The sequence below is a fragment of the Streptomyces canus genome (assembly GCF_030815415.1).
Taxonomy (GTDB): domain Bacteria; phylum Actinomycetota; class Actinomycetes; order Streptomycetales; family Streptomycetaceae; genus Streptomyces; species Streptomyces canus_F.
Map to the genome: position 1 here is coordinate 802587 of NZ_JAUSWW010000001.1, position 56997 is coordinate 859583.

General features: G+C 68.3%; 55 protein-coding genes and 2 pseudogenes (2 of these 57 running past the window's edge). 31 read left to right on the forward strand and 26 right to left on the reverse strand.

The genetic code is table 11. The features are described from left to right. Positions 1-219: the 3' portion of a serine hydrolase domain-containing protein gene (locus QF037_RS03775; RefSeq protein ID WP_307021764.1), read on the forward strand. The gene continues 930 nt to the left of window position 1, outside the view; 219 of the gene's 1149 nt are visible here — the last part of the coding sequence; its start codon lies off the left edge, out of view; the stop codon is at positions 217-219. Positions 220-359: 140 nt separating this feature from the next. On the opposite strand, the gene QF037_RS03780 is transcribed toward QF037_RS03775, so the two are convergent. The 3 genes from QF037_RS03780 to QF037_RS03790 all read right to left on the reverse strand — a co-directional run bounded on the left by QF037_RS03780 (position 360) and on the right by QF037_RS03790 (position 2192). Next, positions 360-890: an SMI1/KNR4 family protein gene (locus QF037_RS03780; protein WP_307021766.1), complete on the reverse strand. Its 531-nt coding sequence runs from the start codon at positions 888-890 to the stop codon at positions 360-362. Positions 891-993: 103 nt separating this feature from the next. Next, positions 994-1797 carry a PAQR family membrane homeostasis protein TrhA gene (gene trhA / locus QF037_RS03785; RefSeq protein ID WP_307021768.1) on the reverse strand — a complete coding sequence of 268 codons (804 nt, stop codon included), beginning with the start codon at positions 1795-1797 and terminating at the stop codon, positions 994-996. A 62-nt stretch (positions 1798-1859) separates the two neighbouring features. Continuing rightward, complete coding sequence (locus QF037_RS03790; protein ID WP_307021770.1) at positions 1860-2192, reverse strand: MerR family transcriptional regulator; 333 nt, start codon at positions 2190-2192, stop codon at positions 1860-1862. A 1452-nt stretch (positions 2193-3644) separates the two neighbouring features. On the opposite strand from QF037_RS03790, the gene QF037_RS03795 reads away from it, so the two are divergent. Next, positions 3645-4310: a LysR substrate-binding domain-containing protein gene (locus QF037_RS03795; protein WP_307021773.1), complete on the forward strand. Its 666-nt coding sequence runs from the start codon at positions 3645-3647 to the stop codon at positions 4308-4310. 143 nt (positions 4311-4453) lie between these two features. On the opposite strand, the gene QF037_RS03800 is transcribed toward QF037_RS03795, so the two are convergent. Then, positions 4454-4663, reverse strand: a complete 210-nt coding sequence (locus tag QF037_RS03800; protein ID WP_307021775.1) for a hypothetical protein — start codon at positions 4661-4663, stop codon at positions 4454-4456. A gap of 464 nt (positions 4664-5127) precedes the next feature. Here QF037_RS03800 and QF037_RS03805 point away from each other — a divergent pair, with 464 nt between their 5' ends. Continuing rightward, positions 5128-5925, forward strand: a complete 798-nt coding sequence (locus QF037_RS03805; protein ID WP_307021777.1) for an arsenate reductase/protein-tyrosine-phosphatase family protein — start codon at positions 5128-5130, stop codon at positions 5923-5925. Next, positions 5922-6341, forward strand: coding sequence for a VOC family protein (locus tag QF037_RS03810; RefSeq protein WP_307021779.1), 420 nt, complete (start codon positions 5922-5924; stop codon positions 6339-6341). The genes QF037_RS03805 and QF037_RS03810 overlap by 4 nt, the downstream gene beginning before the upstream one ends. Positions 6342-6458: 117 nt before the next feature. On the opposite strand, the gene QF037_RS03815 is transcribed toward QF037_RS03810, so the two are convergent. Together QF037_RS03815 and QF037_RS03820 are read right to left on the reverse strand one after the other, a co-directional pair. Further along, positions 6459-7082: a beta-propeller fold lactonase family protein gene (locus QF037_RS03815; RefSeq protein WP_307021781.1), complete on the reverse strand. Its 624-nt coding sequence runs from the start codon at positions 7080-7082 to the stop codon at positions 6459-6461. A gap of 178 nt (positions 7083-7260) precedes the next feature. Beyond that, positions 7261-7509: a hypothetical protein gene (locus QF037_RS03820; RefSeq protein ID WP_307021783.1), complete on the reverse strand. Its 249-nt coding sequence runs from the start codon at positions 7507-7509 to the stop codon at positions 7261-7263. A 129-nt stretch (positions 7510-7638) separates the two neighbouring features. On the opposite strand from QF037_RS03820, the gene QF037_RS03825 reads away from it, so the two are divergent. From QF037_RS03825 to QF037_RS03835, 3 genes are all read left to right on the forward strand, one after another. Further along, positions 7639-7917 carry a polyprenyl synthetase gene (locus tag QF037_RS03825; RefSeq protein ID WP_307021785.1) on the forward strand — a complete coding sequence of 93 codons (279 nt, stop codon included), beginning with the start codon at positions 7639-7641 and terminating at the stop codon, positions 7915-7917. Beyond that, on the forward strand, positions 7907-8962 hold the full coding sequence (locus tag QF037_RS03830) for a polyprenyl synthetase family protein (RefSeq protein ID WP_307021787.1): 1056 nt from the start codon (positions 7907-7909) through the stop codon (positions 8960-8962). Before QF037_RS03825 ends, QF037_RS03830 begins: the two co-directional genes overlap by 11 nt. A gap of 98 nt (positions 8963-9060) precedes the next feature. Further along, positions 9061-10218 carry an oxygenase MpaB family protein gene (locus tag QF037_RS03835; protein WP_307021789.1) on the forward strand — a complete coding sequence of 386 codons (1158 nt, stop codon included), beginning with the start codon at positions 9061-9063 and terminating at the stop codon, positions 10216-10218. A 540-nt stretch (positions 10219-10758) separates the two neighbouring features. Here the strand turns inward: QF037_RS03835 and QF037_RS03840 are convergent. Both QF037_RS03840 and QF037_RS03845 read right to left on the reverse strand, forming a co-directional pair. Continuing rightward, on the reverse strand, positions 10759-11259 hold the full coding sequence (locus tag QF037_RS03840) for a hypothetical protein (RefSeq protein WP_307021791.1): 501 nt from the start codon (positions 11257-11259) through the stop codon (positions 10759-10761). Beyond that, positions 11211-12461 carry a hypothetical protein gene (locus QF037_RS03845; protein ID WP_373463660.1) on the reverse strand — a complete coding sequence of 417 codons (1251 nt, stop codon included), beginning with the start codon at positions 12459-12461 and terminating at the stop codon, positions 11211-11213. The genes QF037_RS03840 and QF037_RS03845 overlap by 49 nt, the downstream gene beginning before the upstream one ends. A gap of 40 nt (positions 12462-12501) precedes the next feature. On the opposite strand from QF037_RS03845, the pseudogene QF037_RS51440 reads away from it, so the two are divergent. The 3 genes and pseudogenes from QF037_RS51440 to QF037_RS03855 form a co-directional block, all read left to right on the forward strand. Next, positions 12502-12712, forward strand: a pseudogene (locus tag QF037_RS51440) (ATP-binding protein); the annotation flags it as partial. 30 nt (positions 12713-12742) lie between these two features. Continuing rightward, positions 12743-13111 (forward strand): hypothetical protein, encoded by a 369-nt coding sequence (locus QF037_RS03850; protein ID WP_307021793.1) that lies wholly within the window; start codon positions 12743-12745, stop codon positions 13109-13111. Positions 13112-13173: 62 nt separating this feature from the next. Next, positions 13174-13442, forward strand: a pseudogene (locus QF037_RS03855) (zinc ribbon domain-containing protein); the annotation flags it as partial. Between the two features lie 190 nt (positions 13443-13632). On the opposite strand, the gene QF037_RS03860 reads toward QF037_RS03855, so the two are convergent. Together QF037_RS03860 and QF037_RS03865 are read right to left on the reverse strand one after the other, a co-directional pair. Next, positions 13633-14466 carry an NAD(P)H-binding protein gene (locus tag QF037_RS03860; protein WP_307021795.1) on the reverse strand — a complete coding sequence of 278 codons (834 nt, stop codon included), beginning with the start codon at positions 14464-14466 and terminating at the stop codon, positions 13633-13635. 1062 nt (positions 14467-15528) lie between these two features. Next, entirely contained in the window at positions 15529-15999 is a 471-nt protein-coding gene (locus QF037_RS03865; RefSeq protein ID WP_307036967.1) for a DIP1984 family protein, read from the reverse strand. Between the two features lie 760 nt (positions 16000-16759). Here QF037_RS03865 and QF037_RS03870 point away from each other — a divergent pair. The 3 genes from QF037_RS03870 (at position 16760) to QF037_RS03880 (ending at position 18632) form a co-directional block, all read left to right on the forward strand. Further along, positions 16760-17212, forward strand: coding sequence for a DUF5707 domain-containing protein (locus QF037_RS03870; RefSeq protein WP_307021798.1), 453 nt, complete (start codon positions 16760-16762; stop codon positions 17210-17212). 113 nt (positions 17213-17325) lie between these two features. Continuing rightward, positions 17326-17886: a hypothetical protein gene (locus tag QF037_RS03875; RefSeq protein ID WP_307036969.1), complete on the forward strand. Its 561-nt coding sequence runs from the start codon at positions 17326-17328 to the stop codon at positions 17884-17886. Between the two features lie 239 nt (positions 17887-18125). After that, positions 18126-18632: a GNAT family N-acetyltransferase gene (locus tag QF037_RS03880; RefSeq protein WP_307021800.1), complete on the forward strand. Its 507-nt coding sequence runs from the start codon at positions 18126-18128 to the stop codon at positions 18630-18632. 867 nt (positions 18633-19499) lie between these two features. On the opposite strand, the gene QF037_RS03885 is transcribed toward QF037_RS03880, so the two are convergent. Further along, entirely contained in the window at positions 19500-20219 is a 720-nt protein-coding gene (locus QF037_RS03885) for a TetR/AcrR family transcriptional regulator (RefSeq protein WP_307021802.1), read from the reverse strand. A 107-nt stretch (positions 20220-20326) separates the two neighbouring features. Here QF037_RS03885 and QF037_RS03890 point away from each other — a divergent pair, with 107 nt between their 5' ends. Then, positions 20327-21028, forward strand: a complete 702-nt coding sequence (locus QF037_RS03890; protein WP_307021804.1) for an NAD(P)-dependent oxidoreductase — start codon at positions 20327-20329, stop codon at positions 21026-21028. 195 nt (positions 21029-21223) lie between these two features. On the opposite strand, the gene QF037_RS03895 is transcribed toward QF037_RS03890, so the two are convergent. From QF037_RS03895 to QF037_RS03905, 3 genes are read right to left on the reverse strand one after another with little or no spacing between them, the layout of a single operon-like run. Beyond that, on the reverse strand, positions 21224-22303 hold the full coding sequence (locus QF037_RS03895; protein ID WP_307021805.1) for a hypothetical protein: 1080 nt from the start codon (positions 22301-22303) through the stop codon (positions 21224-21226). 10 nt (positions 22304-22313) lie between these two features. Further along, positions 22314-23204 (reverse strand): XRE family transcriptional regulator, encoded by an 891-nt coding sequence (locus QF037_RS03900; RefSeq protein ID WP_307021807.1) that lies wholly within the window; start codon positions 23202-23204, stop codon positions 22314-22316. After that, on the reverse strand, positions 23201-23452 hold the full coding sequence (locus QF037_RS03905; protein WP_307021809.1) for a hypothetical protein: 252 nt from the start codon (positions 23450-23452) through the stop codon (positions 23201-23203). The genes QF037_RS03900 and QF037_RS03905 overlap by 4 nt, the downstream gene beginning before the upstream one ends. Before the next feature lie 357 nt (positions 23453-23809). Here QF037_RS03905 and QF037_RS03910 point away from each other — a divergent pair, with 357 nt between their 5' ends. Beyond that, positions 23810-24112, forward strand: coding sequence for a GNAT family N-acetyltransferase (locus QF037_RS03910; RefSeq protein WP_307036971.1), 303 nt, complete (start codon positions 23810-23812; stop codon positions 24110-24112). A 91-nt stretch (positions 24113-24203) separates the two neighbouring features. Here the strand turns inward: QF037_RS03910 and QF037_RS03915 are convergent, their stop codons facing one another. Next, entirely contained in the window at positions 24204-25088 is an 885-nt protein-coding gene (locus QF037_RS03915) for an alpha/beta hydrolase (protein WP_307021811.1), read from the reverse strand. A 492-nt stretch (positions 25089-25580) separates the two neighbouring features. Between QF037_RS03915 and QF037_RS03920 the strand changes: the two genes are divergently transcribed. Both QF037_RS03920 and QF037_RS03925 read left to right on the forward strand, forming a co-directional pair. Next, positions 25581-26564 (forward strand): MFS transporter, encoded by a 984-nt coding sequence (locus QF037_RS03920; RefSeq protein WP_307021813.1) that lies wholly within the window; start codon positions 25581-25583, stop codon positions 26562-26564. Between the two features lie 217 nt (positions 26565-26781). Then, on the forward strand, positions 26782-28020 hold the full coding sequence (locus QF037_RS03925) for an MFS transporter (RefSeq protein ID WP_307036973.1): 1239 nt from the start codon (positions 26782-26784) through the stop codon (positions 28018-28020). 260 nt (positions 28021-28280) lie between these two features. Here QF037_RS03925 and QF037_RS03930 read toward each other — a convergent pair whose 3' ends face one another. Together QF037_RS03930 and QF037_RS03935 are read right to left on the reverse strand one after the other, a co-directional pair. Then, positions 28281-29534 carry an SLC13 family permease gene (locus QF037_RS03930; protein WP_307021815.1) on the reverse strand — a complete coding sequence of 418 codons (1254 nt, stop codon included), beginning with the start codon at positions 29532-29534 and terminating at the stop codon, positions 28281-28283. Between the two features lie 107 nt (positions 29535-29641). Beyond that, the gene (locus tag QF037_RS03935) at positions 29642-30757 is read right to left on the reverse strand and encodes a PrpF domain-containing protein (RefSeq protein ID WP_307021817.1); all 1116 of its coding nucleotides are present in this window, start codon (positions 30755-30757) and stop codon (positions 29642-29644) included. A gap of 171 nt (positions 30758-30928) precedes the next feature. Here QF037_RS03935 and QF037_RS03940 point away from each other — a divergent pair, with 171 nt between their 5' ends. Beyond that, entirely contained in the window at positions 30929-31882 is a 954-nt protein-coding gene (locus QF037_RS03940) for a LysR family transcriptional regulator (protein WP_307021819.1), read from the forward strand. A 113-nt stretch (positions 31883-31995) separates the two neighbouring features. On the opposite strand, the gene QF037_RS03945 is transcribed toward QF037_RS03940, so the two are convergent. Next, on the reverse strand, positions 31996-33462 hold the full coding sequence (locus tag QF037_RS03945) for a non-reducing end alpha-L-arabinofuranosidase family hydrolase (protein ID WP_307021821.1): 1467 nt from the start codon (positions 33460-33462) through the stop codon (positions 31996-31998). Positions 33463-34201: 739 nt separating this feature from the next. Between QF037_RS03945 and QF037_RS03950 the strand changes: the two genes are divergently transcribed. From QF037_RS03950 to QF037_RS03970, 5 genes are all read left to right on the forward strand, one after another. Next, positions 34202-35632, forward strand: coding sequence for an endo-1,4-beta-xylanase (locus QF037_RS03950; RefSeq protein ID WP_307021823.1), 1431 nt, complete (start codon positions 34202-34204; stop codon positions 35630-35632). A gap of 97 nt (positions 35633-35729) precedes the next feature. Then, the gene (locus QF037_RS03955; protein ID WP_373463938.1) at positions 35730-37037 is read left to right on the forward strand and encodes an RICIN domain-containing protein; all 1308 of its coding nucleotides are present in this window, start codon (positions 35730-35732) and stop codon (positions 37035-37037) included. 477 nt (positions 37038-37514) lie between these two features. Then, entirely contained in the window at positions 37515-37886 is a 372-nt protein-coding gene (locus QF037_RS03960; RefSeq protein WP_307021827.1) for a DUF1330 domain-containing protein, read from the forward strand. Positions 37887-38320: 434 nt separating this feature from the next. Next, positions 38321-39685, forward strand: coding sequence for a glutamate decarboxylase (locus tag QF037_RS03965; RefSeq protein WP_307021829.1), 1365 nt, complete (start codon positions 38321-38323; stop codon positions 39683-39685). Positions 39686-40919: 1234 nt separating this feature from the next. Further along, the gene (locus tag QF037_RS03970; protein WP_307021831.1) at positions 40920-41279 is read left to right on the forward strand and encodes a hypothetical protein; all 360 of its coding nucleotides are present in this window, start codon (positions 40920-40922) and stop codon (positions 41277-41279) included. Between the two features lie 101 nt (positions 41280-41380). Here QF037_RS03970 and QF037_RS03975 read toward each other — a convergent pair whose 3' ends face one another. The 7 genes from QF037_RS03975 to QF037_RS04005 all read right to left on the reverse strand — a co-directional run bounded on the left by QF037_RS03975 (position 41381) and on the right by QF037_RS04005 (position 47689). Further along, on the reverse strand, positions 41381-41689 hold the full coding sequence (locus QF037_RS03975; protein WP_307021833.1) for an SCO5918 family protein: 309 nt from the start codon (positions 41687-41689) through the stop codon (positions 41381-41383). 50 nt (positions 41690-41739) lie between these two features. Next, on the reverse strand, positions 41740-42144 hold the full coding sequence (locus QF037_RS03980) for a CBS domain-containing protein (protein WP_307021834.1): 405 nt from the start codon (positions 42142-42144) through the stop codon (positions 41740-41742). A gap of 381 nt (positions 42145-42525) precedes the next feature. Continuing rightward, positions 42526-42729 carry a cold-shock protein gene (locus QF037_RS03985; protein ID WP_034275260.1) on the reverse strand — a complete coding sequence of 68 codons (204 nt, stop codon included), beginning with the start codon at positions 42727-42729 and terminating at the stop codon, positions 42526-42528. A gap of 363 nt (positions 42730-43092) precedes the next feature. Then, positions 43093-44751 carry a hypothetical protein gene (locus QF037_RS03990; protein WP_307021841.1) on the reverse strand — a complete coding sequence of 553 codons (1659 nt, stop codon included), beginning with the start codon at positions 44749-44751 and terminating at the stop codon, positions 43093-43095. 336 nt (positions 44752-45087) lie between these two features. Then, entirely contained in the window at positions 45088-45219 is a 132-nt protein-coding gene (locus QF037_RS03995) for a hypothetical protein (RefSeq protein WP_307021843.1), read from the reverse strand. Positions 45220-45288: 69 nt separating this feature from the next. After that, positions 45289-46722, reverse strand: coding sequence for a non-reducing end alpha-L-arabinofuranosidase family hydrolase (locus QF037_RS04000; RefSeq protein WP_307021845.1), 1434 nt, complete (start codon positions 46720-46722; stop codon positions 45289-45291). Positions 46723-46966: 244 nt separating this feature from the next. After that, positions 46967-47689 (reverse strand): FadR/GntR family transcriptional regulator, encoded by a 723-nt coding sequence (locus QF037_RS04005; protein WP_307021847.1) that lies wholly within the window; start codon positions 47687-47689, stop codon positions 46967-46969. 412 nt (positions 47690-48101) lie between these two features. On the opposite strand from QF037_RS04005, the gene QF037_RS04010 reads away from it, so the two are divergent. From QF037_RS04010 to QF037_RS04020, 3 genes are all read left to right on the forward strand, one after another. Next, positions 48102-50333, forward strand: a complete 2232-nt coding sequence (locus tag QF037_RS04010; RefSeq protein WP_307021849.1) for an alpha-L-fucosidase — start codon at positions 48102-48104, stop codon at positions 50331-50333. A 380-nt stretch (positions 50334-50713) separates the two neighbouring features. Next, complete coding sequence (locus QF037_RS04015; RefSeq protein WP_307021851.1) at positions 50714-51916, forward strand: SGNH/GDSL hydrolase family protein; 1203 nt, start codon at positions 50714-50716, stop codon at positions 51914-51916. Positions 51917-52039: 123 nt separating this feature from the next. Continuing rightward, the gene (locus QF037_RS04020) at positions 52040-53146 is read left to right on the forward strand and encodes a ricin-type beta-trefoil lectin domain protein (RefSeq protein WP_307021852.1); all 1107 of its coding nucleotides are present in this window, start codon (positions 52040-52042) and stop codon (positions 53144-53146) included. An 89-nt stretch (positions 53147-53235) separates the two neighbouring features. Here the strand turns inward: QF037_RS04020 and QF037_RS04025 are convergent, their stop codons facing one another. Beyond that, the gene (locus QF037_RS04025; protein ID WP_307021855.1) at positions 53236-53412 is read right to left on the reverse strand and encodes a hypothetical protein; all 177 of its coding nucleotides are present in this window, start codon (positions 53410-53412) and stop codon (positions 53236-53238) included. A 61-nt stretch (positions 53413-53473) separates the two neighbouring features. Here QF037_RS04025 and QF037_RS04030 point away from each other — a divergent pair, with 61 nt between their 5' ends. From QF037_RS04030 to QF037_RS04050, 5 genes are all read left to right on the forward strand, one after another. Next, a complete protein-coding gene (locus QF037_RS04030; protein ID WP_307021856.1) occupies positions 53474-53896 on the forward strand; it encodes a hypothetical protein in 423 nt (140 codons plus the stop codon). Between the two features lie 315 nt (positions 53897-54211). Continuing rightward, on the forward strand, positions 54212-54490 hold the full coding sequence (locus QF037_RS04035) for a hypothetical protein (RefSeq protein WP_307021858.1): 279 nt from the start codon (positions 54212-54214) through the stop codon (positions 54488-54490). Between the two features lie 59 nt (positions 54491-54549). Further along, positions 54550-54816: a hypothetical protein gene (locus QF037_RS04040; RefSeq protein ID WP_307021860.1), complete on the forward strand. Its 267-nt coding sequence runs from the start codon at positions 54550-54552 to the stop codon at positions 54814-54816. 43 nt (positions 54817-54859) lie between these two features. After that, positions 54860-56371, forward strand: coding sequence for a glycoside hydrolase family 43 protein (locus tag QF037_RS04045; RefSeq protein ID WP_307021862.1), 1512 nt, complete (start codon positions 54860-54862; stop codon positions 56369-56371). 34 nt (positions 56372-56405) lie between these two features. After that, positions 56406-56997: the 5' portion of a cellulase family glycosylhydrolase gene (locus QF037_RS04050; protein WP_307021863.1), read on the forward strand. The gene runs 1163 nt beyond the window's last position; the window shows 592 of its 1755 coding nt (coding positions 1-592); the start codon lies at positions 56406-56408; its stop codon lies beyond the right edge, outside the window.

Consider the following 56997-nt stretch of genomic DNA (forward strand, 5'->3'; position numbering starts at 1 on the left):
GAGGGCCAAGGCTGGGGCTTCGGTGGTTCGGTCGACATCGAGCGGACCAACCCGTGGAATGTCCCCGGCCGCTACGGCTGGGTCGGAGGCACGGGCACAGCGGCGCACATCATCCCGGCCACGGGTACGGTCACCATCCTGCTGACTCAGGTGGCAGCGATGGGTCCGACGCCGGCACCGGTAATCAGGGAGTTCTGGCGGTACGCGGCGGACGCCTGACACGCAGCTCAGAAATCGGAGCGGTCACGCCCGACCAGCGCACCCAAGCAAGATCGTGTTACGAGCCCTTCAATGAGGATCGATGCCGGGCGGAGTTTTACGGCCTGCAACTGCGCACGGCGAACGGGCCTGCCCGGAGACTAGAGATACCCGGGTTCTCCCGTGGCGACGAACCGGGCCAGGGACTGCTCCAACAACTGCAGGAAGTCGCGCAGATCGTCCGCCACTCTGTCGAGTTCAGCGTCATCCAGCGAGGCTGCCCGCGTCCGGTGGACCGAGCCTTCAGGGCCCACGACGTAGGACAGGCCGCCTCCGTTCGATCCGATCACCAGTCCGCACGGCTCTTGGCGTTCACCCGCCCGGACGGCTCCGTAAACCGCGAAGTGCTCAAGGACGTCACGCGGCGGATGGATGAAGTAGCCGTTGCCGACGTCCTCCCAGGAGACTTCGCCGATGCTGCCGTAGAAGGTGACCAGGTCTGCGGACGCCCGGGCTTCGCTGCCCAGAACACGCACCGTCTCTTGATCGCCGTGGTCGGCCAGGCGCATCTGGTTGGTTCCGGGCGGGAATCCGTGCCTGCTCTCGAACTCCTCCGTCATCTCGCCCAGCACGCCCGAGACCGCACGCGCCCACGAAGACAGCCAGGCTGACGACAACGAACGCTCACTCACGAGACCAGATCCTGCCAGGAGTTGCAGACATCCGTCCCCGTGGAAGAGCTGGACCCGGGCGCGAGGGCACCTGGACCCGGCGTCTGCCCGCTGCGTAACACCGTCATGTGGCTGCGAGGAGGATGGCGGTGTAGTGGGCGGTGAAGGCGGCGATGGTCAGGGTGTGGAAGACCTCGTGGAAGCCGAACCAGGCCGGTGAGGGGTCCGGGCGCTTGAGTCCGTAGACGACGGCGCCCGCGGTGTAGAGCAGCCCGCCGGCGGTGACGAGTACGACGACCGCGGTGCCGCCGGTGCGGGCGAAGTCGGGCAGGTTGAAGACGGCCACCCAGCCCAGCGCGATGTAGCACGGGGTGTACAGCCAGCGGGGAGCCCCGATCCACAGGATGCGGAAGGCGATGCCGGCCAGGGCGCCCGCCCACACCACGCTCAACAGCACCAGCCGCCGGCTCCCGGGCAGCAGCAGTACCGCCAGCGGGGTGTAGGTGCCGGCGATGATCAGGAAGATGTTGGCGTGGTCCAGCCGCCGTAGCACCGCCTCCCCGCGCGGGCCCCACGTGCCGCGGTGGTAGACCGCGCTGGTACCGAACAGCAGACAGGCCGACAGCGCGTACACCGAGCAGGCCGCCACTGACGCGCCGGTGCGCGAAACGGCGATCAGGACGATGCCCCCGGCCAACGCCAGGGGGAACACGCCGGCGTGCAGCCAGCCGCGCATCCGCGGCTTCAGCGCAGCCGCCGCCCGCTCCACCCCGCCTTCCAGCCGGCTGGCGCTCTGACCGGCGGCCGGCTGATCGGTCGCGTCGGCAGGCGCGGCAGGCGCGGGGGTGGGCAGGGTGTCGGGCGGGGTGGCGGGGCGGGAGTCGAAGTCCCGTCGGTGTACCGGCGGCTGGGCATCGTCGGCGATCATGCGCTCATATTCCTGATGTGGGCGGGAGAGTGCGGTCTGGTGCTGTCGCCGTGGAGTGCGGGTCAGGTGTTGGCCGGGTGCCGGGGTGCGGTGCGGCGGTATTCGGCGTTGATGCGCTGGGCTTCTTCGAGCTGGTCTTCGAGGATGATGATGCGGCAGGCGGCCTCGATGGGGGTTCCCTGGTCGACAAGTTCGCGGGCGCGTGCGGCGATGCGCAGCTGGTAGCGGGAGTAGCGGCGGTGTCCGCCCGCGGAGCGCAGCGGGGTGATGAGGCGGGCGTCTCCGATGGCGCGCAGGAAGCCCTGGGTGGTGCCGAGCATGTCGGCCGCCCGGCCCATGGTGTAGGCGGGGTAGTCGTCATCGTCGAGACGGCGGTAGGAGTCGTCTGCTGTCATCTGACCTCTCTGGACCACGTGGAGGGCCCTGGCGCCGTACGGCGCCAGGGCCCGAAGGAACTGCTACACCATCTGCCGGCCCTGTTGCTGCGCCGGCCTTGTGTCACCGCACACCCGGCCGAGCTGGGGCCGGGAATGCTGGGATCGCGGTTGCCTGACCGGAGACCACCTCACTATCGATGTCCTGCGGTACCCGGACTCACAAGCCGTCCGGGCGATCCTGATGGCGACCAATTCCTCCGTTCTTTCCCTCTGGGATCAATCACTTACTCAGGGGACTGCGTACTACTGGGTGATGCGACCTGCTCAGCGGCCTGTGACAGCGCCGCGCTTCGGCAGCCAGCCCCGTTCGCCTGTCCTGCGTCTGCTCTGGCTTGGAACCCCACTGCCGAACCTCCCGGTGCGCGCGCCCGCAGCCGACGCCTTCACCGAGGTGCTGCTCACTGACTTCACTGCTGGGTACTGCTCACGGCGGCCCCTGATCACTGCGGGCCACCCGGTCCGGTCGTCAGTCCCGTCACCGTCCTGCAAAAACCCTGGCTTCGGAACTCCACCACCGCACCGCCCTGCGCACTGCAACTACGTACTGCTGCCTGGCAGTTCGTGTCTGCCAGGCCCTGCTGTCCCTCTGGGCTACGAGAGAAACCATAGACAGATCCACCACCGAATGTCTACTCCAGCCAGAACAGATTTCTTTGAACTCTACGGCGAGATAAACGACCGGGCGCGGCGGGGCAGGAGCAAGGCGCCACTACGGCCTCCCCCGGTCGTCGCTCCGGCGGGCCCGGACGGCCTTCGCGCCCGCAGCACCGCAGCCCGCTTGCTCATCCCATCCGGGGAAGCTCCGGTGAGGTGGTGTCGGAGGCTCGTCTGGGCAAGGCCGCGCCAGCGGGATCTGCGCGGGTCGCAGCGCCCGGCTCCCTGGGCGATGACAGGTGCCTTCGCCCCCGGCCCAGTTCTCGTCGCGGCCCTTCAAGCGTCGGTCTGCTGCCTGGTGCGGGCCGCCTGGACGGCTTCGTGCTCGGGGCGGTGGCGCAGGGTCACCTCGCGGCGGCCTTCGACGAGCTGATACGCGGTGACGCAGGTGGGGGGAGGTGCGGCAGTCGGCCGGGCTGGAGCGCACTCGGATCACCGCCAGGCCCCGCTGCGAATGCCGGTGGTCCGCTGTGTGCTGGTGACGCCGCTGGCAGGTCACCCGCTCGCCCTCCCAGTCGACGGCGAAGGAGTCCTGCCCGAACGGGGCGTCGCTCTGGGCCGTGGTGTTGCCGGCCATCTGGCCGGCTTCGAGTACCGGACGCCGGCGGAGGACTTCACCCACGCAACGAGCGGACTGCCGCACGGGCCGCCGCGTGGTGCTCACCGAGGCCGGAGGGGCCCTGCTGCCGCGGGCCAGGGCACTGCTCGTCGGAGACCGACGAGGTCGCTGCGGCTACGGGCCTGACGACCGGGCGTGTGCCCGTCGGGACAATCCAGACCCTCACCTGCGTGGACCTGCCCGCGGAGGTGGCGCTGTTCCACCGACGCCGGCCCGGAATCCAGGTGTCGGTGCCCGACGCACCGGTCGACGAACTCTACGCAGGACCGCGTGCCGACGAGCTGGACCTGGCCTACCTCTCCCCCGATGCCGCCGAGCTTCCCGACGGGTTGGTCGAGTTCGCCTCCTGGCGCGAGGAGCCGGTACTCATCACGGCACCCGGGCACCGCCTCGCACGAGCAGGCCGCACCCTCATCCGGGATCTCGCGCACGAGTCCTTCATCGACTTCCGCGCGGGCACGGGCTTGGAGATCGCGGTACGTAGGCTGGCCGCACACTGCGGGCTGGGGCGCCGGATCACCTGTGACGTGACTGAGATCGGCGTGCGCGTCGCCCTGGTCCGGGCCGGCATCGGGATCGCCTTCGCGCTCCGGCGCATCGGCGAGGAGGCGGGAGTGCCGTGCGTTGTGCCAGGCGGACGAGCAGTGCGTAATCGCCCACCGCCAGTGCGCCGCCTCCCTCGACGACGACCAGACGATGCCGTGGGACTGTCCGCCGAGCCGCCGGTGAATGAGGGAAGCGGGCCGCGAGCGCCGGAACTGCGCAGCGGCATCGAGGATGTCGTCCTCGAAGAGCCCGCTTGACTCGTCCCTTATCCGGCTCGGCCGCACCGCGAGGCAGACAGCCTGCGAAGACTGCTGGGCGGTCAATTCTCCAGCGACCCAACGCCGTCAGACCCAGGGCAGCCCACCGCCACCGAACCCGGCACGGTTCACTGAGAGAGCTGTCACGCAACCAGCTTGATCGAGTTGTACGGCGTCAGTGATCCATGGAACGCCTGGCCTGCAGGAATGGTGACCGTGCAATTTGTGCCGTTGTAACCAAGGCACAGCAGAGCACGGGCTCCCCCGGTCTGGTTGTTCCATACGGTGTGATCGCCGAACTCATTCACAAAGTTGTACGAGCCGTAATAGTAGTAGCGGTGTTCGGATGCCATGCCGACTGGGATCAAAGCCTCGTAGACGCAGACGTTTCCAGGCCGGCAGTCGTCGGTCGCAGGCCCGGGGTTTGGGTCGATCCACATGGCTGTGGCAGGAGACGCAAGCAGCACCGAAGCAGCCAGAGCAGCTCCGACGGCTACTGAGGCGGTGGAAAATCGCACTCTAAAGCGTGCAGCAAGGCCCGTTGACTTCATTCTGATCCCCCGTGTCGCCCGATCCAGTATGGGCCGAACCTAGGCCCGCCGGTCGGGGACCTCAACACTCATTCCAGCCAACTCGATCATGCTTTCTACCCGTGGACACCCGAAGCTTCTTCGCCGCTGCCTGGAAGTCGGGGCCGAAGACGCCGCAGATCGTCCCCTGATTGTGGCCCTGGTACGGGAGGAGACAGTGCGCTTCCTTGCCGACGGCGGCCGAGTTGGTACTGGTCCATCAATCTGCCTTGATGTATTTTCGACGTATGGGATCCCGATCCACGGATGCGGCCGCAGCGCCGCCGGAGTTCGTCCGGCTGGCTGCGCATCCGCTGCGCTGGCGGCTGCTGACCGAACTCGGCGACGGCGACCTGCGGGTCCGTGAACTGGTGGAACGCGTCGGGGAGCCGCAGAACCTGGTCTCGTATCACCTGCGGCTGCTACGCGGCGGCGGTCTGGTCACGGCCAGGCGCAGCAGCTTCGACGGGCGGGACAGCTACTACCGCTTGGACCTGGAGCGTTGCGCCGAGGCGCTGGCGGCCAGCGGTGCCGCCCTGCACCCGGCGTTGCGCCAGCTCCCCTCCCCACCGGGTCATCCGGTCGTCCGCTCGCGAACGCGACGTGTTGCAGTGCTCTTCGTGTGCACCGGCAACAGTGCCCGCTCGCCGATCGCCGCAGCCCTGCTGCACCACCACACCGCCGGCCGTATATCTGCGGCCAGCGCCGGCACCAGTCCCAAGCCCCAGGTACACCCACACACTGTCCAGGTGCTGCGCGAGTCGTTCGGCATCGACCTGCCCGGTCGCCGCACCCAGCACGTGGACGACCTGGTCGGCCGCCGCTTCGACCACGTGATCACCTTGTGCGACAAAGCCCGTGCAGTCTGCCCGGAGTTCGGCTCACGGCGCATCCACTGGAGCATGGCCGACCCGGGCGCCGGCGGTGACACCGGCCAGGCCGGATATGCGGCCTTTCAGCACACGGCGGCAGACATCGACACCCGCATCAAGCACCTGATGCCGGTCCTGAACACCCCCGAGACCGTTGCGAGGTCCGAGCCATGACCACTCACGACGAATACGTCAGTGTTCGCTACCTCGTCGATGACGTGCAGGCCGCCATCGACTTCTACACCGCCCACCTCGGGTTCACGCTGCACTCCAGCGCCGTCCCCGCCTTCGCCGACGTGGTCCGTGGCCGGCTGCGGCTGCTGTTGTCGGGCGCGGCGAGTTCGGGCGCCCGCGTCACCCCGAAGGAACTTGCCGTCGCGGGCGGCAATCGCATCCACCTCACATACGAAGACCTCGATGCAGAGATCGCTCGGCTGCGCAGCGCCGGTCTCTCCTTCCGCAGCGAGGTTGTCTCCGGTCCCGGCGGACGCCAGATCCTGCTGGCCGACCCGGCGGGCAACCTCATCGAGCTGTTCCAGCTCGCCGGCCGGCCCACCTCGCCGGCCAGTCCTGACCGGTCGCGACGCTGACCGCTCCTTCCCTTCGTCCGCCGCGGTGCCTCCGTCGGGCACCCTCAGCACGGACGTCCACACGCGTGACGCCCCGGACGGGATGTCCGGGGCGTCGGGCCGCGGTGGCCGCTTTCCTTACACCGCGGCGATGCCCTCCATACCGGACTCGGCGAAGGCGGGCAGTCCCGTGACGGTGGTGACCTTGACCAGAGATCCGTCGTGTCCGATGCGGAAACCGTCGACCGTGCCGGAGACCGCGTTCTGCACGTAGAGGAACTTCTCGTCGTCAGTCACCGCCAGGTCGATGACCCCCTGCGACTTGGCCGACGGGGGCGCGGCGACCCCGACGTCGTTGGTGAGCGCGAGCCTGCCGCGGGAGTCGGTGCGGTAGCCGGTGACGGTCGAGTTACCGGTGTTGCCGCCGAAGAAGAAGTCTCCGGCACGCTCCAGCCAACACAGCGTGTCCTGACCGTTGGCCAGCGGCCGCTGGACCGCCTTGAGTCGTCCGTCGGCACGCACCTTGTACGTGCTGACCGTCGACTTCTCGGCCTCGGCCACCAGCATCCGCCCACTCCCGTCGAAGGTGATCGCGAACGGCACACCGCCGGCGGAGTCATTGACCGTCGCCCGGTGCGCGGGGCGTCCGTCGCGCCGCATCGGAAAGACCTCGATGGTGTTCGCGGACTTCGTGGTCACCGCCAGGGCCCGGCCGTCCGGGGTGAAGGCGGCCTGGCCGGGCGACCTGCTGAACAACGGCACCTTGTCATTGTCCGGCCCAGGGAGCGGTGCGAGCCATCGAGCGGCTTGAGCCCCTTGGCCGTGACCCTGTAGCCCTGGAGGCTGCCTTCACCGCCCGCGTTCATGACGTAGGCGAGGCTGCCGTGCACCGTGACGGAGGACGGGAAGTCCCCGCCGGAATCCAGAACCTGGCGGTGCGTCAGCTTCTGCCCGTGGACACCTGGAAGGAGGTCACGGTGCCGCTGCCCGCGTTGACCGCCAGCAGCAGCCCTGAGAGATCGTCGTAGACCAGGGAGCCCTGAGAGGCGAGGGAGTCGGTGGGGGCATCGACCTGGTCGCCCCCCGAGCCGCCGGTGGCGTAGTCGCCGGCCGCGCTCAGAGCGCCGTTCTTGCCGCGCTTGAAGACGTGGATGGAGTTGCCGTCGAGTTCGTTGCTTTGGACGAACACAGTGCACGGTCGAGCGGTTTGATCACTCGATCGTGAGTTCTTCCGCCGGCGCCCCCGGTCGGACGCGATGCTCGGAAGGGCGGTGTGCGCCCAGGACTGCCGGGATGTACGACGGGTGAGGGAGATCGCGTGACGCAAGGAGCGGGACGGCGCGCAGGCTTGGACGGGCAGGCACTGTTACTGGCTGCCGGACTGGCCGATCTGGCGGTGAGCACGGTGGGTTCGGTCCTGGGGACAGCGCGTGGGCTGCTGCGCCGGTCGGACGCCGCGGAGTTGGCCGCGGACGCCGAGAACGAACTCGCCACGCGGGGACGTCTGGTACTGGACCGGTACGCGGCCGTGCCCCCGGCCCACTTGGAGATCCTCGCCCGGCGCGCCCTGGCCCGGAAGGCCGCCGGTGGCGTCTGAGCGGTGGGAATGGGCCGCCTTCAAGGCCCGAGTGGACGCGGTGCTGCGGCAGTTCGTCGCCCGGGAGGCCGACGAGTTCGCGGCGTTCGATCCGATGCTCGGCACGGTCGCCGAGAGGCTGGAGGCGGCGGTCGCGGACGGCAAGCGGCTGCGGGCGGCGTTCTGCTATTGGGGCTGGCGTGCGGTGGGACAACCGGACAGTGACGCGCTGGTGCGGGCGGCGGCCTCCATGGAGTTGGTGCATGCCGCGGCGGTTGTGCACGACGACCTCATCGACGACAGTCCGCTGCGGCACGGGCGACCCACAACCCATGTCGCCCTGCGCGGGGCTGTAGCGGCGCGTCCGGACGCGGACACCGCCGCGCGGTCGCTGGCGATGCTGGTGGGGGACCTGCTGATGGCGCTGGCCGGGCAGTTGTTCGCCACCAGCGGTCTGCCCGCCGCGTATCTCACCCGAGCCCGCCCGTTGTGGGCGGTGATGGCCCGTGAGCTGATCGCGGGAGAGTGTCTGGAGATCCTGCGCACCGGATCGGGTCCGGACACCGAGGCGTCACTGAAGGTGATCCGGTACAAGACGGCCAAGTACACCGTCGAACAGCCCCTGTTGATCGGTGGCGCGCTGGCCGGGGCGGGCACCCGGCTGCGCGAGGGCTACTCCGCATACGGGCTGCCGCTGGGCGAGGCGTTCCAGCTCCGGGACGATCTGCTCGGGCTGTTCGGAGACCCCGCGCACACGGGCAAGGCCAATGCCGACGATGTACGCGGTCGTCGGCCCACGGCACTGCTGGCGGAGACCTGGCGCCTCGCCGACGACTCGGAGCGCGACCTGTTGAACTCCCTGCTGGGCCGGGACGACCTGGACGGGGACGGGCTGGACACGGTGCGCGACGTGATGCGCCGGCTGAGGGCGCCCGACCGCGTCGAGGACATGATCAGGGCGCGGGTCGAGGAGGCTCTCGGTGCCCTCCACGAACTGGATCTACCAGCGCACGCCGCCGCCGGACTGACCGCGCTGGCGCATTCCGCGGCGGTACGCCTGTCCTGACCCGGCATCCGGGTCAGGCATGCCCGCGCCGCCCTCTCCCGGGCTGCCGGCCCTGCCGCCCGTCGCGGACGATCCCGACGAAGACAAGGAACCCCGCCATGACCCACACCGACGCATCACTGGACGCCCTGCGGCAGACCGGAGACGAACTCGCCGACAGAACCGTCGCCGAGCTCTTCGAACGCGGGGAGGTGGGCAAGTTCAACACCCTGATGCGCTACGTCTCCACCGCCGGCGCGCCCCTGCCGGACGGACTGCCCGACGTCGCACGCGAGTACCTGGAAGCCACCCGCACCCCGCCGGCCTGGGTGGACTGGGCGGAGATGGAGAAGGCCCGGCTGTTCTTCATCGACAACAACGTGCACATCTCCACCGCGTTGTCCTTCGCCTCCATGCCCGCCTGCTACCTCGTCCCGCACGTGGCGAAGCTGCTGTCGGTCTCCCACGGCCTGAAGTACCCGTCCAAACGGATGGCGGAGACCGGCCAGTTCACCGTCCATCTGATGCAGCCTGACGCGTTCGAGGCCGGCAGCCGCTTCATCCCGGCCGCCCAGAAGGTCCGCCTCCTGCACGCCTCCATCCGCCACCACCTCACCCGCGAGAACCGCTGGGACACCGCGACCGACGGAACGCCGATCTGCCAGGAGGACATGATCGGCGGGCAGATGTTCTTCTCCCTGCTCGTCCTGGACAGCCTCCACCGCCTGGGAATCCACATGTCGACCGAGGGCGCGGAAGCCTACTACTACGCCTGGCGCGTCGTCGGCGCCATGCTCGGCGTAGACCAGGATGCCGTTCCCCAGACCCTCGACGACGCCCGCCAGTTCCTCGACCTGTACATGCTCCGGCACATGGGGCCCTCCGAGGAGGCCACCCATCTGACCCGACAGCTGATCGACCTCTACGAGGAGGTGGTACCCGGCACCTTCTTCGACCCGATCGTCTCCGCCCTCATCCGCCACCTCGTCGGCGACACCTGCGCCGACTGGCTCCACGTCCCGCGCACGTCATGGGACACCCTCGTCAAGGCCGTACCCCATCTCCTCGGCATCCTGGAGACCATCGAGGACCGCTCCCCGCTCGGCGCCTGGGCACTGGACCGCCTCGGCCACCTCACCACGGTCCTTGAGCTGTCCTCCCTCACCCGGGGACGCGTCATGCACTACGCGATCCCCGAAACACTCAAGGAGGACTACGGCATCACCAGCGCTGTGCCCCGTACCCACCGGTGGATCCCGCCGGCAGCCACCGTATGACGATCCGCGCGCAAGCACGTCGGCACCTTCACTGCGTGGACGAGTACGGGCGACGGACGGTTGCCGTGCTCACGGCACACCCGTCTGCTCGGCTCGGTCCAGAAGGGCGTTGAGCTGATCCAGCGCGATGGGGCCCCCACGCCTCACGCTGGGCGGGCTCTACCCATCGCACAGTGATTCGATACCGGGGGACGGGCCCCAGGCAAAGCTGAGCCGCCATGGGAAGCCTGACCAGTCCGGTGACGGCGCAGAGGTCCAGCGGCGGGTGTCGAGGACTCGGACCGGTAGGAGCGAGTGACCAGCCCGATGGCCGAGGGGAAGCGAGCGGACTCCGCCCGCCGCCCTCGAACGCGTCCTCCAGGTCCTTGATGCGGCCCTGCGCAGCGGTCACGACATCAGCGTGTCCGGGTTCGCCCGAACCGCCGTGTCGACCGCACCTTCCTCTATCGCCATCGTGACCTGCTCGAACGCGTCCACGCCGCGGCAATGGCTCGGGCAGAACCGCGGCCGGGAGCAGCTCCTCGCTCCAGACCGATCTGGTCAACGCCCTGGAACACGACATCTGCCTGACCACGCGCGTCCGGCAATTGGAAAAGCACCTGTCCGAGGAGCTGGGCAGGACGGTCTGGGCCGTGCCCGGGCTCGGCGCCCCAGCCGACCCTCGACCGGCTTCAGTGCCGCATCACCCAACCGGAACAGCAACTCACCGACACACAACGCCAATTGGACGAACGAACCGACGAGCTGGACGCAGCCCGCGCCGTCAACCGTGAGCTGACGAGGGCACTGGACCACGCGCTGGAGGGAGCAGGCCCTCCTGCAGCCCGAAGGCCCCCCGCCCTCGATCAGGATGAGCAGACCGACCGCGATCAGCAACAACGGCAGCCGAATACGGCCCCAGCCTGAGAGCCTGGCGATGACCGGACGGGTGGCGAAGAACCTTCCCGCCGACAACCCCGAAATCAGAATCAGAAAGACCACGGCATAGACGCTCAGCCCGCCGACGCCAGCGGTGGCGAACACGGGGACGTAGACACCCATGTTGTCACCACCGTCGGCGAAGATGACCCCGGCGACCTCCCATGCGCTCGAGCCGCCCTCCTTCGCCTCCTCCTCATCCGCGAATGCGCCGGGCGATCCCGGTCGCCCTGCCCATCAGCCATTCGAGCGGCCCCCGCCTGGAAGAAGCGGGACCAGATGGTGGCGAGGACGGTGACGGACGCGATGAAGCCGAGCAGGACGCACAGGGACGCGATGGTCTGGTCTTCTGTGTTCAGGAGCCAGATGGCGACGATGTGGTAGACGTACGCCGTCAGTGACATCGAGCCGACCGCGATGACGGGCCTGGCCAGGCGGCACAGCCGGGGGAAGGCGCCCATGGCGACCAGCCACGCGGTGATCACCACGATCGCCACACCCGTGGCGGCCACAATGGACAGGGTCGCCTCGCTGTGCGGGGCGGAGGCCAGCATCCCGGCGGGGGCGTCGCCGAAGATGCCGATGCTGTCGGGCGATACGGATGACACCGACGACATGCCCGGCCCCTCTTCGGCTTTCCGGACGGCTTCGGCGGCACCGGGTACGAGGCGCAGTGCCAGCCAGGAGCCGCCATAGCCGGTGGCGGCGAGGGCAACGCCGGTGAGGGCAAGGCGTATGCGTACGGCGGTGGCGGCCAGGTCGCAGCGGGCGACCGCTATACCGGCGATGACGAACGGGACCCAGGTCAGGGCCGGATAGCCGCCGGTGAAGAACAGCGAGACGGGGCCATCGGCCTCGCCGTAGGAGAGGAAGACGCGGCCGCCGACCACTGGCTTCAGCGCGTACAACAACTGCGGGCCCACCAGGGCCCAGCCCACCGCGATCAGCGCCAACGGCATGGCGGCCAGCCGGTACAGCGGGAGCACGAGCAGGAAGAACAGCCCGTGGAAGGCGAGGCGCGGCACGACCGGGGTGCCGGTCAAAGTCAGGGCGGTGCCCAGGGCCATCAGGATCACGGCCCGGATGATCACCTTGGCGACGGCCTGGCGGCCATCCAACCCGGCCTTCGGTGTGCGGCGTCCGGCGATGAGGGCGACCGAGAAGCCGGCCAGGACGGCGAACAGAGCGGAGGAACGGCCCTGCGCCAGCTCCACCAGGTAACCGATGACACCGTCCTGGCCCGGGGCGGGGCCGACGTGAACCGCGTACATGCCGAGTGCGCAGTCCACCGGCGGCTCGCCCTCTCCCACAGAGGGGCCGGGCATCCGGTAGTCCTGCCTCGGACTGGCCGCGCGCACCGCCCGCGCCCAGTCTGACGACCTCTACGACCCGTCAGCGAACGACAGGGCCGGTCCCTGATCATCACCAGCAACCGGGCGCCCAGCGGCTGGCATCCCCTCTTCCTCAGCCCCGTTGCGCCGAGTCGCTGCTGGGCCGGCTGATCAACGCAAGCCACCAGGTCATCATGAACGGTCCCACCCAGCGACCCAACATGCATCTCGGAAGGGGAAGTTAGTCTCACAACGCCAACATCAAGGAGGTTCGGATGCTGCAAGGAGTACTGATCGCCGAAAGCCTACGAGTCGGGGCCCAGCTGACTGGGATCCCTCTGCAGATCACCAAATTGTCGCGGGTCGAGATGACGGACCCCGGGGATCATCAGCCACGGCACTGGACACTCCTGGAATTTTCCGCCGAGGAGTCCGCCGCCCAGCGGCTCGCGGATCAGCTCTCTTCCTGCCTCGCCTCATCTGGGGGTTGGTACGCCGACTTCCACACCGCTGACGATACGTTCGTGATCTTTGCCAACAAGGTCTTCCGGTACCCCCGCGGGCAAGCCGAGGGCCGCAGCGAAGCACAGCAATATGGACGCTCCGTCGGCGTCCCCGAGCCGCAGCTGGACTGGCAGGTCTGACCTAGGTCCGCGAGAGCGGGGCCGACTCCAGGCCCCTCAGCCTGGAGAAATTCGAGACCACGCTCAATGAGTCGATCAACGATGCCGGTTGGGGGTGTTCCTGAGGATCCTGCACGCCAAGGCTCAAAGCGCCGGACGGCAAGTGATCGCCGTGGACCCCCGCAACACCTCCCGCACCTGCCCCGAATGCGGACACACCGCCAAGGAGAACCGGCCCACACAGGAAAAGTTCCACTGCCTCGCCTGCGGCCACACCGCATACGCCGACACGGTCGGGGCGATCAACGTTCTACGGGCCGGGCTGGTCCGTCGCAACGCCAGCCCGGCGTAACGAGAAGCCCCCGGCTTCAGCCGGGGAGGAGTCACTCTCAACCACGCGGAGCTGACCATGCCGCGGCTGGTCCCGGCGCAAGCCAACTCTCGGGGCCACTTCAGGGCTCTGGCAGCGATCACGGGGAGCCGTCACGGTCGTTGACCTGAAACCCACGCTCGAGAACGACCGGCACCGACGGGCGGGTCTCTCAACGGAAGATGTCGGCGTTCTCCGCGGCCCACTGCTGGAACGGTCTCGCCGGGAACCCGGTGAGCCGTGCCACCGTGTCGCGCACCATCAACAGCTCGTCATTGACGTCGCCGCCCGTGACGTCGAGCACCGCCTCCGCCGCCTCGGCCCCGAAGACCGCGGCCATCTGGGCGTGAGCCTCCTGCCGGCTGATCTCCTGGAAGGGCACGTCCCGACCGAGTGCTGCGGCGATGGCCTCGACCTGCTGCCGGGGCGTCACCGGCTCCGGGCCGGTCAGGGCATACGTCCTTCCATGGTGACCGGGCTCGGTCAGCGCCACCCGCGCCACCGAGGCGATGTCCGCGGGGTGGATCGTGGGCAACCCGGTATCCGCGTACGGCGCACGCACCCCCGCGCCAGCGCGGATCGACGTCGCCCACATCGAAGCGTTCGAGGCGAACTGCGTCGGCCGCAAAATCGTCCAGGCCATACCGCTGTCCTGCAACAGCCGCTCCACCGTCAGGTTCTCGCCGGCCGGACCCAGGCGCGGATGGGTCTGGACCGTGATGGACGACACCAGCACCACATGCGCCACACCCGCCAGCCTGGCGGCATCCAGGATGTCGGCATCCGAGCCCAGGCGCGACACGAGGAACAGCGAGCGAACCCCGTCCAGAGCGGACTTCAATGACTCCGGGTCCGCGAAATCACCCTCAACGACCTCGGCCCCTTCGGGGAACGCGGCCCGTGCGGCGTCGCGGGTGAATCCTCTCAGCGGCCCCGCACCACCTCCACCCAACTCCCCCAGCAGCGCACTTCCTATGTTCCCGGTGGCACCGGTCACGAGGATCATCAGCGCGTCCTCCTGTCATCAGACGATCAACTCGAAGACACGCTAAAAACTCAACCGCACTTCAGGTCAAGGAAAACTCCCCAGCCCTCCCCCACCGCCAGCAATACCCCCGAACACCCCGGCACTTCACGCCGGAGACTGCTCCCCTCTGAACTTGTTCCTCAAGGTCTGAGCCTGGTGAGTCCTTCGGGGAAGGGGCGTCCGTCTCTCCTACTACAGTCCGGTTCGTGACCGATGCTGCCCTCCGCACTGCTGCGGATGACGATGCGCTTCTGGATAGGCTGCGCGCCCACGCAGCGGGCGCGGCGGATGGTGTCCCGCCAAGTGGTGTAGAGGACCTAGCCATTTGAGCCCGAATGCAGCTCACCACCACCTGGCGCACGAGCGCCAGGATCCGCTCCCGATGCTGCTCTCGGCGGTTGACGCCGATCCGCGGCAACGCTTCCGGGGCACCGGACCATGCCCTGCGGAGTCCCGAACTCCGCACCTCTACCCCACTGCGCGGGACACGATCGCGCGGCGGGCGTGGTGCCCTCCGCTGGCTGTCTCCCGGACGAGCTCTTTCCGCCACTCGCGATGGCCGAGGTCGAGTGGCGGAACGCAAGCTCGGGTATCGGCTGCCCTCGCCGCTCCGCTCCGCTCCGGCGCATCTACACCGAAATCGGTGACGGGGGGTTCGGGCCCGAAGGCGGCCTGGCCTCGCTGACGCCGCACCGAATTCCGCACTGGAATGCAGCGACTTGCCTTGCGCAACAACCATCCACGCCGAGCGCCCGGGACGGAGGCCGGCGGCGTCGTGGTTCTTCCTGACGGACGTCGGCTGCACCATGGTGATGTGGAAAGCCCCGAACCCGCCCTCGCTGCCTCGGATCTGCACGTGGTGATGTGCTGTGCGATGTGCACTATTACCTGTACGCGGTGCTGAGCTGCACTGTTCGTTGGGGAATCGAACCCCCGCGTTGCTCTTCACGCGCCAGGAGTGGGCTGGAAACCGCCAGCCCTCGGTGTGTGCACGCCTCCGAAGCAGCTACCTGCTCCACACATTCCAGCTTGCTGGACTCCTCAGTCCAGCAAGTCGACCTCCCAGTTCGTACGCTGGATCCGCACGTCGACCTCGCGGATCTCCCGGGCGACGGCATCCGCCTGACCGCGCAGTTCCGCGACCGGAAGCGCTGAAAGCATCATCAGCTCGGACCGGAGCTGTCGGCCATATCCCCGCTCTCCCGTACCCGCCGCCGCGTCCGCCGCCGCGGTGAGCACAGAGTGACGCAAGCGCAGGACGTCCCGGCGTGCGAGGGCATCGGTGAGCGTGCCGTCCGCACCCATCTCCACAGCGGCATTGGTCCGGTTGATCCGCCGGATCAACGTTTCCAGAGCCTCCAGCACCTCACCGGCCTCAGCCAGCAGCTGAGCTGCATCCTCGGCGGGCGTCTCCCCTTCCTGGTACCGCGCACTGCTGACGACGCGCGCTCTCAGCTGTTCTACACGGCGCGTCGCCTCCGCACGTTCTGCCAGCGCCTCAGCAAGCTTCACCGTCTTCACCTCCCCCTCCATGAGCCCGCACGAGTATACGAGTGCGAACCGGCTCATACGCATCTGGGTTTCGATCCGCCACAGCTCTGACCAGCCACGGGAGTGAGAGCGGACAGCCACTCAGAGCGCCGGGGAAAGGAATCCGACAGCGCAGCGAGAACGACTGGAGACGGCCGTGGTCCGCCCCACCGCGGCCGCAAGCACCTCCGCGCCTTCAACGTCGTGGCTGTCGAACAGCCGGCCACGGCCAGGCGACTTCCCCGCCGAGCTCACGTCGCGATCGGTCGGTACTGCAGAGCCTCATCGACGATCTGCGGCCATCAGAACTCTGCGAACGATCTCAATCCCATGGTCGTGACCGGTCATCGCGTTGAAGGCGCTGACGTCACCGGTCACTACGCGCCCCACCCACAGCCGCGCCCCGGAAGTGGGGCAGAGCCAGCGGGACGTAACCGCCGCCAGTGGCCATGCGCCCGCGGAGGAAGGGGGAATCGTCCCAGACGCGGACGGCGCTCCCGTGCGGCGCGGGCGCTCCCACTCGTGCAGCGTTGGCGTTGCGCCCGTGTGCCAACTTTGCGCTCCAACTGCTCCGCAGAACGATCCTGCTCCTATGACACACGGCGGCCCGGACGGGCCCTACTCAGACCGGAGTTGAGTACGTCTGCTCATACCCCAAGCCCGGCGCGCGGCCAGTATTGGTGCAACGGCGCAGCCCAGAGCGTCGGTTCACCGCACCGGATTTCGAATAGGGGAATTCCTCATGTCTCGACGTGTCGTTCTGTCCGTAGCCGCTGGTGTCGTCGTCCTCGGAGGTGCCGGAGCCTACGCCCTCGCCTACGCCGGAGAGCAGCCTCCCGCCATCGCGCACAGCGCCGCCCGGTACACCACCCCCGCCGAGGACCGCAGCGGCTCGTTGACCTTCACCACCGACGTCACGGCCTCCTCCGGCGTCAAGGACGTGAAGGTCCTGGCCTGGCCGGCGAACTCGTCCTTCGCCAAGCAGGGGCTGACCGCCAAGGACATGGCCGCCGTCGAGTCGGCCCACTGCAAGTCCTCCGGTGGGGACACCGTGCGCTGCACCTACAAGGTCGCCGTCACTCGCGAGGAAGCCGACGCGTCCCCGCGTGGTTTGTGGCACGTCGCCGTCCTGGCCACCGCCAAGGACGGCGACACGACGCTGGACACCAAGGCGGCCGACTTCAACGTCGGCTGATCCCGACGCGGACGTCTTGGCTTTTCGCTGCCTCCCGCTGACACGGCCTCAGCCCCCGTGACAGGGTGCGGTGATCGGATTCGGCAGACGAAGGGGCTTCCGTGGAAGTACAGATGTGGGACGCGCTGGTCAAGGTGGCGAAGAGCGCCTACGCCGCCGGCCTGGGCGAGGGGGCGGTGCCGCGCCCGCTCATCATGCCGCTCGTCGGCGGCGAGCTGGTCGGGATGATCTGGGCCCGCCCTCTCAAGGTCGGCGAAGACGCACTCACCGGGATCGCGCAGCTCTCGAACATCGCCGCGGCAGCCCGCGCGGACGAGGTCGTTCTCACGTGGGAGACCCACGACGTCGCCACTGCCTGCGAGCTGCCCATCGTCGGCCCGGCCCCGTGCCTGAACATGGTCCTCGCCACCCCCGACCAGCATGTGCTGCACCAGTTCCCCTACACCGAACAGCTTCTGTCCCGCAGCCCCGAGGGCTGGGCATCAGTCGCTCCCGACTGGCTGCCGACCCCCGCACCGCAGCCCGGTGCCGAGCTCGTGCCACCGATTCAAGCCGCAGTGAACTACGCCTTCACTCCGATCGAGCTGAACCACCCCGACCCGTTCGGCGTCACCGTCGTACTGATGGAAGAGGACGGCTACCGGGTACGCCTGACCGAAGCGTTCACCCGCTGATCAGGCGCAGCATCACAACGGCACTGCCGTGGAGCAGATGATCAATTGGGGCCAGATCCCGGCACCGTCCACGGCTTCGCCATGTCCGACACCCATGGCTTGAACTCCGTCGCGCTGCGGCTTCACAGGACCGAGTGCGCCCAGCAATCCAGGTCCGTGTAGAGTACACGCCCGTGAACTGCCGTCACGGGCCCCTTAATTCGGTGGCAGTATCCGGCTGGCCTTGGACAATGCCATCCATGCATATCCGAGCCGTGCGCCTGGACGAACTGACCGCCCTCCAGGACATCGAGAGGGCCGCCGGCGAGTGCTTCCGGGATATCGGCATGCCGGAGATTGCCGACGACGAGCCGCTCACGGTCAGTGAGCTTGTCCGTTACCACCACGCCAGGATGGCCTGGGTCGCGGCCACCGACGCCGACACCCCGGTCGCCTATCTGATCGCCGACCGCGTCGACGGGAACCTCCACATCGAGCAGGTTTCGGTACACCCGGACAGCGCGCGCCGCGGCATCGGACGGCTGCTGCTGGACCATCTGGCAGCCCAGGCCACGAGCCAGGGAGCGCCCGCACTGACCCTCACCACGTTCACCGAGGTCCCGTGGAACGCCCCCTACTACGCGCGCTTGGGATTCCGGATCCTGGACGACAGCAGGCACACTCCCGGTCTGCGGGAGATCCGTCGGCGCGAAGCGGCGCACGGCCTGGACCGGTGGCCGCGGGCCTGCATGCGCCGGGAGCTGTGACACATCGGTGCCGCCACGGTGCACGGTGGCTGTCCGGGCTGCGCGCGACCACCAAGCTGTGCGGATCATCCGTCGGGGCAGCGGTTCACCCACAGTGGCACCACCCACGCCGACCACAAAGTGCAAGTCAGCATGATCCGCCAGTACACCCTCTGGCGGATCCGTCACGCCGACGACCTGCGTCTACGCGTCGTCGTCGACAGGACCAACGTTGTCTGACGCGGCACCAGCCACCCGATGGCTTGCCCGCTGCCTTTTCCGCTCCATCCAGTAGCCGACCGCGGTTGCGCCCAGGAGACAGAGTCCCGCGAAAACCCCGCTGAAGAGCCAGCTGACCGGGGTGCCTTTGGCGCTTTCCACACCCCAGAAGAAGACCCACAGCACGCCCCATCCCAGGCACAGGTATGCAAGGGTTCGTCCGAGCCCGCCGGGAGTCGGACGGTGTGCGGGCGGACGGGGGACGGGGGTGTGGCCGACGCGCTCGTACTGGAATTGCGTCAGGCGCTCCAGCCGTAGGCACAGCGCGAAGAACAGCGTCAGGCCGGTGCCCAAGGACCGCCTGCAAGAACCGCGTTCCGTCGGTGAATGCCCCGAAGGTCATGCCGGCCAGCACTGCGAGCGGAACCGCCAGGACAGCCGCGGAGCGCAGCGGGTGGCTGGCGACGCGAACCGCGAGAGGCGGCAGGATTGCCGTCGCTGCACGGTCAACCGGCAGCGTCCTCCCAAACGGCCCGGATTCGGGGCAGTCAGCGTCCGCACGCCGCCACGGACGCCTGACGCCGACGCCCGCTGCACCGGCAGCGGGGTTTGGCACGCACGACCGCAGCGGTGACAGGGGTACTACGGATGGCCGGTCACACAGGGCTGCTACGTCCGCGGTGTGATGCCCAAGGAGCGGATGAGCTGGGTCAGTTCTTCGCGGAACAGCTTCTCCGGGCTGAGGGCCTGGGTCTGCAGGTGGCCGTAGATCTCCAGTGACACCAGGCCATACAGATGGCTCCAGATGCGCAGGGCCAGGGCCACGGCGGCCGGCGGCAGTTCGGGGAAGGCCGGGCGGACCTTGTCCAATAGGCCCGGGTCGAAGTCGGACCACTCGAAGCCGCTGTCCATGTAACGGAGTTCGGCCTGCGGCCAGGCAGCGGCTGCGAGAGCGGTGATCCCGGTGCAGACGCGGTGGGCGGCGTCCGGGGCGGCACCACCTTCGGGGGGCCGGTAGCCGGGGACGGGATCGCCGTAGATGAGGCGGAATCCCTCCGGGTTGGTCAGCGCCCAGTCCCTGAAGGCGCAGGCCCACGCCTGGATCCGGGCGGCCGGGTCGTGCGCGGGGGTGGCCTCCCATGCGGTGTCCACCGTGTCGGCAAGCGAGGTGTAGACGCTGTTGATCAGCGTGGTGACCAAGTCGTCGCGAGTGGCGAAGTATCCGTAGATGGCGTTGGCCGTCATGCCCATCTCGCGGGCGATGGCCCGCAGCGTGATGGCGTCGGGCCCGCCCGACGCCATCAGCTCCAGCGCGACCCTCTTGATCTCGGCAGTCGTCTCCGCGCGCAGCCGCTCGCGGCGCCCCTTAGTGCTTCCCACGCTTCCCATGACCCCTCACTTTACAGCGTCACAATATTGAGCCCTGTATTTTTACTTCACGCCGTATAGTTTCTTCATGCCGTGCGAAAGCAGACGGCGCTACCCAGGGGAGAGCTATGCGCATCGGAGTCATCGGGGCCACGGGCACCATCGGCAGTCGCGTCGTCACCGAGGCCCTCGGCCGGGGCCACCAGGTCATGGCCTTCAGTCGCGACGCCACCCGGATCAAGGAACACCGGAAAGACATCACCTGGAAGAGCATCGACGTCCTTGATGCCGACGCAGTCTCCGCCGCCATACCCGGCCTCGACGTGCTGATCAGCGGATTCCAGCCCGGAAACGCCGCCGAGGACATCGCTGACACCGTGGCCCGCTCGATCGCCGATCCCACGGTCTACGTCACCGCCGCACGAGCACTCCTCAAGGCGCTGGAGAGCCACCCCCGGACCCGACTCATCGTCATCGGCGGCGCCGGCAGCCTGGAGATCGAGCCCGGAGTCGTACGAGCCGACTCCGACGAACTCCTGCACGAAGCCCTCGACGCGATCGGCTTGCCACGGGAGTACGCTGCCGCGGTGCGCGGTCACCGGGACGCCCTGAACGTCCTGCGCACCTCCAACCGGCTTTGGACCTACTTCAGCCCCGCGGAGGACATCTCACCCGGTGAACGTACGGGCCGATTCCGAGTCGGCGGCGACCAGCCGGTCCTCGACGCGGACGGACGCAGCCGCATCTCCGCGGAGGACGCGGCCATCGCCCTCCTCGACGAGGCGGAACTGCCTCGCTTCGTCCAACGCCGCTTCACTGTCGGCTACTGAGCACGCCGGCGAACCGATCTCCAGTCGCCGGGCGGCGCTGACGGTGTGTCGCTGCATCTACTGAGGCCGTTGCCCACGGAAGCGGCTCCGATGTTCCGCGTCGGAAGTTCGCCCACCTCCGACGCGGAATATCGAGGCTCCCCGAGGTTTGTCCGCGCCCCGGTGCGCGCGTTGGGCTGTGGCTCCCGTGTCGGCTCACAACCGGTACAGCGGTGCCGGTGCGCCGCCGGAGGGTGACGCTGTTCTGAGCTGGCCGAAGCCGGAGGGCGCCGGCGAGAGGCGTTGGGCGAAGCGGCGCAGGCGGTAGGCCATGGAGTTGCCGCGGCTGTCGTGTTCGGTGGCGGTGGCGGTCTTCCAGCAGACGGCTGCGGCGTTCTCGAAGAAGGTGTGTGCGGTGGTGGGTTCGTGGTCGGCGGCGGTGACCTGGACCAGGAGGTGTTCGGGGCCGCGGGGGGTGGCCTTGGTGGGGATGTGCTTGCGGCCCTCGTTGGGGTCGAGCCGGTTGGGCAGGTCATCGGCCGGCGATGACGTGTTCGTGGGCGCGGTTTGTACGGGGGCCGGCTGGAAGTGGTCGCGGGTGCCGGTGGTGGCCGCGACGACGATTTCGAGCTGTTCGGCGAAGTAGGTGCCGGGCAGGGGGATTTCGAGGTCGGGGTGGCGGGTGTAGCCGCCGGCGACGGCGGAGGCGACGAACTCGATGACGGCGCGGGCAGCCGGGGTGTGGCGTCGGGTGGGCAGGGTGCGGGTGAGCTGGGCCAGGACGCGCAGGACGGTGGCCAGGCTGGTGTCGGCGTTCATCGACTGCAGGGCCGGCGCGTACTCGGGCGCATCGGTGTTGTCTTGGTCGGCGGTGTAGGCGTCGGCTTGGGCGTGCCAGAGGGCGGCGGCGTGGGTTTCGCCGTGGGCGAGGTGTTGGAGGTGGAGGCAGTAGGAGGCGGGAGCGTCTTCGGCGCCGGCGGCGTACTGCCACCAGAAGCGGGCGCCGATGTCGATGCCGGCCAGGTGCAGGGCGCAGCCCAGGATGCGGGCGGTGGGGGGCTGGGGGATCTGATCGGTGAGGAAGTCGGCGAGCTGGTCGGGGGTGCAGTGGCTGACGACCGTTTCACACAGGGCGTCAAGACTGTGGGCGGCGCCGGTGTCGGTCGTGTCGTTGGCCCGGTGCTGCCCCAGCAGGAGGTCGTCGTCGACAGATTCGTCGTGAGGCACGATGTCGGCGGGGACGTGCGGGTCACGCAGCAGTAGCGACTGGGCGAGGAGGTCGTCGATGGTGCTCATGACGGCGGGATCACTCCTGGGGTTCGGTGTCGGGGAAGAGCTGCTTGAGGGCCCAGCGGGCGTGGTGGTCCAGGGTGTGGACCAGGGCCGGGGGCAGGCCGACAACGGCGGGAATGGCGTCGGGGTCGATACCGCACAGGTAGCGCAGGACGGTGACGTCCATCTGGTCGTCGGGCAGCTGGGCGATCGCGTCGAAGAAGCGGGCCAGGACGTCTATGCGGGCCAGGCGCTCGATCAGGTGAGGGGCCTGGGCCTGGTGGGCGGTGGAAAACGCTGCGGCGCGCAGGTCGTAATGGCCGGCGGGCCGCTGGGCGGCGCGGGACAGGACGGTGGCGCGCAGCAGCTGCCAGGCGTGGCGGGGCGTGTCCGGGCTGGAGGTGGCGTCGTCCCAGGTCAGCCACAGCAGGTCGAAGACCTCTCCGACCGCGTGCCGGGCGCGGGGCAGGGACTGCAGGAAGGCCTGGGCGTAGGCGTTGTAGGGCACGACCATCGCCTGGTAGAGCGCCACGTGCGCGAGGGGCCGTTCGTCGGTATCGGCGGGCGGGACGGCCTGGAGGCGGTCGTCGATCCAGGACGGCTTCTTGTCCGCCTCGATCGCGGCGACCTTCCACAGCCGGCGCAGCGGGCCGACGGGTAAGTCCAGGGCGCGGACCACGCTGTAGGTGATCTCCCAGGTGGGGTAGAGGCCTTTGCCGCGCATCAGTTCCGACAGGCGGGTCTTGGAGAACCCGGACCGGCCGACGAGGTCGTCCAGGGTCAGGCCACTGGCGGTGAAGCGGCTGCGGACCGGCTCCAGCCAGGTGCGGTGCGCGAGACCGGCACTCGCACAGATCGGCTCCGGCGGGCGGCCGCGGCGATGGGGAGGATCAGCGGGCCGCTCCGGTATAGGGGACGTTGTCACTGGGGCGGCTCCTGACTTCCCGTCGGCCCCGCGGCCGGCGCAGGCGCCGGTACGGCGGTCGGTGCGGCGGCCGCCGCGGTGGCCCGGCTGTCCGGACCGCCGATTGCGGAGACGATCTGTTGGACGAGGAGCCCCAGCGTGGGCAACAGCGCGATCAGCGCGGTGAGTTGGCCCAGCACGGTCATCACCGTGCTCCATGCGAGGACCGCCGCGAGAACGAGGACGGTCATCACCTGCTTGCCTGTCATGGCACCTTCCCTGGGAGGACATACCAGTGTCTGGAAAGGCCCCTCCGAGGCGGTGCTCACGCGCCCCGGAGAGGTTGCACGACAGCATGCTGTGTGAGACGGCCGCCACTCAACGTGATCATGGGATTGCGGAACAATGTTGCCGAGTGAACACATCGTCACCAGGCGACCGCACGGCGTCGATGACACCCCGTCAGCCCCCGGCATACCAGGGCGCGTTATCGCAACGGCACCCAAACTGTCACCAGATCATGCCTGAATGAACCCTTTTGATGGCGAACCCGTACTTCCCCTTGCGACACCCACCGGAAGGCGGACCATAAAGACGGACGCCCCCCGGCGTCGCACCTTCCATGTCTGGAAGGCCGCGCGGCCCCCTCGTGCTCAAGAACCACCGGAGGGGAAACCGCCCCGCTTCCGCCCAGCCGCCCACGCGCTGGGCGGAAGCGGACCCGCCAAGACCACGCCTTTCGCCAGAGGGCGCTCGTCGCGGTCTCCTCGGGCTTCGATGTCCTCGGCGGTCTGCTGTTGAGTGCGAAAGCCCCGGTCTACCGTGCCCATTGGCTCGTCGTCTCCGAGAAGGAACGCGGGAAGGGCGCCGGTCGTGCGCTGATGACGGAGGCGATACGTAAGTTCGTGCAGGGGCCCGGGCAGCATTGAGTCAGCCTGCGGCGGCCCTTGAGAGGGACGTGAACGCCCTTGCCCGCCGCAGAGTCAGCGCCCTGTGGGCCCTGATCCGGGACGGCCGCTTCTACGAAGTCGCTCCGCCCGGCCCCACCGCCTCGTCGTGTCGATCACCGGATCGCCACAACCAGCGCAAGGCATCGGGGAGCAGGACGCCACCGTGGTTGGGACTGTGGCCGCCGTCCCCCAGGACGAGGCGGAAGTCGTAGCCGGCCTCTGCGAGCGCTGCCGCGACGCGCAAGTTGTCGGCGAGCCAGTTGGCCTCGGACTCGTTCCAGCGCAGGTCACGATGGCCCGCCTGCAGGAAGATCCGCAGCGGCTTGCGGGGGACGCGGGCGATGGCGTCGGGGTACGGGTTGCCGTCCGGCATCTGCGCGAAGCTGGACAGGTACCCGATGACGCGGCGGAACCTGTCCGGGCGCAGCCACGCCGCGGTGAAGGCGCAGTTGCCGCCGCTGCTGCCACCGCAGATGCCCCACCGATCGGGGTCCTCGGCGATCGCGTAGTGCTTCCTGACCTCGGGGATGATCTCGTTCAGGAGGAAGCGGACATACGAATCGTCGTAGGCGTCGTACTCGGTGTTGCGGTTCTTCGCATTCCCGGCGTCGGGAAAGACGCCAGGGTCGACGAACACGCCGATGGTGACCGGGATGTCGCCGCGATGGACGAGGTTGTCCAGGACTATCGCGCCGCGGACCTCGCCCCCGGGGTCCAGGTACCACCAACCGTCCTGGAACACCATCAGCGACGCCGGCTCGGCAGGGTCGTACCGCGCGGGCACATGGACCCAGAACTTCCGTGACGTGCCCGGGTAGACCGCGCTGTCGTTCCAGTCGAACGCGGTCGTCTCCCCGGCGGGCACGTCCGGCTGAAGAGCCGAGTCGGGGCCGTGGGCGTAGCGAACGTCCGACTGGTCAACCGGAATGGGCTGGTAGGGCACCTCGATCGTCACCCGGGCCAATCTAGGAGAGATCGCGACCGTCTCGAAGGGGTTTTGCTCATGCCTCTCGCGCTGGCTGGGTGCGAACCAGCCATCTTCTTGTTGCGAACCTGCCATCACGGCCACGGGCGTTCTGGCGCGCCTACGCTCGGTTCCATCGGCGTGATCCACTCAGATCTCTGCAGGTGTGCCGTGGTGCCGGGCCGATCGTGGCTCGAACAGGAGCGGGCGGGAGGGAGTTGGCGATGACCGCTGCCCGTCCGGACCGAGCCGGTGGCCGGGACCCGGGCATCATCGCGGTACTCGGTGCGTTCGTCCTCAACGGCGCGCTGCTTGGCTCGTGGGCCCCTCGGGTGCCGGCGCTGGCCGAGCAGATCGGTGCGGAGGAAGGCGCGCTGGGGTTGTCCCTGCTCGGTGCCAGCGTAGGCATGATCGCCGCTTCGCTTCTCGCCGGGCGGCTGTGCGCGGTGTTCGGCGCTCGCCTCGTGATGACGGTGGCCGGCGTTGCCGGGTCCGCGATGCTTCCGGCTGGGGCTGGCGAGGTCGCCCACGACGCTCGGTCTGCTGCTGATCGTTCTCGGCGCGATGGTCGGTGTGATGGACGTGGCGATGAACGTGGCCGGCGTGACAGCGACCCGGCGGACCGGCCGGGCGATCATGCCGCTGTTCCACGCGGCTTTCAGTGTCGGCACGCTGGCCGGCTCGGTCGGCGCGGCGGTCGCAGCCGGTCAAGGGCTGGCGCCGACCGGTCATTTCGTGATCGTCGCGGTGATCTGCGGCGGCGTCACCGTCGGTATCGCCCGCTGGATACCCGTCGAGGAACTCCTCAAGGTTCCCGCCAGGAACGGGCGCGCCGGGAGAGCGCCGTTCAGACGACCGGTGCTGTGGCTGCTCGGCGGCGTGGCCTTGTGCGCCTCGATGGCCGAAGGAGCGACCGCGGACTGGTCGGCACTGTTCGGTGTGCAGGAGCGCGGGCTCAGCGAAGCCACCGGCGCCCTGATCTACGCGTGCTTCTCGATCACCATGGCGTGCACCCGCCTGTGCGGTGAGGTGATCCAGCGTCGCTGGGGCGCACCGAAGATGCTCATCGGGGGTGCGGTGATCGGTGGGCTGGGGCTGGCCAGCGCGGTCATCGCGCCGTCGCCGGCCCTCACCTTCGCCGGCTTCGCTGTCGCTGGTGTCGGTCTGGCGTACGCGTCCCCCGTCGTCATGGAGTTGAGCGGCGCGGCCGGACGCCGGGCCGACGGGGGCGGCGGTGAGCGCGAAGTCGCGTTCGCGACAACCATCGCCTACAGCGGCTTCCTGCTCGGCCCTCCGATGGTGGGCGGCATCGCCGAACTGACCAGCCTGCCCGTCGCGCTCGGCGCTGTCGCGGTACTCGTGTTGCTGATCGGCCCGCTGACCCTGGCCGCGGGCACCTTCCGGCGCCGGGAGTTGTCCTCGGCCAAGGAGTCGACGAGCTCCGGCACGGTATACCCCTCCCCGTAGACGACGCGGTCGATCAGCTCCGCCCGCCCGGGCCGGGGTTGCGTCGCCGGAACCTCATGAGCCGAGCCACGTTTCCTATGTTCTGTACATCCTGTACGTTTCTCGGGAAGTGCAATGCCCCCTGCCATAGCCGCTGCTCGAAGCCGTGCGCATGCCTGACGTACCAGGTGCCGGACCCGGGCCTGGCCTCCTTCCCGAAGGAACAGCCTTGTTCAGAGTGTTGCGGATCCGGAACTACCGGCTTCTCGCGTCCGGTCAACTGCTGTCCAGCCTCGGCGACTGGTTTCTGCTCCTCGCGGTCCCGTACTACGTCCTGGAGTTGACCGGCTCCGCCATGGCGTCGGGTTTCTCGCTGGCCGCGGGAACGGTCCCGGCGCTGGTCCTCGGCCCACTCGCCGGGGCGCTCGTCGACCGCTGGAACCGGCTGCATGTCATGATCGCCTCGGACCTGATGCGCATGGTGGCGGTCTCGCTGATGCTGTGGGCGGACCGTCCGGACGAAGTGTGGCTGATCTACGTCGCGTTGGTTGTGGAATCGGCCCTGAGCCAGCTGTTCTCCCCTGCCTCCTCCGCTCTTCTCCCGCAACTGGTCGGCCGCGAGGGTGACCTCCATGCGGCGAACTCCCTGAGCGCCCTGATCGTCGGTTCCATCCGACTCATCGGCGGCCCGCTGGGCGGGGTCGTGTACGGCAGCCTGGGTTTCACGGCAGTCGCGGCCATAGACGCGATCAGCTACGCGTGTTCGGCACTGTGCCTCGCGATGGTCCGCTACCGGCCACCGACGACCACGCGCCGAAGCCCCGAGGCGGCGCACGGACAGGTACGCAGGCTTGTCGCCGAGATCCATGAGGGAGTCGCACAGATACGCCACAGCCCGTGGCTGACGGCGCTCGCGGCAGCCGGTGCTCTCTTCGCGGTCGCCACGTCCGCCGTGAACGTAGGCCTCATCCCGTACATGGACCGGGTCCTGCACGCCTCACCGCAGACCCTCGGTCTGCTCTTCGGGGCTTTCGGTGCGGGGTTCCTGCTCGGGGTGCCGCTCAACCGCGCCCTCACTCGGAAGCTCTCCGACCGCACGGTGCTGGTGGGTTCTCTCACAGCGCTCGCTGTGGCGTTCGCGGCGACGTTCAACACCCCTGTGATCGGGTGGAGCGCCGTACTGTTCTTCACCATCGGGGCGCCCATGGTCTGCTTCGGCATCACGAGCGGGACGTTCGTCGCACGTCACACCCCTGACGCCGTACTGGGCAGAGTCAGCGCCACCAACGGATTTCTCCAGGCGGCAGCCTCCCTGTCGGGCATGCTGGCCGGCTCACTGCTGAGTGAGGCGCTGGGCGTCGTGACGATGATGAACCTGTGCTGCGTCACCGTGGCGCTGGCCGCCGCAACGATGCTGTTCATGCCGCGACGCCAACCCCCTGTCCCCGAGGATGCCCCCCTCAAGGAAGCGGCCTGACGGTGAGCGTCGGGGCGGCTCGTGGTCGGCATCCTCTCCGTCGTGCTGGGGAGCACCGGCCGGTGTCAACTGACGTACGACCACTGTGGCACCAGCTCCGTCCCCCACCATGCGAAGACGTCGACGGCGAGGGACCTCACGAACGTGCGGGACTTGGCCGAGGCCCAGACCACCGTGGGCCTGACCCCAGCACCGTCTCCGACGAGGGGCGCCGTGCGTCGTCCGACTCGGTGCCCCGCAGTCCCTCGTCGGTCTTTGCGCTATGACCAGGGCAGAACCAGGGCGCTCCAGGCGACGACCGGGCCGAGGGCGACGATGCCGCCGGTGTAGCCGATGACCTGGCGGTAGAAGCGGCGGGTGTCCACCCCACGGGCGTTGCTGAGGACGAGTGCCCCGTTGGTCGAGAAGGGAGAGGTGTCGACGATCGTCGTGGAGACGGCGAGCGCGGCGATGAGTCCGGCGGCGCTGAGGTGGCTGGAAAGCAGCAGCGGTACGGCGATGGGGATGATCGCTGTGAGGATCGCGGTGGAGGAGGCGAAGGCGGAGGTGATGGCGACGGTGAAGCACAGCAGCAGGGCGACGACGACCGGGGCGCCGAGTCCCGCGGCGTGTGCGGAGATCTCCTCGATGACGCCGGCCCTCTCCAGCATCGCGATGTACGTCATCATGCCCGCGACCAGAAGGAGGGTGGACCAGCTGACGCCGTCCACGGCCTTCTCCTGCCGCTTCATGTCCACCAGGGCCAGCAGCGCGCCGGCAGCCAGTGCGAGGAATCCGATCTCCAGGTGGAAGCCGAGCGCGCCGACGACGAGGGCCATCAGGCAGGCGAGGGTGAGCCACTGGCGCCAGTCGGGCTTGCCGGAGACGGCGAGGTCCTCGTCGTCGGCTGTCTCCGCCGCGCCCTCGGCCAGCGGTGCGGGACGCTTGGCGAGGAGGGCGTAGGTGAGGATCGAGAGCACCAGGTTGATCAGGAAGCTGGCGCTGAACAGCGTCATGGCGGAGACATGCAGATCGGCCTGGTCGACGAGGCCGAGGACGAGGGCGCCGGAGACGGCCAGGGGGGAGAACGCGCCGGCGTGTCCGCCACTGATCACCATCATGCCGACGACCAGCGGGTTGAGCTGGTAGCGGTAGGCGAAGTTCATGCCGATCGGCGCGAGGATCGCGACCGCGGCCGGGGTGAACGTACCGAACGCCGTCAGCAGGGCGGCCACCAGGAACAGCACCCAGGGGATCAGCGCGACCTTGCCGCGTACCAGCCGTACCCCGGCGGCGACGAGCCAGTCGATGGTGCCGTTGCGGCGGGCGACGGAGAACAGGTACGTGACCCCGACGATGGTGACGAAGAGCTTCGCCGGGAACCCCTCGAAGATCTCGTCCTCGGTGAGGCCGAGTGAGGCGGTCCCGACCGTGAAGGTGGCGACGAAGGCGAGGATGCCCAGGTTGATCGGCAGCACGGTGCCGACCACGAACATCACCAACAGGGCGCCTATGGAGATCACTTCAGCAGACATCTTTGTCCTTGGTGCGGTGGGGAGGGGGTGGCGCGCTCCGAGGGCGCGAGGGTGTTCCGGTCCGGATGGCGGGGAGCCGACGTGACCGAGGTGTGGTGCGTCGCGGTTCAGGCGGCTTGCGTGCCTGTTTCCGGTACGTAGATGCGGGCGTCGGCGAGCAGACGAGCGGCACGCTGCACGGTGACCCGGTGCGGCAGGCCCTCCCTCATCTCGGTGCAGCGGACCGCGACGACGCCGGCGGGCGTGCCGAGGCGCAGCCATGCATCGGTCGGGCCGCCCGAGGTCCGGGAGACCACGGACCCCTCCACCAGTCCGGCCGCCGCGACGGCGACGGCAGAGGTCAGGCCGATCGCGGGATGCGGGGCGTTCATGGTGAGCATGCGCACCGACACGTCGTAGTCCTCGGCACCGATCCGTTCACCGAGGGTGGTGGTGTACGGCACCGGCGGGCCGACCAGGCCCACCTTGGGCACCGCGTCGCCAGGTTCCCCGCCCGGCTGGAGCAGCCCCATCAGAGGTGCGGCGGTATGGCGAACGGTGCGCAGCCAAGGGACGTCCGCGCTCATCCGCTCCAGTGACTCGGCACCGGTGCGCCCGGCACTGACGGCGTCGACGAGGACGACCGGAGCTCCTGCGGCCACCATGCTCACGCGCACCGGCTCGGCGGCGCCGACCCGCAGGTCCTGGGCGCTCTGACCGGTGGGAAGCAGAAGGGCGGTGGTAGCGGCGGGGTCGCGGAAGGTGAGGCCGACCGCGACCCCGCCGGCACGTGTGCCGGGTACCGTCTGGCGGCCGAAGTGGCGCACCACGCCTCCGGAGGTGTCGACGATCCCTTCGAGGACCGCGCCGGTATTGGTGTTGCGCATCACCACGCGCGTCCCGTCGCCGGTGACCGGTACCAGGCCCTTGGCGACCGCGTACAGGGCGACGCCGGTGGCGCAGTTGCCGCAGTTGCTCGTCCACTCCACCGAGCCCGTCCCGATGCCGACTTGAGCGAACAGGTAGTCGACGTCGATGCCGGGCTCGGGTGAGGCGCTGACCACGGCCGCTTTCGAGGTGGTGGGGGTCGCGCCGCCCACCCCGTCCAACTCCACGGGGTCGGTGGCGCCGTACGCGGCGACGAGCAGCCTTTCGAGGGCGACACGGTCGGCAGGGACATCGACCTGGTTGAACAGCCAGCACTTGCTTGTGCCGCCACGCACCAGGGTCGCGGGAATGTGCACGTCTGAGGCTCTTCCTGGATCAACGGAGGGAGGGAAAGGGCCGAGGCGGCGGATGCCGGCGCATTGCGAGACGGTGCACCGCTCGGCGATTGCGGAGACCTTCGCAGAGGCGCGACTTCGGAACAATCGCAGTTCGCTTCACCTGGGTTTAGCTCAGCTAAAGTCGTCGCCATGCTCAACGTCCGCCGCCTGCTGCTGCTCGCCGAGGCCGCCGAACGCGGTTCCCTCACCGCCGCGGCGGAGGCCCTCGGCATGACCACCTCCGCTGCCTCCCAGCAGATGTCCCTGCTCGAGCAGGAGGCGGGCCAGCCCCTCATCGAGCGGCTGCCACGCGGTATCCGCCCCACCCCGGCGGGAGCCGCGCTGGCCGAACGCGGTCATGCCATCCGCCGGGAGCTCCGTGCCGCCCAGGCCGACCTGGACTCCTTCACCGCCCTCGACCAGGGCACCTTGCGCCTCGGCTCCTTCCCCACGGCGAGCGCGTCCCTCCTGCCGCTGGCGCTCACGCGTTTCCGGCGTCGCCATTCCGGCATCCGCATCGAGGTACGCGCCGGAGTCCTCGCGGAACTCAGGGAGATGCTGCACACCGGCGAGGTGGACCAAGGGCTGCTCTGGGACTACGAATGGAACCGCCTCGACGATCCGGCGCTGGTCCTCACCCACCTGCTGGACGACCCGACGGTGCTGGTCGTCCCCGCCGACTCGCCCCTGCGCACACATCCCTCCGTGCGCCTCGGCGATCTCGCCGACCAGGAGTGGATCATCCGCGCCGACAATCACCCGGTCGCCGACGTCCTGCGCCGAAGCTGTCGCCAGGCGGGATTCGAGCCGCGTATCGCCTACTCTTCGCACGACTACCAGGAGGCGCAGGCCATGGTCGCCGCCGGTCTCGGTATCGCGCTCGCACCGCGCCTGGCCCTCACCAGCCGACGCAGCGACGTACGCCTCCTGCCGTTCGCCTCCGACGTCCCGGCCCCCACCCGCCGCATCCTCCTCGCCCGCGCCGCGGCACGCCCCGCCACCCCACCCGTCCAGGCGATGGCCCGCGTCCTGCGCACGGTGGCGCAGCGATTCACCGCACCAGACCTGCATCGGGCCCAACTGGGGGCGGTCCGGCGGGGCTGACGGTTCGGCCACGGGCGGTCCCCCGCGCTTCGGTGCGCAGCACACGGGCGGGCTCGCCCACCGGCGAGCCCGCCCTGGCGGCTCCCTGCCGGAGCCGGAGCCGTGTCGTGCCGTCAGCGCTGCAGGGTCAGCAGACCGGGGCGGTAGGGCAGGAGGCCGTAGTCGCCGCCCGAGCTGGGGCTGCGTCCCTGGTAGAGCAACTGCAGGTTGCAGGGATCGACGGTCATGGTCTGGTCGGGGCTGGTGCGGATCAGTTCGCCGTGGCTGATGTCGTTGGTCCAGGTGGCGCCGCTGTTGGCCTTGCCGGCGAAGGGATTGCTCTCGGTCGCCGCCTGGGGTGTCCAGGTGCCGTTGAGGCTGGTGGCCGTGAAGGAGCGGAAGTATCGGCCTTGCGAGCCGATCGCCTCGACGATCATGAGGTAGCGGTTCTGGCCCTGCAGCTTGTAGACCTGCGGGGCTTCGAACAGGTTGTTCGTCGTATCGCTCATGATCGTCGTGTACGACGAGCCGAAGTTGCCCGGGAAGTTCCCGATCGGCATGCTGGCCCGGTAGATCTTGCCGTTGTCACCGGCGAAGAACAGGTACATGTTCGTGCCGTCGGCGATGAGCGTCTGGTCGATGGGTCCGGTTCCGGAGCCGGTGATGCTTCCGGTGAAGAGCGTCTGCTGGGATGACCAGCCATTCGGGTTGGTGGGGTCGCTCGACGTCCGGTAGGAGAAGGCGGTCCCGCCCCACTGGTAGGCGAGCACCCAGATGTTCTTCGGCGCGAAGTAGAAGAGCGTGGGCGCGACGGTGGAGGATGACATCGTGTTCTGACTGGCGGAGGCCATCTCCGACCAGTTGGTGAACAGGCCGAAGTTCATCGAACCCCAACTCGTCCCCGTGTCGTGCGTCGTCGCATAGACGAGTTGCCTGCCGTTGTAGGGGACGACGGTGAAGTCCTTGAGCGAGACCCACCCGGACTTGGGCTGGGCCAGCGCGCCCGTCGATGTCCAGCGGTACGTCGACGGAAGATCGCACGTGCCAGGGGTGTCGGCGCCGACCTTGACGAGCTGCCACTGCTGGTTGGTGCCGCCCCAGTCGTCGTACTGGACGATGTTCGCGTTGTCGGCGGTCGAGGCGCCCTGTACTTCGAGGGCCTTGTTGCTGTGGCGCGAGATGAGCCTCACGTAGCCGTCCGAGCTGTCGGCCAGCCGCCACTGCTGGTTGGTGGCGTTGAGGTCGGCCCACTGGACGATCGAACCGCCGTTCGCGGTGGACCAGTTGTAGAGGTCAAGCACCTTGCCCGAGTGGCGGGACTTGATGCGGTAGTAGCCGCCCCCGGAATCGACGAACTGCCACTGCTGCTGGGCCTGATCGTTCCTGGACCACTGGGTGATGCGGGCGCCGTCGCTGGTCGCCAGGTTGTAGACGTCCAGGGCTTTGCCACTGTTGCGGTTGACCAGCACATACGAGGCGTTGGGGTCTACGCTCGCCGCGCTGGCGGGCTGGGCACCGAGGAAGGTGGCCACGAGCAGCAAGGGCGCGAGGACGGCGAGTAAGCGTCTGAGACGGACCGGGGACGGTTGGCGAAACCACATCAACGGGTCTCCTTTGGGGGCGGGGTGAGTTGACCCCGATGAAGCGTAGAGGGGACGTGTAGGGGCCAGAGGCATCTCGAAAGTTTCGAAGAATTCCCGGATGCTTCGACGCCACAAGCTAGGAATGTGACGCGCTCCGGTCAAGGCCTGTCGCCGATCTGTCTACAAACAGCGCCTCCCTCCCTGGAGCTTGACAAGCTGTCACGCCGATCAGAACAGCTCCGGGTTGCGCGAGACGGCTTGCCAGTTCACGGCACGATTTCCGAATGTTTCGGACGCAGAACCGAAATTTCTTCTGCGGAGAGTATTGACGGTCCATCATCAATGCCTCAATCATCCCTTCAATCACCCCCCACCCGAGAAACCGGCTGCAGTTCGGGATATCGACCATCGATGGTCCTGGGCCATCTGTGCTGCACGACAGATCCGCGCGCCACAGCACCTGCGCCACCCCGTCACGTTCCGGTGAGGTTCGCACCAACGCATCTTGGCTCTTCGCACAGTCGGAGAGGTACGCGATGGCGCGTGACGGTCCCCCGATCGAGCCGCGATGGAGCACCCCCATGCCTGTGTCGAAACACCGCCGCCCCGCCGCACGGCGCCCGACAACCGACCGGGCGCCGCCCGTGCCGGCCGAGATCTTGGGTTCCGGCCGCCCCGCCCCTCTGCCCGGTGGGAGCGGACGACACATTCCCCTGCGCTTCAGTCCTTCCGTGATTTCTCCCTTGGAGGCACAGTCATGGGCTCGTACGCCCTTCCCAGACCCGCTATCCGCCAGAAGATCCGCGGCCTGCTGCTGGCGCTCATCGCCGGCGTCCTAGGAACGGTCGCCGCACTGGCCGCGCCACCGCCCGCACACGCCGCCGAGAGCACGCTGGGCGCCGCGGCGGCGCAGAGCGGGCGCTACTTCGGCACCGCCATCGCCTCGGGCAGGCTGGGCGACTCCGCGTACACGACGATCGCGGGCCGTGAGTTCAACATGGTGACGCCCGAGAACGAGATGAAGATCGACGCCACCGAACCGCAGCGGGGCCAGTTCAACTTCACCGCCGGTGACCGCGTCTACAACTGGGCGGTGCAGAACGGCAAGCAGGTGCGCGGCCACACCCTGGCCTGGCACTCCCAGCAGCCCGGCTGGATGCAGAGCCTCAGCGGCAGCACCCTGCGGCAGGCGATGATCGGCCACATCAACGGGGTGATGGCTCACTACAAGGGCAAGATCGCCCAGTGGGACGTTGTGAACGAGGCCTTCGCCGACGGCAGTTCGGGAGCCCGGCGCGACTCCAACCTGCAGCGCACCGGCAACGACTGGATCGAGGTCGCCTTCCGCACCGCGCGCGCCGCCGACCCGGCCGCCAAGCTCTGCTACAACGACTACAACGTCGAGAACTGGACCTGGGCCAAGACCCAGGCCATGTACGCCATGGTCCGGGACTTCAAGCAGCGCGGCGTGCCGATCGACTGCGTCGGCTTCCAGTCGCACTTCAACAGCGGCAGCCCCTACAACAGCAACTTCCGCGCCACCCTGCAGAACTTCGCCGCCCTCGGCGTCGACGTGGCCATCACCGAACTCGACATCCAGGGCGCCTCGGCCACGACCTACGCCAACGTGACCAACGACTGCCTGGCCGTCCCGCGCTGCCTCGGCATCACCGTCTGGGGTGTGCGCGACACCGACTCCTGGCGAGCGCAGGACACACCGCTGCTGTTCAACGGCGACGGCAGCAAGAAGGCCGCCTACACCGCCGTCCTCAACGCACTCAACGGCGGCACCACCACGCCCCCTTCGGGTTCCGGACAGATCAAGGGCGCCGGGTCGGGCCGCTGCCTGGACGTGCCCAGCAGCAGCACCACCGACGGCACCCAGCTCCAGCTGTGGGACTGCAACAACGGCACCAACCAGCAGTGGACCTACACCGCCGCCGGTGAACTCAGGGTCTACGGCAACAAGTGCCTGGACGCCGGCGGCACCGCCAACGGCAGCAAGGTCCAGATCTACAGCTGCTGGGGCGCCGACAACCAGAAATGGCGCCTCAACTCCGACGGATCCATCGTCGGCGTCCAGTCCGGCCTCTGCCTCGACGCCGTCGCGGCCGGCACCGCCAACGGCACCCTGATCCAGCTCTACTCCTGCTCGAACGGCAGCAACCAACGCTGGACCCGCACCTGATGGGACCTGCCATCAACGAAGGAGTGAATCGATGAAGACCTACGGTGCGGCTCTCGCCCCTCCACCGAGACATCGCTGGTGGTCCCGGATCGCCGCCGTGGTGGCGGCGGCCCTCGCCATCGGCATGCTCGCCGTGGTGAACCCGGCACCCGCCGAGGCGGCGACGGTGGACACCAATGCCTGGTACGTCCTGGTCAACCGCAACAGCGGCAAGGCGCTGGACGTCTCCGACACGTCCACCGCCGACGGCGCGCGGGTCAGCCAGTGGACGCGCCACGACGGAGCCAACCAGCAGTGGCAGTTCGTGGACTCCGGCGGCGGCTTCTACCGGCTCAAGGCGCGGCATTCGGGCAAGGTCCTCGACGTGGCAGGCGCCTCGACCGCGGACGGTGCCGCGATCCAGCAGTGGGCCGACCAGAACGGGGCCAACCAGCAGTTCCGCCTGGCGGACTCTGACGCGGGTCACGTCCGGCTGATCAACCGCACCAGCGGCAAGGCGGTGGAGGTGCAGGGTGCCTCCACCGCCGACGGCGGCAACGTCGTCCAGTACTCCGACTGGGGCGGCGCCAACCAGCAGTGGCAGATGATCAAGCTGTCGTCCGGTGGCGGTGACGGCGGCGGATGCGGCACCGCCCCGACTCTGACGAGCGGTACGCACACGATCCAGAGCGGCGGCAAGAGCCGCAGCTTCATCCTCAGGGTTCCCGCCAACTACGACAACAGCCACCGCTACCGGCTGATCTTCGCGTTCCACTGGCGCGGCGGAACCGCCGGCGAGGTCGCCTCTGGCGGCACGAGCGGGACCGCCTGGTCCTACTACGGCCAACAGGAACAGTCCAACAACAGCGCCATCCTCGTCGCCCCCCAGGGCCTCGGCAACGGCTGGGCCAACTCGGGCGGTGAGGACGTCACCTTCGTCGACGACATGATCCGGCGCATCGAGGGCGGCCTCTGTGTCAACCCGGCACAGCGCTTCGCCACGGGATTCAGCTGGGGCGGCGGTATGAGCTACGCACTCGCATGCAGCCGTGCCAACGTCTTCAGGGCCGTCGCGGTCATGTCCGGCGCCCAGATCAGCGGGTGCAGCGGCGGCACCCAGCCCATCGCCTACTTCGGGATCCACGGCATCAGCGACAACGTCCTCAACATCGGGCAAGGACGGTCCCTGCGCGACAAGTTCGTCGCCAACAACGGCTGCACTGCCCAAAGCCCGCGCGAGCCCGCGCCGGGCAGCCGAACCCACATCACCACCACCTACTCGGGCTGCCGTGCCGGATACCCGGTCCAATGGGCCGCGTTCGACGGAGGCCACATACCCGGTCCGGTCGACGGCTCGTCCGGCGAAAGCGGCGTCACCACCTGGACCAAGGCAGAGATCTGGAGGTTCTTCGCACAGTTCCAGTGACAGGCCCGCGCCTGACGCTGCTCACGTACGGCGTCCCAATGCGCCCGGTCGTCCCCCGACCGGGCACCCGAGGCGAAGGCGCGTTCCTCCACCTCGGCGTGGGTCACGGCCCACGCCGAGGTGGAGGAACATCACCCGGTGGTAATCGTCGTAGTCGGGCGTCGATGACGAGGCTGCGAAGAAGTCGTCGCCCGCGTTGACAGCCGCCGCGAACTGTTCCCGGCTGGACACCGGTCCCTGCGGGAGGGAGCCGCGCGCGGCCGGACGCCGCCGGAGTATCAACCACAGCCAGCCGCCAAGCCCGTCCGCCCAGACGGGGCTTGCGGTCTAAAACCGATCGGTTTACGATACTGGAAACCGATCGGTATTCGTCGCGGAGGCGGGCAAGTGCCGACCGATCAGCGGGGTAGGGACGACTTCCCCGCACCCGCCTAGAGCAGCAACACCAGTTTCCTGAGACCTAAGAGGATATTGACCATGCCTGCGAATTCACAGAAGAAGAAGTTTTACGCCCTGAATATGTTCGACGTGGTCGACGTGGAGAAGTACCTTGCGTATTTCAGCCGCTTGCCAGAGGTAGCTCCGCAATACGGTGGTCGCATGGTGGCGTTTGGCCGGTTCCGAGACAGCGTAGCCGGTGAACTCGCGCCGCGGCAGGTTCTGTTTGTCGTTGAATGGGAGTCCGAAGAGGCCTTCAAGAGCTTCCGGGACGATCCGGACCTGGCCGACTTGCATCCGCTGCGGGAGAGCGGCGCGGCGTCCTATGTCTGGCAGACGTTCGATGGTCTCGATATGAGTGACCCCGCCGACGTTTCGCTCGACGACGTCTTGGCAGTGCTCAAGCCGTGAGACCCGCGCTCCGGAGCCGGAACCGGACGCGCGAGCAGCACCTACTGAGCCGCTTCGGCGATCCAATGGGCGCTACGAAGTTCCGCCTCCTGCCGGGAGGCCGCTTGGCGGCCGGACCGGAGGCGCAACATCCTCGGAGATGTGAGCAGCGTGCGCCCGGGCCCAAAGTGGGGGCGATCAGTCGCAGGTGGCGGTGAAGCGATCCGATTGCCGCGCGCCGATTTTCCGCGCTGCCGCAGATCCGAGAGTGCAGTGCACCCTTTGCCGGTGTTCATCCGATTGCAGTATCGGCGGCAGGGCAGCTCGCGACGCGCCTCACCACCTCTGAAGATGCAGGTCGCCGCTCCCTGAGCCCTGTTCCAGGGGTGGGGCCCCGGCGTCCCGCCCCAGGGCATCTCTCGTCAAGGCAAGCGGCGGCACTGTTTGATCGAATCATGACGAAGCGCGATGATTCAGCTCTTTTCGGGAACCGCTTCTTGACCGTGCCCGCTCCCTCGGAGACCTTCCCCGAGGAGGGCATGGCCGCGACGGACGCGATGAGGCTCGTGGATGTGGATCTCGCCATGGAAGGCGACCCACAGCGCAACCTCGCCACGTTCGTCACCACGTGGATGGAGCCGGAGGCGCAACGGCTGATCGCCGAGAACCTCCACCGCAATTTCATCGACCACGCGGAGTACCCCATTTCCGCCGAGATCGAGCAGCGGTGCGTCCGCATGCTCGCCGACCTCTTCCACGCGCCGGGCCGGACGACCGGGTGCCGCACCCAGGGCTCGTCCGAGGCGATCATGCTCGGGGCGCTGTCGCTGAAGTGGAAGTGGCGCCAGCGCCGCCAGGCGGCCGGCCTGTCAGCCGACCGGCCCAATCTGGTCTTCGGCGGGGACGTCCACGTCGTGTGGGAGAAGTTCTGCCGCTATTTCGACGTCGAGCCGCGAATCGTGCCGCTCGCGGAGGGCAAGTACACGATCGGCCCTGAGGACGTGGAGCCCCACCTCGACGAGAACACGATCGGCGTCGTCGCCGTCCTGGGCACCACGTTCACCGGCCACAGGGACGATGTCGTCGGGATCGACAAGCTCCTGCGGGACGTCCGCAAAAAGCGGGACCTCGACATCCCGATCCACGTCGACGGCGCCAGCGGCGCATTCGTATGGCCCTTCCTCTACCCCGACTCGAAATGGGACTTCCAGCTCGAACAGGTCCGTTCGATCAACGTCTCCGGACACAAATACGGCCTGGTCTACCCCGGCATCGGATGGCTGGTCTTCCGTGAGGAGGCCGACCTGGCCAAGGACCTCGTGTTCTACGAGAACTACCTGGGCAAGACCGACGCGACGTTCACACTGAACTTCTCCACCGGTGCGTCGATGATGCTCGCGCAGTACTACAACTTCGTGCGGCTCGGTCGCCAGGGCTACACCTACGTCATGAAGATCATGCAGGACAACGCCCGCGCCCTGGCGGACAACCTGCGCAGCAGTGGCCGCTTCGAAGTGATCGGCAGCGACCTCGAGCGGCTGCCACTGGTCGCCTTCCGTCTCGCCGGCCAGCACGCCTACGACGAGTCCGACATCGCCTGGCAACTCTCGGCCGAGCGCGGCTGGATGGTTCCGGCATACACGCTCCCGCCCAACGCCGAGAAGGTGAAGATCCTGCGCGCCCTGGTCAAGGAGACCCTGAGCCGCGAGCAGGTCGACCGCCTCAGCCAGGACATCGAGGACGCGTGCCGCACGTTGGACGACAAGGGCGCGGCGCACGGGATCGAGCGAGAGCAGGTCAAGCGCGGCACCGGCTACTGACGCACTTCCGGCTCGACGCCCACCCGACGCGATAGCCGGCCTTCGTGCTACCCGGCATCAGCGCAACAGGCCGAAACGGCCTGCCAGTCGCACTGATGACCCGTCATGAAATGCCGAGGCACTAACGAGTCGCCTGTTGTCGCTCGCACCTCTCCGCGGAACGCATGGAGGGGCCCGGGTGCTGTACTGGCACCCGGGCCCCGGAGGAACTGCTACACCATCTGCCGGCCCTGCTACTGCGCCGGCCTTCTGTTTCCGCACATCCACCTGGAAGGGGGGTGATGCGGGGATCGCGGTTGCGTGACCGGAGACCACCTCACTATCGATGTCCTGCGGTACCCGGGCTCTGCCATTCCGCCCGGGCGATCCTGATGGCGCGGGGCTCCTCCGTTCTTCCCTCTTGATCAACTACTTACCGAAGGGGGACAGCGTTGTGCTGGTACTGCGTGGTGCTCTGTCCTGCTGGTGATGCGAACTACTGGTGGCCTGAGTAAGCGCCACTCTTCGGCAGCCAGCCCCGTCGCCCGTACTGCATCTGCTCTGGCTTAGAACCCCACTGCCGAACCTCCCGGTGCGCGCGCCCGCAGCCGACGCCTTCACCGAGGTGCTGCTCACTTGCCTTCGCTGCTGAGTACTGCGAACTGCACTATCAGGTACTGCACTTGCGTGAACTGCGGTCCTGCTCGCGGCGGCCCCTGAGCACTGCGGGCCACCCGGTCCGGTCGTCAGCCCCGTCACCGTCCTGCAACAACCCTGGCTTCGGAACTCCACCACCGCACCGTCCTGCGTACTGCACCAGCGGGTACTGCTGCCCGGCAGTTCATCCCTGCCGGGCCCTGCTTGATCTCGGCTACGAGAGAAACCATAACCACCACGCCACCCAATGTCTACTGTTGTCGATGTAGATTTCTGCATGTTCAGTAGCGAGACAATCGGCCTCGAGCAGTGAGGGAGGGTGGGAGCAAGGCGTTCATCGCCTGGTCTCTGGGCTGTCTGCCGGGGCGCAAGACTGGTACCGGCGATGGCAGCCGATGCCGTCGACACCGTGAACCTGATCGTCACGCTCCCGAGCTGAACGGCGGAACAGGAGGCTGCGGCCGGCCCGTGGTCAACCGACTCGCCCGCCCCATCGCGGTCACCCACAGGGCATGCGGCGGTAAAACCGTGAGCGCGAGTCTCGCCCGGTAGCACCCACCGCTGAAGCAACTGGAGCATCGGCGAATACACTTCGCCCATGTCGAAGCATGATGAGTTGCTCGTCTCCATCGCCGCCCTGGTGGAGTCCGGGCAGAGCAATCAGATGTCCCTGACCGTCGTCACCGGTGGAGCTGTCATCACCGGTCGGCTGGCTCCCGAATCAGCGTGGCGCCAGCGTGTCTCGGAGGTCCTGACGGACTCCACCCATCTCGGAGAGTTCTCCGTCATCTTCGATACCGCCGCGGAGAAGAACGGGCCACCCACGCATCTGCACTTCCACGTCGCCCGCATCCTGCAGGGCACGGTGGGGATCCCGGAGACCGGCGGGATGTACCGCGTCGCGATCGAGGACATCAACGCCTGGACCGTGGGCGACTTCAGCTATTCCGATCACTGAGCAACCAGAACGCAGGGATTGAACAGCAGTGTGGGGCCGACCGGCGTGCGCCGGTCGGCCCCACACTGCTGTTCAATCCCTGCGTGCGCTTGTCTCCCCGGTCAGACGGATACGGGGGTACCGAGCATCGCGGAAGCTTCCTGAACGGCGTCCAGGGCGCGGACGGGTGCGGCCTTGGGGAGAGTGCGGCACGTGAAGCCGAGCTGGGCCATGGCGCGGAGGACTTCGGCGGCGGTGAAGTCACGGCGGTCCTGACGGGTGATGACCTGGCCGACCTGCTTGACGGGGTAGTGGCGGCGGCCGACGATCACAGATTCGCCGGTGCCCGGCTCGGGCTTGATGCCCTTCATCGATTCCAGCACGCCGCTCTTGGTGAGCTCGAAGGGGAAGCGGGCGATGACGCAGCGCATGTGGCCTCACAGGGAGAAGAGGGGGGACGGTACGACCAGGGTGAGACGGTTCAGCGGGAGAGGGCGAGGACACCCAGGGCGCGGCCTTGCTCGTCGACCACCGGCACGGCACCGAGCCGGAGGAAGCGCATCGTGTGCTCGGCTTCGGCCGCAGCGGTCACGGGCGAGACGGAGGACCCGGGGTCACCGAGGATGTCGCGCAGGCGGACGCGTTCCGTGGAGGCGGAGCTGTCGCGGACGGCGGTGAGTTCGGTCTGGGTGACAAGGCCAGTGCACTGACCGTCCTGGTCGCAGACGAGCAGCCGACCCGTGCGGGCGGCGGACATGACGGACAGCGCCACCTCGACGCTCATGTCGTCACAGACCTGCGGTCCGCCCGTCTCCATGACCTCAACCACCATCGCACGCGTGGGCTCAGCGCTCGCCGGGAGGGACTGCATCTGGATCAGCGTCACAAGGTGCCTCCTGCAGAGATGCGTCAGTTTCGATCGGTCCCAACGGCCGACAAGGCTCAGCGCGCTGTCCGGCGGTGCGGGCTGTGCCATCCGAAGCGGCTGCCGCCGTTTCCGGGGTCAGCACTGCCGGTACGGGTACGGGCAAAACGATCGTTCGTGCAGGTGCGGCCCATGCGGAACCTTCCCCAATACGGCACATATCAGAGGAACCCCCGCAGCAATAGGCACCGCAGAGAATTACTGGTACGGCCGACAGTGAAAGAAAGCAGCTCCGGTATTCCTCCGCGTTGTCGCGCAGATGAACCGCTGCGGAAATGCGTGCAGCTGAGGCCCGCACCCCGAAGGATGCGGGCCCCAGCTACGAAATGTGCGGCGTCAGCGTCAGGCGGGAACGATGTTCTCGGCCTGCGGGCCCTTCTGGCCCTGCGTGACGTCGAAGCTGACCTTCTGGCCTTCCTGAAGCTCGCGGAAGCCTTGGGCGGCGATGTTCGAGTAGTGGGCGAACACGTCAGCGCCGCCACCGTCCTGCTCGATGAAGCCGAAGCCCTTTTCCGCGTTGAACCACTTCACGGTACCAGTAGCCATGTCATATCTCCTTTGGGGCAGTACATCGGAATCCGCACTGCGCGGACACCGTGTCGCCGCGATGATTACCCCGTCCGGAATGACCGGAAATACAAAAGTGCTCCCGCTCGGTACGAACCGAGGGGCGCACTTGGAGTTCTGGGAACCACAACTGCAACAACTGAGATCGACAGTAGCACGCCACAACGGCCTGCGTACGTCGAGCAATTCCGCTCCGGCCGCAGCTGCAATAACTCTCACCGCACGGCCCGTAAGAACTCTCCCCTCGCCGGCACAGATATTGGTGCACAGCGCGACGAAGGAAGCCTCAGTCTCGGCCCGGCCCGACGTTCAGGACGACTGATCTTTCCCGCAACGTCGCCCTCAGCATCGTGGCCTCTGCGAGGGCGGCGTTGCGATGTCGGACGCGGCCGCGTATTCGGAGGAGATCCGGTAGAAGCCGGGTTCGTGGACGGTGAGGCGAGTGAACTCGCCCTGTTGCCGCAGGCATCCGCCGTTGTCGGCGTGGAGCCAAGGTGAGTAGGCGATCCGTACGGTCACCGAACCCGGCCTCGGCAGGTGGACGACGATGTACGCCTCCGATGCGCTGACAACCTCCGCGGGTCCGGTCACGAGCGGCACCGCGTCCCGTACCCGGTACAAACGCCAGTGCGCGTCGCTCCACACCGGTTCCAGCCAGGCCGGTTCTGCGCGCACCAGGCGCGCCTCCGCAGCCCCGTAGCGGTCGGGCTCGGCGTCGGAGACGGCCACGTAGCCGACGGCCCACCGGTTCAGCCAAGCCCGGTAGGTCGTGGCGGTAAGGGTGCCGTCGTAGAAGAGCCGACCGCGTTCCATGTCCAGCTGCGTGTTCCAGCCACGGGCCATGTTGACGTGCGAGGAGAGCAGGGCGGCCTCGCGGTGGTCCTCGGCCGGGACGACCTCGACCCGTGAGCGGTTCGCGTCCAGCCGGTCGAGCGTGCGGACGAGCCCGTGGGTGTCGGCCCACGCGGGGACCGCGCCCGAGCTCTGCAGGAAGGAGACCGGCGTGCCCGATCCCAGCCAGAACAAGGAACCGACCAACGCCAGGGCGAGAGCCCCGCGTTGACAGCGGGCAGGCCGCTCCACGCCGAGCAGGCCGGCCAGCAGTACGGCGGGAGCGAACAGCAGCGCCAGACGCTCGACGTTCGAGCCGATGGGGGAAGGGGTGACATAGGTGAGGCCGACGCCCGCCGCGTACACGGCGCCGCCGCAGCGGACGACCTGCCAGCCACGTGGTGCGCACGTCGCCACCGCGAGCCCCAGCAGCGCGGGCCACCAGATCCGCCCCGCGGCCATCGGCTGCTCGCCGTCGAACGGAAACAGCAAGGTGGTCGCCCCGACGACCACGAACGGCGGGATCGTGAGCACGGCGGCCCGCCCCCAGTCGCGGACAAGGCCGTAGGCCGCACCGGCGACGACCAGGAACAGCCCTGCCACCGGGCTGGCCATGGTCGCCAGCATGGCGTACCCGGCGGCCAGCGCCAGACGCCGTTCGCCGACCAGCAGCACACACGCGGCGAGCGCGAAGGCGACCCCCAGGGCGAATGTCACCCGGCCCGCCGCGATGTCCACCCACAGCCCGAACGCGGCCAGCAGCGCCGGTGCCTGCGGACGCCGTATCCCGGATCGCACGAACAGCACCGCGGCCAGCCATCCGGCTGCCAGTCCGGAGGCCACGGCGATCGTCCGCACGCCGAAGAAGCCCATCAGATACGGCGAGAGCAGGCTGTAGTTCGCGGTGTGCAATCCGCCGAACCAGAACAGTCCGTACGCCGAGTCGCCGTGCTCGGCGGCGAAGCGCGCCCAGGTGTCCTGGGCCGCGAGGTCTCCGCCGCCGTTGGCGCGGAAGAACGCCCACACGAGATACAGCGGGAGCATGGTCGCCGTGGCGAGCAGCGGTACGCGATGACGGCGCAGCCGGCCGGCGAGCCATCGGTGGCCTCTCGGTCGCCGGGCAGGGGCGCCGCTGCGGGCGTCGGTGGGCGTGTCGACAGCAACTGTCATGGGGGCGTCTCCGTTCGGCGATGGGCAACTCGACGGCGACACGCGGGCGGGCGGGGTGAGGGAAGGGGTGGAGGCGTGGTCTCGGCGGGATCGGCACCGCGAGTGCCGTGCGGGATGTCACCGGCCGTCATCCGAATTCTTCGCTGGAGCCCCTGTCGCGGACATCAGCCGTTCGACCGAGCCGTCGGCGCGAAAGCCACGCGGGAACCGGCAATACGGCCGATGCGTGGGCGGCTCGGGAGGAGGCGGCGAGGGGAAGACGGCTCGGGCCGCGCGGTGTGACGGGCGGTCCTGGGAGGCCTGCCCGTCAGTGGCGATGAGGGAGTCACCCCCTGCTCAGTGCTGCCGCTTGCCGTGGTAGCGCTCGGCGAGGCGGGCAAGTGCGACGGCGGCGAGGAGGAGGCCGAAGTCGCGCAGCGCGATGACTGGAGCCTGTCGCCTGATCGACCGGCTCCCGTCCGTACCCACGATGAGAGTCCACGAACGAGAGAACCCCAGCCGACGCGCGGCTGGGGTTCTCACCGTGGATCAGGCGGGTCAGCGCTGCAGAGTGAGGAGGCCCGGCCGGTACGGCAGTTGCAGGTAGCCGGTGTTCGGCGGTGTGCTGGTGGCGTAGCCCTGGTAGAGGAACTGCAGGTTGCAGGGGTCGATGGTCATGGTCTGGTCGGGGTTGTTGCGGACCAGGTCACCGTGGCTGATGCCGTTGGTCCAGGTGGCACCGCTGTTGGCCTTGCCCGCGAAGGGGTTGCTTTCGGTGGCGGCCTGTGGCGTCCACGAACCGTTCAGGCTGGAGGCTGTGAACGAGCGGAAGAAGCGATCCTCATTGGCGCCCCGAGCCTCAACGATCATGAGGTACTGGTTCTGGCCCTGGACCTTGTAGACCTCCGGCGCCTCGAACAGGTTCTTCACCGTGTCGCTCATGACCGTCGTGTATGCCGAGCCGAAGCTGGCCGGGAAGTTCCCCAGCGGCATGGTCGACCTGTAGATCTTGCCGTTGTCATCGGCGAAGAACAGGTACATGTTCTGGTCGTCGGCGATCATGGTCGGGTCGATCGGAGTGCCTCCCGAGCCTTCGGGGAGGCTGCCGGTGAACAGCGGCTGCGGGGCGGACCAGCCGTTGGGGTTGGTGGGGTCGCTGGACGTGCGGTAGGCGAAGGGCCAGTTGGTACCCCACCCATTCGAGGCCAGCACCCAGATGTTCTTGGTTGAGAGGTAGAACAGTTTGGGCGCCACCGTGAGCTGGTTCATTCCGGTCTGGGTGGCCGTCGCCATGTCCGACCAGTTCGTGAAGGGACTGAACCCCATCGAGCCCCACGACGATCCGTTGGAGGTGGTCCCGTAGACCAGGTGCTTGCCGTTGTACGTCACGGTGGTGAAGTCCTTCAGCGCGACCTGCCCGTTCGCCGGCTGCGCCAGTGGACCCGTCGAGGTCCACCGGTAGGTCGACGGAAGAGCACACGTGCCGCCCGACCCGGACAGGCCGGTCCACTTCTGGTTGGTGCCGCCGTGGCACGACCAGAGCTGCACCGCCGTGCCGTTGGCCGTACCGCCGCCCGAGACGTCCAGGCACAGCCCGGACTGCACGCCGACGATCGTGCCGTCGGAGTTCACCCGCCACTGCTGGTTCGCGCCGCCGTTGCAGGTGTAGATCCGCACCGGGGTCCCGGACGTGGCGCCGCCCGGGACGTCCAGGCACTTGTTGCCGTACACGGTCAGTTGATTGCTGTCCGTCGACGTCCACTGCTGGTTGGTTCCGCCGTGGCAGTCCCAGATATGCACGTTCGCGCCATCGGCCTGGCTGAAGCCCGCCACGTCGAGACACCGGCCGGAAGCAACACCGCGCAAGTCGCCAGTGGTGGCCGCCTGAGCCGGGCCGGCAACAAGCAGGGCCGCCAACGCGGCCAGGGCCGCAACCGCGGCGGCGAGCGCCGCAGACGGATGTCTGCGGCTGAAAAAACTACGTCTGCGCATAAGGACCTCGTCATCCTTGAGCAAGCGGCTCCGGTTCACCCGTCTGGGGCTGTCCCGATGATGTCGGTGCGAGCGGCCCTAAATGTTCGACATTTCGAACAAGGGTCGACGTGTCGATCAGGATCATAGGGTTCCGATGATCAGCGTCAATACCTCTCGCATAATTCGCGAGACGGAACATCCGCAGGACCGGGCAGCCTCAAGTTCCTTTGCTGTACAGGACTTTGGCGTGAAACGCTCAGCGTCACGCCCCCGCTGCCGTCCCGAAGGGAAGCAGCTCGCCGGATCGCAGATGTCCCCGCAGCCACTGCTCGGTGTTGCTCACGTGCAGCAGCGCGGCGGCCTGGCTGAGGGCGGAGTCACGGGCGGACAGGGCGTGGAAGATCGCCTCGTGCTCGGCGAGAGTGCGGCCCGCGGCCTTGTCGTCGACCAGACCGCGCCAGATGCGGGCGCGCAGGGTGCGGCCGGAGATCCCTTCCAGGAGGGTGAGGAGGGTCTCGTTGCCCGTGGCCGATACGACGGCGCGGTGGAAGGCGGCGTCGTGGGCGTTGAGCTGTTCGACGTCGTCGCGAGCCTCGCGCATGGCGTCCAAGTGCCGCTGCACCTCGGCCAGTTGGGCGTCGGAAATGCGGGTGGCGGCAAGTGCCGTGGCCATGGGTTCGAGGAGCCGCCGTACCTCCATGAGGTCCTGCAGGGCGACCGAGTCGCCCTGGAGCAGTTCCACCGCGCCGCCGAGCCCCTCCAGCAGCAGACTCGGCTGAAGGCTGGTCACATACGTGCCGTCGCCCCGCCGGACCTCCAGGACCCGGGCGACGGCGAGCGCCTTGACCGCTTCGCGGGCGAGATTACGGGAAAGTCCCAGCTGAGCGGCCAGGTCCGGCTCCGGCGGCAGCTTCGACCCCGGAGGCAGGGCACCGGTCTGGATCAGCTCACGGATCTCCTCAATGGCCTTGTCCGTCAGAGACACCGCTCATCCCTCCCCCACCGTGCCCCGCGAGCACGTTCAACCTGATCAGCACCTGAGCCCGGCGGTCGTCCCAGTGACCACGGCGGCCCAATGCCGACAGTAGCGTTCATGATAAGGCGATGCGTGTGCCGGAAGGCGATCACGGCGGGCGGGGGTGCCGTGCGCCGCACAGACCGCAGCGAGGGCCCGAGCCTGTCCGCCACCTCGTCAGCCTCAACGGGCCGGCCCACCGCCAAAACATGCCATGTTTACACGGCCGCAATGCACGCCATACAGGAGTAACTCCGACAACTACCCCGACACCAGGGGCACTTTCATCCCTGCACACTGGTTGACATCCCCTGGCGGCATGGCCCACCTTCATGCGTGGCCCTGCATTCCCCCTGCCCCCCTCCGTATCAGGGATGTGTCCATGCCGAGCTCGATCAACAGACGCCAGCTCCTGGCCTCCGCGACCTGCGTGGCCACGGCGGCCGTCGCCGGAGGCGTGGTCGGTGCCGGTGCCGCCCAGGCGGCTCCCCGCGCGTACACGCCGGACTGGGACTCGGTCGACCAGCACCCGCCGGCTCCGGAGTGGTTCCAGGACGCCAAGTTCGGGATCTACTTCCACTGGGGCGCCTTCAGTGTTCCCGCCTACGACAACGAGTGGTACCCGCGCAACATGTACCAGGCCGGCAGCAACGCGAACCGGCACCACATCGCGACCTACGGCCAGCCGTCGGCATGGCCGTACCACTACTTCATCGACGGGGCGAAGGACCTCGCGGGCAACACCGTGAAGTTCGCACCGAAACTGAAATCAGCCGGCGGGAAGTTCGACCCCGATGAGTGGGTTCAGCTGTTCGTCGACGCCGGCGCCAGGTTCGCCGGCCCGGTCGCCGAACACCACGACGGCTTCTCCATGTGGGACAGCCAGGTCAACGAGTGGAACTCGGTGAACAAGGGCCCAGGTCTCGACCTGCTGCGTCTGTTCTCCACGGCCATCCGCGCCAAGGGTCTCAAGCTGCTGGTGGCCATGCACCACGCGTACAACTTCACCGGTTTCTACGAACACGCCCCCGCCCAGACGGACGCCAGCCTCAAGAAGCTCTACGGGCAGCTGGGTTCGACCGCGGAGAACCAGCTCTGGTACGACAAGCTCAAAGAGGTCATCGACCGCGCTCAGCCCGACATCCTGTGGCAGGACTTCAACCTGGACGCCGTCGACGAGCGACAGCGCCTGAACTTCCTGGCGTACTACTACAACCAGGCCGACAGCTGGGGCCGTGAAGTCGTCGCCACCTACAAGGACGGCATGCACGCCAAGGGCGCGGTCTTCGACTACGAACGCGGCGGCCCGGCCGATCTCACTTACCCGTACTGGCTGACCGACGACAGCATCTCGAGCAGCAGTTGGTGCTACACACAGGGCATCGGCTACTACAGCGTCCAGCAGATGCTGCACTCGTTCCTCGACCGGGTCAGCAAGAACGGCAACGTGCTGCTGAACATCGCGCCGATGGCCGACGGCACCATCCCCCAGTCCCAGAAGGACATCCTGCTCGGTATCGGCGACCACCTGAGACGCTTCGGCGAGTCGGTGTACGCGACCCGGGCCTGGGCGGCGTACGGCGAGGGCCCGACGAAGATGGGCGGCGGCTCCTTCACCAGCCCGACCGCCGGCACACCGCAGGACATCCGCTTCACCCGCACCAAGACCGACGACGTCCTGTACGCGACCGTCCTGGGCTGGCCCGGCAGCTCGCTGACCATCAAGACCCTCGCCTCGTACCGGATCGATCTCTCGTCGCTGACGTCGGTGAAGCTCCTCGGCCCCACCTCGGGCACCTACATCGATCTGCCCGCACCGACGCAGAGCGCCTCCGGCCTCACCGTCACCCTGCCGTCCTCGGCGCCGTACAGCGCGGGCGCCTTCGTCCTGAAGCTGACCTTCTCCGGCACGATCCCGGCCCTGCGGCCGCTCGTCGGCGCCACCGCCTTCACGGACGTCAACTACACCGGAAACGCTGCCGTTCTCGCCCTCGGCGACTACACCGCGGCCGACCTGACGGCAGTCGGGCCGGGCCCGCGCACCCTCTCCTCCCTCCGACCGGCCCCGGGCTACCAGGTGATCGGCTACTCCGGGGACACCTATACCGGCACCGCCTGGACCTTCACCGCCGATAACCCCGACCTCCGGGCCACCGGCAACAACGACCTGATCACCTCGCTCAAAGTCCAGTTCAACCCGGCGACGTACTTCCGGATCACCAACGCCACCAACGGACTCGCCCTGGACAGCGGTGGCGACGTGGCCTCCGGCTCCAACCTCAAGCAATGGACCTCGGGCGACAGCACCAACCTGCAGTGGCAGGCGGTCGCGGTCGCCGGCGGCTACTACAAGCTGGTCAACCGCACCAACGGCATGGTCGCCGACGGCTGGGGAGCCACCGCCGATGGCTCGCCCGCCCGGCAGGCCCCCTGGAACGGCGGCACCAACCAGCAGTGGACGATCACCCACCGCGGCGGCGGCCGGTACTCCATCGCCAACCGCACCACCGGACTGGTCCTCGACGGAGGCGGCAACGTCAGCTCCGGCTCCGTCACCAAGCAGTGGAGCTACGACACCAGCACCAACCTGCTGTGGACCTTCACCGCGCTGTGACCCACCGAGCCCGCTGCCGCTGACGGGTCGCCACACACCCTGGCCGTGCGAACCGCACCCGCGCCGGTTGCCCGACGATCGGCTTCGGCGCCATGCCGCAGAAAAGCAGCCGCTCTCCATGGATGCCCGCGCCATGGATCGTGGCGCGTGGCGGACTCACGCGCATGGAAGGGCGCCGAACCGTGCCCCGGATGCGCTTCGTCGCCGCCTCGCGCGTACCGGCCGCGAACGCTGACAACGCACCCTCTCGCAGAGGGACCTTCGACAGCGATGTCGACCAATGGCCGGAAATCTCAACGTGATTGTGCCTGCCGCAGCGGGGCGTGCCGGGGGTAGACCGTCCACATTCAGCGAAAGCATGACGAGTGAAGAGAGGTGACATGTATACGACATTCAACGCGTCGTCGTGGGGACGCGGGAGAAGTGCGGGGGCGCTGGCCGCGGTGACCGCCTTGCTGGCGGCGCTGGTGACGGGACTCGGCGCCACAGGGACGGCACGGGCGGCAAGCGTGGACGGCGTCAAGGTCGGGCAGTTCGCCGACTGGGACGGAGCCGACCAACAGGGGCAACTGATCCGCGCGACAGGGGTGCTGGCTCGCGTGCACACCGCGGGGCGGGTCAAGGACGCCGGAAACATGGTGCAGTACAGCTGGCCCGGCGTGTACTTCGAGGGCCGCGTCCGCGGCACCGGCGTGGGCATCGTGCTCAACGACTCGGCCGCCGACTACGACGTCCAGATCGACGGAGCCACCGCCGCCACGCTCGTCACGCCCGGCAACACCACTCACTGGATCAACGGCCTGTCGAACAGGACACACACCGTCCGGCTCGTGAAGCGCAACGACACTCCTTGGGACACCAGCGCCTTCGGAGGCTTCGTCGCCGCGCCCGGCGGTGCCGTACTGAGCAAACCGGCCGCCCGCAACCGCCAGATCGAGTTCATCGGCGACTCCCTCACGGTGGGCTACGGCAACCTCTCGACCTCGCGCACCTGCACCTCGGACCAGCTCAGGCGGAACACCAACTCCGATGTGAGCTACGGCGCCCTCACCGCCCGGCGGCTGAACGCCGACTACCAGATCAACGGCTACTCGGGCCTCGGCATGGTGCGCAACTACAACGGAGGCCGTTCGGACGTCACGTACCGGACCTTCTACGACCGTGCCCTGCTCAACGTGCCGGGCGACGTCTGGCAGAACCCGGGCACCTGGCGCCCCCAGGTCGTGGTGATCAACCTTGGCACCAACGACTTCTCGACCGCCCTCAACCCCGGTGAGCCGTGGACACCGGAGAGCCTCGCCGCCGACTACCGCAGCGCCTACGGCAACTTCATCCAGAAACTGCGCACGCGCTACGGGGCCGGCACGACCATCGTGGCCGTGGGCGCCGGCCAGTACGCCGCCCATGTCCAGCAGGTGGTCAAGGGGCGCAACGACGCCGGCGACAGCCGGGTCCGCTACTGGTTGCTCGACGACTCAGGCCTGGACTTCCTCGGCTGCGACTGGCACTACTCGGCTCGCGACGACCGGCTCATCGCCGACCGGCTCACCTCGTACCTCGGAGGTCTGCCGACAGGCTGGTGAAGGCCACCGCCCGCCCACGAGCACCACGGATCCGGCCACGGGAAAGCGCTGCGGCCGGACTTCCGACGGAACCGCGTTCAGCCCCGTTGATCGAGCAATCACTCGCAGAAGAGGACAGCCTGCATGAGAAGACCTTGGCTTCTCCCCCTGATCGCACTTGTCGCTGCCGCGCTCGGCATGATGGCGGCCGGTGTGACACCTGCTTCCGCCGCCTCGACCACGCCTTTGCGGGTCATGCCGTTGGGCGACTCGATAACCTGGGGGGTGGGAAGCAGTACGGGCAACGGCTACCGGGCTCCGTTATGGAACAAGCTTGCGGCAGACGGCCATCCGCTGGACTTCGTGGGCACGGGGCGGGCCGGTTCGATGTCCGACCCCGACAACGAAGGACACTCCGGATACAAGATCCATCAGATCGCCGCGCTGGCTGACGCCTCGCTGACCCGCTACCGGCCCAACGTCGTGGCGCTGATGATCGGCACCAACGACCTCAACGAGAGCTACCAGGTCTCCACCGCCACCGCCCGGCTGAAGTCGCTGGTCAACCAGATCACCGCCGCTGCCCCCGACGCAACCGTCCTCGTGGCCTCGCTCGTCGTGTCCACCAGCGGCTCGGAAGAGCAGTACCGCGCCGCGTACAACCAGGCCATCCCCCAGATCGTGAGCGAGGCCCAGGCCGCGGGCAAGCGCGTCGCATACGTGGACATGCGCAGCCTGACCACGGCCGACCTGGCCGACGCCCTGCATCCCAACGACTCGGGCTACCAGAAGATGGCAGACGCCTTCCACCGGGGCGTCCAGTCCGCGGACAACGCCGGATGGCTGAGGAACCCCGCCCCCGCCCCCGCACGCGTGCAGTCCGACTTGGGCGCCAAGTGCCTGGACGTCAACGGCGCCGGCACCGCCGACGGGACCGCCGTTCAGATCTGGAGCTGCGGCGGTGGTGCCAACCAGCTCTGGTCCGCCTACACCGACGGCACCCTGCGCTCCATGGGCAAGTGCCTCGACGCCGCCGGCGGGGGTACCGCCAACGGGACCAAGGTGCAGATCTGGGCCTGCCACGGCGGCGCGCAGCAGGTCTGGCAGCCCTACAACGGCGGCTACCGCAACCCCGCCTCCGGCCGCTGCCTCGATATTCCAGGCTACTCCACGACCGACGGCACACAGCTCCACCTGTGGGACTGCCACGGCGGCTCCAACCAGAAGTGGACCGCTCTCACTGCCGGATGACCCGTCCTCCCGGGACCCGAGCCCTCTCCGGGCTCGGGTTCCTTGACGATGGCGCCAACTGGCGACCTGACGCGGGAGGTTGGGGAAGCTCAGTGGGGACTGCCCGTCGACGAGTTGTCGTAGGTGCCGTTGGGCTTGGCACGGTAGGGGTAGTGGCCGAGTTTCCGGCCGCGTCGCACTCGGCGGCCGGCACGCAGCAGCACGGTGACGATGATCAAGATCAGCAGCGTGACCCCGCTGCCGGCGAGTATCAGTGCCGTCTCCATCGGCTGAGTGTATGAGACAAGGGACAGAGGGTCAGCCGAGATACAGCCCGAAGGGCAGCCAGTGGCATCACCGAACTCGTATGATCTCGCGGTGAAAATCTGGACGGAACGCCCTGCCAAGGCCGAGGCCGAAGTGGTCGTTCGCCGCTACTTCAACCTGCTCCGAGCCGGGAGGATCGCTGAGGCCGAACAACTCATCGATCACTACCCGGTCCGGCATGTGCTCAAGTCGCTGTGGACCGGTTCCGTCGAAGCGAGCGCCGATGAGGACGAGGCGAGCGGCAGCCTCGCTGCCGACGAGTGGAGGCAGGACCTGTCCTGGCTCGGCGAACTCGATCTCGCGGACTTCCACTGGGGTCACACCGGCAGCCATGTCAACGTTGAGATCACCTACCACGCGCAGGTAATCGAGGTGGCATTGGGCTTCTGGGTCAGGCCCACCGACGCCGGCTGGGTCGTCACGGGGCCGGCCACGTACTGGTAGGACACGGAAGAGCAGCACGATCCAGGTGTCAGCGCAATTCTCCCGCTGGCGAACCGTCACAAGCTGTCGATCAAGGACCCGACCGGCCCGAGCACCCCGCCCCCGCCCACCGGCCACTGGTTGGCGTTCGACGACCTGCGGTGGGATGGCGGCTTGATCGCGGAAGTCGAGGCGGAGCTGACTCTGAAGGCCGCATTCGAAGCGCTTCGACGATGCATCCTTCCTCAGAGACTGTCAACGGGCCCTATAGAGGAAAGCGTCTCGCGGTAGGACCCCTTGATTCATACGAAACTCGTCCGTTACCTTGCGCTGGGAGTGAAGCGCTTCGACAGTGCCGTAGGAAGGCCGCCGCCGTCCGTCAGCGGGCCTGCGGCCCTGTGCCCGGAGCAGCTCGCCGAGCCACACGCACCCGCGCCCACCACCGTCTTCGGCCCCGCAGAGGAACTGGGCCGCGTCGCGGCCCAGCAGATGATCGACTGGCCGAACGCCGCCCTACCAGGCGAACGGCCCGAGGACGAACGAGTACCGCTGTCACTGGCCCTGACGGCTCGACAGAGCACGACTCGACTTCCCGTACCCGAGGAACCCTCATGACGACTCGCCACCGACCGCCCGGGTGGCCTGGCCTTGGGCGGGGACTACAACCCCGAGCAGTGGGACGAGCCGGTGGCCACCCCGGGGGCCACGGCCTGGGCCACGAGGCGGTGGCGGGGGTGAAGCGTCGCCGTCGCGCGGTTTCCGGGGCGGCGCCGAGGCCCCACCTGCGGGACACCGCCGCATCTGTCGACCTGCTCTACCCCTCGGCCAGCCGGGCCGTTCCCGCCTGGAGTCCCGACACGGCCGAGCTGAGCCTGACCCTGCCCACCGCGCCGTCCGCCGTCCTGCTCCGCGTCACCCCCACCGGCCCCGGCGCTCCCTGACCCACCGCCCGCGACACGAACCGAACCGACGAGAGGACCTCGGGTGCCCCCTCTGCACCAGCCGCACGAACGCCCCACGAACCCCGTGATCCCTGGCTTCCACCCCGACCCCAGCGTCTGCCGCGTCGGCGACGACTACTACCTCGCCTGCTCCAGCTTCGAGTACTTCCCCGGCGTACCCCTCTTCCACAGCCGTGACCTGGTGCACTGGACACCGATCGGGCACGCCCTGGACCGGCCGGAGCAACTGCCTCTGGCGGAGGCTTCGTCCTCGGGCGGGATCTACGCCCCTACCCTGCGCCACCACGACGGCCGCTTCTGGCTGATGGTCACCAACTGCAGCGAGGGCGGCGGCAATCTGATCGTCACGGCCACCGACCCCGCCGGACCGTGGTCGGACCCCGTCTGGGCGCCCGGTGTCCCCGGCATCGACCCCGACCTGGTCTGGGACGAGGACGGCACCTGCTGGTGCACGGTCGCCGGAGTCTCACAGGTCCGTATCGACCCGTCCACCGGACAGACGTACGGCACACCGCACAGCCTCTGGTCCGGCAGGCCCGGCACCAAAGCACCGGAGGCCCCGCACCTGTACCGGATCGGCGAGTACTGGTACCTGCTCATCGCCGAGGGCGGCACCGAGCGCTGCCACGGCGTCTCGATCGCCCGCGGCCGTACGCCCGCCGGTCCGTTCGAGCCGTGTCCGGACAACCCGATCCTCACTCACCGCGGCACCGACCACCCCGTCCAGAACACCGGGCACGCCGACCTGGTCCAGGGCCCCGACGGCTCCTGGTGGATGGTGCTGCTCGGCGTCCGCCCGGGCGGCGGCACGCCGGGCTGGCACGTTCTCGGGCGGGAGACCTTCCTGGCCCCCGTGACCTGGGTGGACGACTGGCCGGTCGTCGGCGAGGTCGCCCTGGATTTGCCCGAGCTTCCGTGGCCGCTTTATCCCGGCCCTGTCGAGGAGCAGCGGGACGACTTCGAGCTCGCCGGACTGCGACCGTCCTGGATCTCCGTGCGCGACCGGCCCGCCGAACACTGCACCACCAAGGCGCGTCCCGGTTGGCTGACGCTCCGGGCACGGGGCAGTTCCCTGGACGAACCCGACGTGGTGTTCACCGGCAGGCGCCAGCAGCACCCGGCGTGCCGGGCACGCACGCTGGTCGATGCCGCGGAGGGCAGCGGCGGCCTCGCCGTCCGGCTCGACGAGCGGCACCACTACGCGATCGAGGTGTCCGGCACGCAGGTCCACGTGACCGCGCGCGTCGGCTCGTTGCGGACAGTCGTCGCCACGCACCCCGTGCCCGCCGGGCCGGTGATCCTCGGCGTCACGATCACGGCCCCGCCGCCTCCGCACGGACCGTGCACCGGACCCGACGTCGTCTCCCTCGGTGTCGAGCAGCCCGACTGCACGTTCACCGAACTCGCGGCCCTCGACGGCCGCTACCTGTCGACCGAGGTCGCCGGCGGCTTCACCGGCCGGGTCATCGGCATGTACGCCGCGCAGGACACCGTCCACTTCGACTGGTTCGACTACGCGCCCCTCAAGGGCTGAACCGCCGCACAGACACGACCGAAAGGAACGACGCGTGAAGCCGATACGGCAACCCGCACACCACCGCGGCCGCGGCCCAGGCGCCCTGGCGGCTCTGCTGCTGAGCCTGGTCGTCATGTTGGGGCTGACCGGCGGCACCGCGCTGGCCGCGCCCGACGGCACGGACAAGGCGTCGGCGTCGGCGATCAGAGTTCCGGCTTCCGCCATGGAGGCCGTCGCGAAGATGCAGCCCAGCTGGAACCTGGGCAACACCCTGGACGCGATACCCAATGAGGATTCCTGGGGCAATGGGCAGACCAGCAAAGCGACGTTCGAGAAGATCGCCAAGGACGGGTTCCGCAGCGTCCGCATCCCGGTGACCTGGAGCGATCACCAGTCCGCCACCGCGCCGTACACCGTCGACGCCACCTACATGGCCCGCGTCAAGCAGCTCGCCGACTGGGCGCAGGACAGCGGCCTGTACGTCGTGCTCAACGTCCACCACGACTCGTGGATGTGGGTCTCGAAGATGTCCACCGACCACGACAACGTGGTCGCCCGCTTCAACGCCACCTGGAAGCAGATCGCCGCGGCGTTCCGCAACGAGCCGCGCTCCCTGCTCTTCGAGGGCATCAACGAGCCGCAGT

Excerpts from the sequence above, each read along its gene's own strand:
- trhA (WP_307021768.1), bottom strand. The coding sequence starts at position 1,797 with ATGATCGCCGACGATGCCCAGCCGCCGGTACACCGACGGGACTTCGAC.
- QF037_RS03790 (WP_307021770.1), bottom strand. The coding sequence starts at position 2,192 with ATGACAGCAGACGACTCCTACCGCCGTCTCGACGATGACGACTACCCC.
- QF037_RS03800 (WP_307021775.1), bottom strand. The coding sequence starts at position 4,663 with ATGGCATCCGAACACCGCTACTACTATTACGGCTCGTACAACTTTGTG.
- QF037_RS03805 (WP_307021777.1), top strand. The coding sequence starts at position 5,128 with ATGGGATCCCGATCCACGGATGCGGCCGCAGCGCCGCCGGAGTTCGTC.
- QF037_RS03810 (WP_307021779.1), top strand. The coding sequence starts at position 5,922 with ATGACCACTCACGACGAATACGTCAGTGTTCGCTACCTCGTCGATGAC.
- QF037_RS03835 (WP_307021789.1), top strand. The coding sequence starts at position 9,061 with ATGACCCACACCGACGCATCACTGGACGCCCTGCGGCAGACCGGAGAC.
- QF037_RS03840 (WP_307021791.1), bottom strand. The coding sequence starts at position 11,259 with ATGGGTGTCTACGTCCCCGTGTTCGCCACCGCTGGCGTCGGCGGGCTG.
- QF037_RS03845 (WP_373463660.1), bottom strand. The coding sequence starts at position 12,461 with ATGCCCGGCCCCTCTGTGGGAGAGGGCGAGCCGCCGGTGGACTGCGCA.
- QF037_RS03850 (WP_307021793.1), top strand. The coding sequence starts at position 12,743 with ATGCTGCAAGGAGTACTGATCGCCGAAAGCCTACGAGTCGGGGCCCAG.
- QF037_RS03860 (WP_307021795.1), bottom strand. The coding sequence starts at position 14,466 with ATGATCCTCGTGACCGGTGCCACCGGGAACATAGGAAGTGCGCTGCTG.
- QF037_RS03870 (WP_307021798.1), top strand. The coding sequence starts at position 16,760 with ATGTCTCGACGTGTCGTTCTGTCCGTAGCCGCTGGTGTCGTCGTCCTC.
- QF037_RS03875 (WP_307036969.1), top strand. The coding sequence starts at position 17,326 with ATGTGGGACGCGCTGGTCAAGGTGGCGAAGAGCGCCTACGCCGCCGGC.
- QF037_RS03880 (WP_307021800.1), top strand. The coding sequence starts at position 18,126 with ATGCATATCCGAGCCGTGCGCCTGGACGAACTGACCGCCCTCCAGGAC.
- QF037_RS03885 (WP_307021802.1), bottom strand. The coding sequence starts at position 20,219 with ATGGGAAGCGTGGGAAGCACTAAGGGGCGCCGCGAGCGGCTGCGCGCG.
- QF037_RS03890 (WP_307021804.1), top strand. The coding sequence starts at position 20,327 with ATGCGCATCGGAGTCATCGGGGCCACGGGCACCATCGGCAGTCGCGTC.
- QF037_RS03895 (WP_307021805.1), bottom strand. The coding sequence starts at position 22,303 with ATGAGCACCATCGACGACCTCCTCGCCCAGTCGCTACTGCTGCGTGAC.
- QF037_RS03905 (WP_307021809.1), bottom strand. The coding sequence starts at position 23,452 with ATGACAGGCAAGCAGGTGATGACCGTCCTCGTTCTCGCGGCGGTCCTC.
- QF037_RS03930 (WP_307021815.1), bottom strand. The coding sequence starts at position 29,534 with ATGTCTGCTGAAGTGATCTCCATAGGCGCCCTGTTGGTGATGTTCGTG.
- QF037_RS03940 (WP_307021819.1), top strand. The coding sequence starts at position 30,929 with ATGCTCAACGTCCGCCGCCTGCTGCTGCTCGCCGAGGCCGCCGAACGC.
- QF037_RS03945 (WP_307021821.1), bottom strand. The coding sequence starts at position 33,462 with ATGTGGTTTCGCCAACCGTCCCCGGTCCGTCTCAGACGCTTACTCGCC.
- QF037_RS03950 (WP_307021823.1), top strand. The coding sequence starts at position 34,202 with ATGGGCTCGTACGCCCTTCCCAGACCCGCTATCCGCCAGAAGATCCGC.
- QF037_RS03960 (WP_307021827.1), top strand. The coding sequence starts at position 37,515 with ATGCCTGCGAATTCACAGAAGAAGAAGTTTTACGCCCTGAATATGTTC.
- QF037_RS03965 (WP_307021829.1), top strand. The coding sequence starts at position 38,321 with ATGACGAAGCGCGATGATTCAGCTCTTTTCGGGAACCGCTTCTTGACC.
- QF037_RS03970 (WP_307021831.1), top strand. The coding sequence starts at position 40,920 with ATGTCGAAGCATGATGAGTTGCTCGTCTCCATCGCCGCCCTGGTGGAG.
- QF037_RS03975 (WP_307021833.1), bottom strand. The coding sequence starts at position 41,689 with ATGCGCTGCGTCATCGCCCGCTTCCCCTTCGAGCTCACCAAGAGCGGC.
- QF037_RS03985 (WP_034275260.1), bottom strand. The coding sequence starts at position 42,729 with ATGGCTACTGGTACCGTGAAGTGGTTCAACGCGGAAAAGGGCTTCGGC.
- QF037_RS03990 (WP_307021841.1), bottom strand. The coding sequence starts at position 44,751 with ATGACAGTTGCTGTCGACACGCCCACCGACGCCCGCAGCGGCGCCCCT.
- QF037_RS04000 (WP_307021845.1), bottom strand. The coding sequence starts at position 46,722 with ATGCGCAGACGTAGTTTTTTCAGCCGCAGACATCCGTCTGCGGCGCTC.
- QF037_RS04010 (WP_307021849.1), top strand. The coding sequence starts at position 48,102 with ATGCCGAGCTCGATCAACAGACGCCAGCTCCTGGCCTCCGCGACCTGC.
- QF037_RS04015 (WP_307021851.1), top strand. The coding sequence starts at position 50,714 with ATGTATACGACATTCAACGCGTCGTCGTGGGGACGCGGGAGAAGTGCG.
- QF037_RS04020 (WP_307021852.1), top strand. The coding sequence starts at position 52,040 with ATGAGAAGACCTTGGCTTCTCCCCCTGATCGCACTTGTCGCTGCCGCG.
- QF037_RS04025 (WP_307021855.1), bottom strand. The coding sequence starts at position 53,412 with ATGGAGACGGCACTGATACTCGCCGGCAGCGGGGTCACGCTGCTGATC.